This window comes from Mycolicibacterium sp. Y3 (genome assembly GCF_051188035.1).
Classification (GTDB): Bacteria; Actinomycetota; Actinomycetes; order Mycobacteriales; family Mycobacteriaceae; genus Mycobacterium; species Mycobacterium fluoranthenivorans.
The window spans coordinates 3,437,488-3,493,849 of record NZ_JAVQLT010000001.1 but is presented as its reverse complement, the minus strand read 5'-3'; the positions used below and the strand labels follow the sequence as shown (position 1 = coordinate 3,493,849).

General features: G+C 67.8%; 59 protein-coding genes (2 of these 59 running past the window's edge). 30 read left to right on the top strand and 29 right to left on the bottom strand.

Features of this window, described 5'->3' with window-relative positions:
- The 4 genes from yaaA to QN239_RS16975 form a co-directional block, all read left to right on the top strand.
- Positions 1-100 carry the end of a peroxide stress protein YaaA gene (gene yaaA / locus QN239_RS16990; RefSeq protein ID WP_499012114.1) on the top strand. The gene continues 647 nt to the left of window position 1, outside the view, so the window shows 100 of its 747 coding nt (coding positions 648-747); the start codon falls outside the window, past its left edge; its stop codon occupies positions 98-100.
- Positions 101-194: 94 nt separating this feature from the next.
- Positions 195-1,160, top strand: a complete 966-nt coding sequence (locus tag QN239_RS16985) for an esterase family protein (RefSeq protein WP_499012112.1) — start codon at positions 195-197, stop codon at positions 1,158-1,160.
- Positions 1,161-1,204: 44 nt separating this feature from the next.
- A complete protein-coding gene (locus QN239_RS16980) occupies positions 1,205-2,578 on the top strand; it encodes a WS/DGAT/MGAT family O-acyltransferase (protein WP_499012111.1) in 1,374 nt (457 codons plus the stop codon).
- A gap of 134 nt (positions 2,579-2,712) precedes the next feature.
- Positions 2,713-3,918, top strand: coding sequence for a hypothetical protein (locus QN239_RS16975; protein WP_499012110.1), 1,206 nt, complete (start codon positions 2,713-2,715; stop codon positions 3,916-3,918).
- 3 nt (positions 3,919-3,921) lie between these two features.
- On the opposite strand, the gene QN239_RS16970 is transcribed toward QN239_RS16975, so the two are convergent.
- Both QN239_RS16970 and QN239_RS16965 read right to left on the bottom strand, forming a co-directional pair.
- Positions 3,922-4,578, bottom strand: a complete 657-nt coding sequence (locus tag QN239_RS16970; RefSeq protein WP_499012108.1) for a GNAT family N-acetyltransferase — start codon at positions 4,576-4,578, stop codon at positions 3,922-3,924.
- A 20-nt stretch (positions 4,579-4,598) separates the two neighbouring features.
- Complete coding sequence (locus tag QN239_RS16965; RefSeq protein WP_499012106.1) at positions 4,599-5,861, bottom strand: amidohydrolase family protein; 1,263 nt, start codon at positions 5,859-5,861, stop codon at positions 4,599-4,601.
- Positions 5,862-5,885: 24 nt separating this feature from the next.
- Between QN239_RS16965 and QN239_RS16960 the strand changes: the two genes are divergently transcribed.
- Positions 5,886-6,746, top strand: coding sequence for an AraC family transcriptional regulator (locus QN239_RS16960; RefSeq protein ID WP_499012104.1), 861 nt, complete (start codon positions 5,886-5,888; stop codon positions 6,744-6,746).
- 54 nt (positions 6,747-6,800) lie between these two features.
- Complete coding sequence (locus tag QN239_RS16955; protein WP_090360648.1) at positions 6,801-7,187, top strand: hypothetical protein; 387 nt, start codon at positions 6,801-6,803, stop codon at positions 7,185-7,187.
- Between the two features lie 8 nt (positions 7,188-7,195).
- On the opposite strand, the gene QN239_RS16950 is transcribed toward QN239_RS16955, so the two are convergent.
- Positions 7,196-7,588 carry a nuclear transport factor 2 family protein gene (locus QN239_RS16950; RefSeq protein ID WP_499012102.1) on the bottom strand — a complete coding sequence of 131 codons (393 nt, stop codon included), beginning with the start codon at positions 7,586-7,588 and terminating at the stop codon, positions 7,196-7,198.
- 177 nt (positions 7,589-7,765) lie between these two features.
- On the opposite strand from QN239_RS16950, the gene QN239_RS16945 reads away from it, so the two are divergent.
- Positions 7,766-9,229 (top strand): amidase, encoded by a 1,464-nt coding sequence (locus tag QN239_RS16945; protein WP_499012101.1) that lies wholly within the window; start codon positions 7,766-7,768, stop codon positions 9,227-9,229.
- On the opposite strand, the gene QN239_RS16940 is transcribed toward QN239_RS16945, so the two are convergent.
- The gene (locus tag QN239_RS16940; RefSeq protein ID WP_499012099.1) at positions 9,223-9,636 is read right to left on the bottom strand and encodes a hypothetical protein; all 414 of its coding nucleotides are present in this window, start codon (positions 9,634-9,636) and stop codon (positions 9,223-9,225) included. The genes QN239_RS16945 and QN239_RS16940 overlap by 7 nt on opposite strands.
- Positions 9,633-9,968: a hypothetical protein gene (locus tag QN239_RS16935; RefSeq protein ID WP_499012097.1), complete on the bottom strand. Its 336-nt coding sequence runs from the start codon at positions 9,966-9,968 to the stop codon at positions 9,633-9,635. Before QN239_RS16935 ends, QN239_RS16940 begins: the two co-directional genes overlap by 4 nt.
- Positions 9,969-10,226: 258 nt before the next feature.
- Between QN239_RS16935 and QN239_RS16930 the strand changes: the two genes are divergently transcribed.
- The 3 genes from QN239_RS16930 (at position 10,227) to QN239_RS16920 (ending at position 13,019) form a co-directional block, all read left to right on the top strand.
- Positions 10,227-11,141 (top strand): alpha/beta fold hydrolase, encoded by a 915-nt coding sequence (locus QN239_RS16930; protein ID WP_499012094.1) that lies wholly within the window; start codon positions 10,227-10,229, stop codon positions 11,139-11,141.
- Between the two features lie 19 nt (positions 11,142-11,160).
- Positions 11,161-12,024: an LLM class F420-dependent oxidoreductase gene (locus tag QN239_RS16925; RefSeq protein WP_499012093.1), complete on the top strand. Its 864-nt coding sequence runs from the start codon at positions 11,161-11,163 to the stop codon at positions 12,022-12,024.
- Between the two features lie 92 nt (positions 12,025-12,116).
- A complete protein-coding gene (locus QN239_RS16920; RefSeq protein ID WP_499016827.1) occupies positions 12,117-13,019 on the top strand; it encodes an LLM class flavin-dependent oxidoreductase in 903 nt (300 codons plus the stop codon).
- On the opposite strand, the gene QN239_RS16915 is transcribed toward QN239_RS16920, so the two are convergent.
- From QN239_RS16915 to QN239_RS16890, 6 genes are all read right to left on the bottom strand, one after another.
- Positions 13,000-15,456, bottom strand: a complete 2,457-nt coding sequence (locus tag QN239_RS16915; RefSeq protein ID WP_499012091.1) for a GcvT family protein — start codon at positions 15,454-15,456, stop codon at positions 13,000-13,002. The two genes, QN239_RS16920 and QN239_RS16915, sit on opposite strands and share 20 nt — an antisense overlap.
- 16 nt (positions 15,457-15,472) lie before the next feature.
- Positions 15,473-16,396, bottom strand: a complete 924-nt coding sequence (locus tag QN239_RS16910; protein WP_499012089.1) for a choline/ethanolamine kinase family protein — start codon at positions 16,394-16,396, stop codon at positions 15,473-15,475.
- Between the two features lie 39 nt (positions 16,397-16,435).
- Positions 16,436-17,719, bottom strand: a complete 1,284-nt coding sequence (locus QN239_RS16905) for a competence/damage-inducible protein A (RefSeq protein WP_499012088.1) — start codon at positions 17,717-17,719, stop codon at positions 16,436-16,438.
- Positions 17,716-17,937: a hypothetical protein gene (locus QN239_RS16900; protein ID WP_090360672.1), complete on the bottom strand. Its 222-nt coding sequence runs from the start codon at positions 17,935-17,937 to the stop codon at positions 17,716-17,718. Before QN239_RS16900 ends, QN239_RS16905 begins: the two co-directional genes overlap by 4 nt.
- Before the next feature lie 115 nt (positions 17,938-18,052).
- A complete protein-coding gene (locus QN239_RS16895; RefSeq protein WP_499016826.1) occupies positions 18,053-20,764 on the bottom strand; it encodes a glycoside hydrolase family 2 protein in 2,712 nt (903 codons plus the stop codon).
- 170 nt (positions 20,765-20,934) lie between these two features.
- On the bottom strand, positions 20,935-21,681 hold the full coding sequence (locus tag QN239_RS16890) for a glucose 1-dehydrogenase (RefSeq protein ID WP_499012085.1): 747 nt from the start codon (positions 21,679-21,681) through the stop codon (positions 20,935-20,937).
- Between the two features lie 103 nt (positions 21,682-21,784).
- Here QN239_RS16890 and QN239_RS16885 point away from each other — a divergent pair, with 103 nt between their 5' ends.
- Positions 21,785-22,858, top strand: a complete 1,074-nt coding sequence (locus tag QN239_RS16885; RefSeq protein ID WP_499012084.1) for an NAD(P)H-dependent amine dehydrogenase family protein — start codon at positions 21,785-21,787, stop codon at positions 22,856-22,858.
- Between the two features lie 25 nt (positions 22,859-22,883).
- The gene (locus QN239_RS16880) at positions 22,884-23,633 is read left to right on the top strand and encodes an HAD family hydrolase (protein WP_499012083.1); all 750 of its coding nucleotides are present in this window, start codon (positions 22,884-22,886) and stop codon (positions 23,631-23,633) included.
- Here QN239_RS16880 and QN239_RS16875 read toward each other — a convergent pair.
- Together QN239_RS16875 and QN239_RS16870 are read right to left on the bottom strand one after the other, a co-directional pair.
- Entirely contained in the window at positions 23,578-23,778 is a 201-nt protein-coding gene (locus tag QN239_RS16875; protein ID WP_499012082.1) for a (2Fe-2S)-binding protein, read from the bottom strand. The two genes, QN239_RS16880 and QN239_RS16875, sit on opposite strands and share 56 nt — an antisense overlap.
- Complete coding sequence (locus QN239_RS16870; RefSeq protein WP_499012081.1) at positions 23,778-24,425, bottom strand: fatty-acid--CoA ligase; 648 nt, start codon at positions 24,423-24,425, stop codon at positions 23,778-23,780. Before QN239_RS16870 ends, QN239_RS16875 begins: the two co-directional genes overlap by 1 nt.
- Positions 24,426-24,624: 199 nt before the next feature.
- On the opposite strand from QN239_RS16870, the gene QN239_RS16865 reads away from it, so the two are divergent.
- The 3 genes from QN239_RS16865 (at position 24,625) to QN239_RS16855 (ending at position 28,819) form a co-directional block, all read left to right on the top strand.
- Complete coding sequence (locus QN239_RS16865) at positions 24,625-25,755, top strand: nitronate monooxygenase (protein ID WP_499012079.1); 1,131 nt, start codon at positions 24,625-24,627, stop codon at positions 25,753-25,755.
- A 252-nt stretch (positions 25,756-26,007) separates the two neighbouring features.
- A complete protein-coding gene (locus QN239_RS16860) occupies positions 26,008-26,571 on the top strand; it encodes a TetR/AcrR family transcriptional regulator (protein WP_499012078.1) in 564 nt (187 codons plus the stop codon).
- 1 nt (position 26,572) lies between these two features.
- Positions 26,573-28,819, top strand: coding sequence for a molybdopterin-dependent oxidoreductase (locus QN239_RS16855; RefSeq protein ID WP_499012076.1), 2,247 nt, complete (start codon positions 26,573-26,575; stop codon positions 28,817-28,819).
- Here the strand turns inward: QN239_RS16855 and QN239_RS16850 are convergent.
- Positions 28,809-29,243 carry a hypothetical protein gene (locus QN239_RS16850; protein WP_499012074.1) on the bottom strand — a complete coding sequence of 145 codons (435 nt, stop codon included), beginning with the start codon at positions 29,241-29,243 and terminating at the stop codon, positions 28,809-28,811. The two genes, QN239_RS16855 and QN239_RS16850, sit on opposite strands and share 11 nt — an antisense overlap.
- Before the next feature lie 222 nt (positions 29,244-29,465).
- Here QN239_RS16850 and QN239_RS16845 point away from each other — a divergent pair, with 222 nt between their 5' ends.
- Positions 29,466-30,722 (top strand): cytochrome P450, encoded by a 1,257-nt coding sequence (locus tag QN239_RS16845; RefSeq protein WP_499012072.1) that lies wholly within the window; start codon positions 29,466-29,468, stop codon positions 30,720-30,722.
- A gap of 3 nt (positions 30,723-30,725) precedes the next feature.
- On the opposite strand, the gene QN239_RS16840 is transcribed toward QN239_RS16845, so the two are convergent.
- Entirely contained in the window at positions 30,726-31,586 is an 861-nt protein-coding gene (locus tag QN239_RS16840) for an alpha/beta fold hydrolase (RefSeq protein WP_499012071.1), read from the bottom strand.
- Positions 31,587-31,613: 27 nt separating this feature from the next.
- Positions 31,614-31,958, bottom strand: a complete 345-nt coding sequence (locus tag QN239_RS16835; RefSeq protein ID WP_499012070.1) for a hypothetical protein — start codon at positions 31,956-31,958, stop codon at positions 31,614-31,616.
- Between the two features lie 128 nt (positions 31,959-32,086).
- Between QN239_RS16835 and QN239_RS16830 the strand changes: the two genes are divergently transcribed.
- The 3 genes from QN239_RS16830 (at position 32,087) to QN239_RS16820 (ending at position 34,323) form a co-directional block, all read left to right on the top strand.
- A complete protein-coding gene (locus QN239_RS16830) occupies positions 32,087-32,821 on the top strand; it encodes a helix-turn-helix domain-containing protein (protein ID WP_499016824.1) in 735 nt (244 codons plus the stop codon).
- Between the two features lie 96 nt (positions 32,822-32,917).
- Positions 32,918-33,649, top strand: coding sequence for a FadR/GntR family transcriptional regulator (locus QN239_RS16825; protein ID WP_499012068.1), 732 nt, complete (start codon positions 32,918-32,920; stop codon positions 33,647-33,649).
- Positions 33,646-34,323 carry a sterol desaturase family protein gene (locus QN239_RS16820; RefSeq protein WP_499012067.1) on the top strand — a complete coding sequence of 226 codons (678 nt, stop codon included), beginning with the start codon at positions 33,646-33,648 and terminating at the stop codon, positions 34,321-34,323. Before QN239_RS16825 ends, QN239_RS16820 begins: the two co-directional genes overlap by 4 nt.
- Here the strand turns inward: QN239_RS16820 and QN239_RS16815 are convergent.
- Together QN239_RS16815 and QN239_RS16810 are read right to left on the bottom strand one after the other, a co-directional pair.
- Complete coding sequence (locus tag QN239_RS16815) at positions 34,314-35,042, bottom strand: L,D-transpeptidase (protein WP_499012066.1); 729 nt, start codon at positions 35,040-35,042, stop codon at positions 34,314-34,316. The two genes, QN239_RS16820 and QN239_RS16815, sit on opposite strands and share 10 nt — an antisense overlap.
- Before the next feature lie 146 nt (positions 35,043-35,188).
- Positions 35,189-36,442 (bottom strand): DUF7159 family protein, encoded by a 1,254-nt coding sequence (locus tag QN239_RS16810; RefSeq protein ID WP_499012064.1) that lies wholly within the window; start codon positions 36,440-36,442, stop codon positions 35,189-35,191.
- A gap of 263 nt (positions 36,443-36,705) precedes the next feature.
- Here QN239_RS16810 and QN239_RS16805 point away from each other — a divergent pair, with 263 nt between their 5' ends.
- A complete protein-coding gene (locus tag QN239_RS16805; RefSeq protein WP_499012062.1) occupies positions 36,706-38,163 on the top strand; it encodes a peptide MFS transporter in 1,458 nt (485 codons plus the stop codon).
- Positions 38,164-38,528: 365 nt separating this feature from the next.
- On the opposite strand, the gene QN239_RS16800 is transcribed toward QN239_RS16805, so the two are convergent.
- Positions 38,529-39,512 (bottom strand): threonine ammonia-lyase, encoded by a 984-nt coding sequence (locus tag QN239_RS16800; protein WP_499012060.1) that lies wholly within the window; start codon positions 39,510-39,512, stop codon positions 38,529-38,531.
- Positions 39,513-39,559: 47 nt separating this feature from the next.
- Here QN239_RS16800 and QN239_RS16795 point away from each other — a divergent pair, with 47 nt between their 5' ends.
- Together QN239_RS16795 and QN239_RS16790 are read left to right on the top strand one after the other, a co-directional pair.
- Positions 39,560-40,012: an acyl-CoA thioesterase gene (locus QN239_RS16795; protein ID WP_499012059.1), complete on the top strand. Its 453-nt coding sequence runs from the start codon at positions 39,560-39,562 to the stop codon at positions 40,010-40,012.
- A gap of 4 nt (positions 40,013-40,016) precedes the next feature.
- Positions 40,017-40,442, top strand: coding sequence for a DUF6188 family protein (locus tag QN239_RS16790; protein WP_187095653.1), 426 nt, complete (start codon positions 40,017-40,019; stop codon positions 40,440-40,442).
- Positions 40,443-40,469: 27 nt separating this feature from the next.
- Here the strand turns inward: QN239_RS16790 and QN239_RS16785 are convergent, their stop codons facing one another.
- The 3 genes from QN239_RS16785 to QN239_RS16775 all read right to left on the bottom strand — a co-directional run bounded on the left by QN239_RS16785 (position 40,470) and on the right by QN239_RS16775 (position 43,826).
- Entirely contained in the window at positions 40,470-40,886 is a 417-nt protein-coding gene (locus QN239_RS16785) for a hypothetical protein (RefSeq protein ID WP_235632982.1), read from the bottom strand.
- A gap of 175 nt (positions 40,887-41,061) precedes the next feature.
- Positions 41,062-42,390, bottom strand: coding sequence for a glutamine synthetase family protein (locus tag QN239_RS16780; RefSeq protein ID WP_499012057.1), 1,329 nt, complete (start codon positions 42,388-42,390; stop codon positions 41,062-41,064).
- Positions 42,387-43,826: an APC family permease gene (locus QN239_RS16775; protein WP_499012055.1), complete on the bottom strand. Its 1,440-nt coding sequence runs from the start codon at positions 43,824-43,826 to the stop codon at positions 42,387-42,389. The genes QN239_RS16780 and QN239_RS16775 overlap by 4 nt, the downstream gene beginning before the upstream one ends.
- Positions 43,827-43,999: 173 nt before the next feature.
- Between QN239_RS16775 and QN239_RS16770 the strand changes: the two genes are divergently transcribed.
- Together QN239_RS16770 and QN239_RS16765 are read left to right on the top strand one after the other, a co-directional pair.
- Positions 44,000-44,755 (top strand): MetQ/NlpA family ABC transporter substrate-binding protein, encoded by a 756-nt coding sequence (locus QN239_RS16770; RefSeq protein WP_499012053.1) that lies wholly within the window; start codon positions 44,000-44,002, stop codon positions 44,753-44,755.
- Between the two features lie 61 nt (positions 44,756-44,816).
- Entirely contained in the window at positions 44,817-45,413 is a 597-nt protein-coding gene (locus QN239_RS16765; RefSeq protein ID WP_499012052.1) for a winged helix-turn-helix domain-containing protein, read from the top strand.
- On the opposite strand, the gene QN239_RS16760 is transcribed toward QN239_RS16765, so the two are convergent.
- The 4 genes from QN239_RS16760 to QN239_RS16745 form a co-directional block, all read right to left on the bottom strand.
- On the bottom strand, positions 45,323-45,664 hold the full coding sequence (locus tag QN239_RS16760) for a hypothetical protein (protein WP_499012050.1): 342 nt from the start codon (positions 45,662-45,664) through the stop codon (positions 45,323-45,325). The genes QN239_RS16765 and QN239_RS16760 overlap by 91 nt on opposite strands.
- Positions 45,665-45,735: 71 nt before the next feature.
- Positions 45,736-46,404: a YoaK family protein gene (locus QN239_RS16755; RefSeq protein WP_499016822.1), complete on the bottom strand. Its 669-nt coding sequence runs from the start codon at positions 46,402-46,404 to the stop codon at positions 45,736-45,738.
- Positions 46,405-46,450: 46 nt separating this feature from the next.
- Positions 46,451-47,563 (bottom strand): glycosyltransferase, encoded by a 1,113-nt coding sequence (locus QN239_RS16750; protein WP_499012049.1) that lies wholly within the window; start codon positions 47,561-47,563, stop codon positions 46,451-46,453.
- A gap of 80 nt (positions 47,564-47,643) precedes the next feature.
- Complete coding sequence (locus tag QN239_RS16745; protein WP_499012047.1) at positions 47,644-48,561, bottom strand: dienelactone hydrolase family protein; 918 nt, start codon at positions 48,559-48,561, stop codon at positions 47,644-47,646.
- Positions 48,562-48,628: 67 nt separating this feature from the next.
- Here QN239_RS16745 and QN239_RS16740 point away from each other — a divergent pair, with 67 nt between their 5' ends.
- The 6 genes from QN239_RS16740 to QN239_RS16715 all read left to right on the top strand — a co-directional run bounded on the left by QN239_RS16740 (position 48,629) and on the right by QN239_RS16715 (position 55,087).
- Entirely contained in the window at positions 48,629-49,543 is a 915-nt protein-coding gene (locus QN239_RS16740) for an SDR family oxidoreductase (protein WP_499012045.1), read from the top strand.
- A gap of 48 nt (positions 49,544-49,591) precedes the next feature.
- The gene (locus QN239_RS16735; protein WP_499012042.1) at positions 49,592-51,397 is read left to right on the top strand and encodes an FUSC family protein; all 1,806 of its coding nucleotides are present in this window, start codon (positions 49,592-49,594) and stop codon (positions 51,395-51,397) included.
- Positions 51,398-51,475: 78 nt separating this feature from the next.
- Positions 51,476-53,272: an N-acyl-D-amino-acid deacylase family protein gene (locus QN239_RS16730; RefSeq protein ID WP_499016820.1), complete on the top strand. Its 1,797-nt coding sequence runs from the start codon at positions 51,476-51,478 to the stop codon at positions 53,270-53,272.
- Between the two features lie 16 nt (positions 53,273-53,288).
- On the top strand, positions 53,289-53,705 hold the full coding sequence (locus QN239_RS16725) for a limonene-1,2-epoxide hydrolase family protein (RefSeq protein ID WP_499012039.1): 417 nt from the start codon (positions 53,289-53,291) through the stop codon (positions 53,703-53,705).
- A 46-nt stretch (positions 53,706-53,751) separates the two neighbouring features.
- Positions 53,752-54,243 carry a disulfide bond-forming protein DsbE gene (dsbE, locus tag QN239_RS16720; RefSeq protein ID WP_499012037.1) on the top strand — a complete coding sequence of 164 codons (492 nt, stop codon included), beginning with the start codon at positions 53,752-53,754 and terminating at the stop codon, positions 54,241-54,243.
- Between the two features lie 4 nt (positions 54,244-54,247).
- Positions 54,248-55,087: a cytochrome c biogenesis CcdA family protein gene (locus QN239_RS16715; protein WP_499012034.1), complete on the top strand. Its 840-nt coding sequence runs from the start codon at positions 54,248-54,250 to the stop codon at positions 55,085-55,087.
- Here QN239_RS16715 and QN239_RS16710 read toward each other — a convergent pair.
- From QN239_RS16710 to bfr, 3 genes are all read right to left on the bottom strand, one after another.
- Complete coding sequence (locus QN239_RS16710) at positions 55,047-55,472, bottom strand: hypothetical protein (protein ID WP_499012031.1); 426 nt, start codon at positions 55,470-55,472, stop codon at positions 55,047-55,049. The genes QN239_RS16715 and QN239_RS16710 overlap by 41 nt on opposite strands.
- Before the next feature lie 5 nt (positions 55,473-55,477).
- Positions 55,478-55,960 carry a carboxymuconolactone decarboxylase family protein gene (locus QN239_RS16705; protein WP_499012028.1) on the bottom strand — a complete coding sequence of 161 codons (483 nt, stop codon included), beginning with the start codon at positions 55,958-55,960 and terminating at the stop codon, positions 55,478-55,480.
- A gap of 106 nt (positions 55,961-56,066) precedes the next feature.
- Positions 56,067-56,362: the 3' portion of a bacterioferritin gene (gene bfr, locus QN239_RS16700; protein WP_090360767.1), read on the bottom strand. Its footprint extends 184 nt past the window's final position; only the last 296 of its 480 coding nucleotides appear in the window; its start codon lies off the right edge, out of view; the stop codon is at positions 56,067-56,069.

Genomic DNA, 56,362 nt, shown 5'->3' with positions numbered 1-56,362 from the left:
CGAACCCGACGATGCCGGCAAGGTCGCAGCGCTCGCCCGCCGGGCCGGTATGCGGGTCGAACGCACCGGCAACGAGCTGACCATCGTGGTCGCGGCCTGAGCCGTCGACCCGTGGATAAACCGTGACATCACAACGTGATCACGGCCCGCGTCGATGCGGTGCGGGTACCAGCCCGGCTGCTAGCTTGCGGTACATGCCCCTGCTCCGCCGCATCCTGGGACTGGTGGCCACCGCCGTCCTGCTGGCCGGATCGGTGTCCGTCGGCGCACCGAACGCTGCGGCGTTTTCCAGTGCCGGCGGGCCGATCGAACTGCTGCAGGTGCCCTCACCCTCGATGGGCCGCAACATCCCCGTGGGGTTCCAAGGCGGTGGACCGCATGCGGTGTACCTGCTGGACGGCCTGCGGGCCCAGGACGACTTCAGCGGCTGGGATATCAACACCCCGGTCTTCGACTGGTTTTACCGCTCGGGTCTGTCACTGGTGGTACCGGTCGGCGGGCAATCGAGCTTCTACACCGACTGGTATGCACCGGCGAAAGGCAATGCGGGCACGACCACCTACAAGTGGGAGACGTTCCTGACCCAAGAACTGCCCGCATGGCTGGCAGCCAACCGTGGGATCAGTCCGACCGGCAATGCGGTGGTGGGATTGTCGATGTCGGGTGGGTCGGCCTTGACCCTGGCGATCTGGCATCCCACCCAGTTCATCTTCGCCGGCTCGCTGTCCGGTTTCGTCAATCCCTCACTGGGACTGTGGCCCACGCTGATCGGTGTGGCGATGAGAGATGCCGGCGGGTACCGGGCCACCGACATGTGGGGACAGAGCACCGACCCGGCGTGGCGGCGCAACGACCCGATGGTGAACGTCGCCACGCTGGCCGCCAACGGCACCGCGGTCTGGGTGTATTGCGGTAACGGCGCACCGTCCGAACTGGACTCCGGATCCGACTTCGGCGGTCTGTACAGCGCCCAGTTCCTGGAGAACATCACGCTGAACACCAACAAGGAGTTCCAGAAGCGTTACGTCGCCGCCGGCGGCCGCAACGGGGTGTTCAACTTCCCTCCCGACGGGACACACAGCTGGGGCTACTGGGGATCGCAGCTGCAGGCGATGAAGCCCGATCTGCAACGTGTGTTGGGTGCCACTCCGGCTGCCTGAGCAAAGCGCATCGGGCTCGCGGCCGGATCGGTAGCGTCATCCGCATGAAGTTGATCTCACCGACCGACGCGATGTTCCTGCTCGGTGAGTCCCGCGAGCATCCGATGCATGTGGCCGGACTGCAGCTGTACCGGCCACCCGAGGGCGCGGGTCCCGAGTTCGTCACCGACATCTACGAGTCGATCGCCAAATGCGACGAATTCCAGCCCGCCTTCCGTAAGCACCCCGCCAGCATGTTCGGTGGAATCAGCAATCTGACTTGGGCTTTCGACTCCGACGTCGACATCGACTATCACCTGCGCAGGTCGGCGCTGCCCCGCCCGGGCCGCGTGCGTGAGCTGCTGGAGCTGACCTCACGACTGCACGGCACGCTGCTGGACCGGCACCGTCCGCTGTGGGAGGCGTATCTCGTCGAGGGTCTGCACGACGGACGATTCGGCGTCTACACCAAGATCCACCACTCCTTGTTGGACGGGGTTTCCGCGCAACGGCTGATGATCCGCGCCCTCTCCGCCGATCCCGACGACAGGCAGGTGCGGGTGCCCTGGGCACTGCCGCCGCGCACGCGGCCGGCCACGCCGGCGCGCCGCGGGTCGTCGTTGCTGGGAGCCGCCACGGGTGCGGTCGGCGCGATGGCCGGACTGGCGCCCTCGGCGCTCACGCTGGCCCGTGCCGCTCTGGTGGAACAGCAGCTGACGTTGCCGTTCCGTGCGCCCAAGACCATCTTCAACGTGCCGATCGGCGGCGCACGCCGGTGCGCGGCCCAGTCCTGGCCGTTGGCCAGGATCAAGGCGGTCAAGGACGCCGTCAGCGGCGCCACCGTCAACGACGCCGTGCTCGCGATGGCTGCGGGGGCGTTGCGCGCCTATCTGTTGGAGCAGCAGGCGCTGCCCGAAACTCCCTTGGTGGCAATGGTTCCGGTGAGTCTGCGCGGTGAGCACGAGCAGGATGCCGGGGGGAACATGGTCGGCACCATCCTGTGCAATCTGGCAACCGATATCGCCGATCCGCTCGAGCGACTGGAGAAGATCAGCGCATCCATGCGCGACAACAAGCAGGTGTTCGCCGAGTTGCCGCGGCTGGAGGCGCTGGCCCTGTCCGGCTTCCTGATGTCGGGCATCGCGCTGGGCCTGCTCCCCGGCTTCGTGTCCTCGGCCCCGCCCCCATTCAATATCGTCATCTCGAATGTGCCCGGTGCCAGGCAGCCGATGTACTGGCAGGGAGCGCGCCTGGACGGCAACTATCCGCTGTCCATCGCGCTGGACGGCCAGGCACTGAACATCACGCTCACCAACAACGCCGACAATCTGGATTTCGGCTTGGTGGGGTGCCGACGCAGTGTGCCGCATCTGCAGCGGCTGCTGACCCATCTGGAGGATTCGCTGACCCTCATGGAACACGCCGCCGGCCAGCGTTGACCCCGTAAACACCTGCCGTGTCACAGAATTGACTCTGCTTGACAACGGATCGACATCCACCGAATCGGCACCTTGTGCGAATTCCGATTCGCGATAGGTTCTATTTGTCGCCGCCGCAAGGAGAATCGGATTCCATGTCGCACGTCTCGAATCGCTCTGCGCTCACGGCGGTGGCGGCAGTCGGGCTCTACTGCTCGGTGCTGATCATCAACCCCGCGGCGATCGCCGATGCGGAGTCCGCGGCGAGCCCTGGGGTGCCGTGCCTGGATATGGTGCAGCAGTTGGCGGCCTCCCCCGAGATCGTTCCGGAGGCACTCATGGCGCCGCCGCCGGATGTTGTCGTGCCCCCGCCGCTTCCGGCTGCCCCGGCGCCGGCGGAGCCACTGGTCGAGGCCTCGGCGGTAGTACCCGAAAGCGCCGCACCCGTCGTAGCTGCCGCACCCGATGCGGTGCCGGCGGTGCCCGTCGTCGCAATCCCGGCTCCCGAGGCAATGGCTCCTGAGGAAATAGTTCCTGAGGCGATGGCCCCCGCGGCCGTCCCCGCCGTCCTTCCGGCCGCGGACGTGGTTGCCGTCGATGCGGCACCCGCCGCACCCGCGGCAGCTGCCGCGGCGGCCCCCGCCGCGCTAGCCGCTCCGGTCGCGGCGCCGGCCGTGCCGCTCGCGGTCCCACCGGTACCGATGGGCGTCCCGATTCCCCTTGGCGCTGCGCCGGTTCCGGCAACGGCACCCTTGATCGAAGCCGCCGCACCGGTACCCGATGCGGCGCCGCTGGCCGCGCCCGCGCTGGTCGACGCCACACCGGCGGCCAATGTCGTCGCGGTGGCTCCCGCGCCCCCCGTCGTCGATGCCGCTCCGCCGGCCCCGCCCGTGGCAGCCGCACCGATGGTGGCGCCCCCGCTTGTCGAAGAGGTTCCCCCGGCGCCCGCGGCGGTGGCAGCGCCGCCTCCGCCCGCCGATATCGCCGCGATCCCGGCACCACCTGCCGACGTGGCACCGTTGGACGCCGCCGCGGCCCCGGTCGATGCGGCGGCGATCGCCGTCCCGCCGGCCGTGGCCGCACCGCCGGTAGCCGCCGCCTTACCGATTGATGCGATGGGAAGCGTGCTTCCGATGCTGGCTTCGGCGCCGGCGGTGGTCGCGGCCACCCCTCCACCCCCGCTGGCACTGCCGGCGGTGCCCGGCTTACCGGATTTCCCGACCGAACTGACGCTGCCACACGATCTGGTCTGCGCGGGCACGGCCTGGTCGGCGAATGCCGATGGCGCCCATCACGGTACCGATCCGAGTATCAGCTCAGACCGTGCACGCTGGGACGACGGGCGCCATGAGGACGGCTGAGCGTCAGGCGCTCGGAGCGCGCACGACGACGGACGCCGCCGGAAAGTAGATCGCCATCTCGGAGCGCGACTTGCGAAGGGCCGCAGTGCCGTAACCCTTCTTGCGATGCTCGGGGTGAATCCAGATCCGCACCTCGACCTCGTGGCCGTTGAGTTCACCGAACACCAACCCGACCTTCTGGTCACCCTCGAGCGCGACGAACCACGCGGCTTCCTCGGCTTCGACCCTGGCCAGTGCCGAAGCGATCTCGTCGTCGAGTGCACCGGCCGGCGCACCGGAACCGTCGCCGGCGGCACCCTGGTCCTGGATGCGCACCTCGAAGATGTCACGGTCCTCGGCACCCGAAAACGCGCGCAGCGCCAGGGTTTCGGCCGAGGACGCGGGGCGCTCGTTCAGGGTGAACGTCAGCTGGCTGTTCAGATCGTCGAGTTCCTCGGCGATGATCCGGCGCGATTCCTTGGTGAGCCGGTCGAAGGACAGCCCGATGACCGCCTCGCCGCCGGCGTGGCTGGTGCCCAGCAGGGTCGCGATGGCGTCGACGGCCGCGTCGCGGTCTTCGGCGTCCACGATGATGTCGAGCACCTCGTGCCGGCGATCGAGCGCCTTCACCAGGGCATCGGCGATGTCACGACGGGCTGCGGCACGATCCAGATCGGTCATGCCACCAGCCTAGTCCAGCCTCACGTCGGGGCGAACTGCTTCGCGTCGTAGAGGCGCGCCCATTCCGCACGTGGGCGGATGGAGACGTCCACATCGGTGGCTTTCGCGCGCAGCGCCCCCGACGTGGCTTGGTCTTTCGAGGTCAGCTTGAACGGATCCCAGCTGAAGAAGCGGCAGGAATTCTCCCAGGTGATCTTGTTGATATCGGAGTCGGACGCGCCCGCCGCGTTCAGTTCGGCGAGCACCTGCTCGGGGGCGTCGGGCCAGAAGCAGTCCGAGTGCGGGTAGTCGCATTCCCAGGCGATGTTGTCGATACCGATCTCGTGCCGCAGTTTCAGCGAGGTCTTGTCGGTGACGTAGCAGGCCAGCGAGTGCTCGCGGAAGACATCGCTGGGCATCTTGTCGCCGAAGTCCCGGCGCAGCCATTTCTGGTTGGTGTAGTGCCGGTCGCTGCGGTCCAGGTAGAACGGGATCCAGCCGATGCCCCCTTCGGAGAAGGCGAACTTCAGGTCCGGGTAGTTGCGCATTGCCGGGCCCCACAGCAGGTCCTGGGCGCACATCGCCGATACCTGGGTGGCGAGGATGATCAGATTGTCGATCGGGGCATCCTTGGCCATCGAGATCGCGCCGAAGCCGGTGCCGATGTGCAGGCACATCACCACGTTCTCCTCCGAGAGCGTGCGGAAGACCGGGCCCCAGTAGTCCTCGTCGAAATAGCTGGGCAGCCCTTCCAGGTGGGGCAGTTCCGGCATCGTCACCGCGCGGCAACCCTTGGCCGCCACCCGCCGGATCTCCTTGGTCATCGCCTCGGGATTCCAGGTGGGCAGGATGGAGATCGGGATGAACCTGTCCGGATACGATCCGGCCCACTCGTCGATGTGCCAGTCGTTGTAGGCCGACACCATCACCAGTGTCGCTTCTTCCCGGTGCATGTTGAGATGCCGGGCCGAGAAGCCGGTGAACGTCGGGAAACACATCGAGGCCAGGATGCCGTTGCGATTCATATCGCGGACCCGCTCGTGGACGTCGTAGACCCCGGGACGCATCTCGGCGAAGCCGGCGGGATCGCGACCCCATTCCTCGGGCGGCCAGGACACCACGGCGTTGAGTCCGCTGACACCCTGCGGCCGGCCCTGGTACATCCACTGGTCGACGCCCTTGTCATCGGTCACCACGATCGGTGCCTCCGGCTTGTACTTGGCCGGCACATGGTTGAGGAACATGTCGGGCGGTTCCACGACGTGGTCGTCGATGCTCACCAGGATGAGGTCGTCGGTCTTCATACCTAACTAGTACCCTCGGATTTCGTGACCGTCTCTGCGCTATCGGACAGACATTTACCTGTTTCGGCCAATATCGACGCCCCGCGCCGGCCGGTGATCGAACTGCGCCGCGGCGGACAGGCGCTGGCCGGCAGCTACCTCTACGAGGGCGACGGCCTGATCACCGGATGGCACTCCCATGAGGTCCACCAGATCGAATATGCCGTGGCCGGCGTGGTCGAGGTGGAGACGGACTGCGCGCATTACCTGCTGCCACCCCAGCAGGCCGCATGGATACCGGCCGGCCTGGAACATCAGGCGGTGATGAATCCGGACGTGAAAACCGTTGCGGTGATGTTCGATCCGTCGATGATCGCCGAGCCCGGTGATCGCGCCCGGATCATCGCGGTGTCGCCGTTGATCCGGGAGATGATGATCTACGCCCTTCGCTGGCCGATCGAGCGGCGCCCCGGCTCCGCCCACGACGAGTGTGTCTCGGACGGCTTTTTCGCCACGCTGGCCCACATCGTCACCGACGCACTCGATCACGAGGCGCCGCTGAGCCTGCCGACCTCGGACCATCCGATCGTGGCGGCCGCGCTGGCGCATACGAAGGAGCATCTGGACTCGGTGACCGTCGCGGATGTCAGCCGGGCGGTCGCGGTGTCGGAGCGCACCCTGCGGCGACTGTTCTCCGACACCTTGGGACTGTCCTGGCGGACCTACCTGCTGCACGCCCGGATGCTGCGGGCCATGGCATTGCTCGCCGGGCCTGGCCAGTCGGTCCAGGCGACTTCTTCCGCCGTCGGGTTCGACAACCTGAGCTCATTCACCCGCTGCTTCACCCAGTTCTGTGGCGAAACGCCGTCGGCCTACCGGCGCCGCGTTGCGGGTAGTCCCGGCTGAGGTCCAACGGCCGAGTTTTTCATGTTTCGGTCAGGTAAACGCTATAGTCAGGCCATGCGAGACAGAGCGGTCTCCGCCGAAACCGAGACCTTGTACGCGCGCCACATCGCGCGTGACATCACCCGCGAGGCCCTGCGTCTGCACGTGCTGGCCGTCGCACACAGTGTCCACACCGTGCACCCGCAATTCATCGCCGATATCGCCCTTGAGCGCATCGTGCCGGACGCGACCGTGCCCGCCTTCGAGCTGTGGGTGAACGGGCTGTGGGAACGCATCGACGGCGGCTACGCGATCATGGACTCCGAGTTCATCGACCACATGACCCAGCGCGCGGCCGGGCATCACCTCAGGTCGGTGCAATGGCGGCTGCGCCAGCGGGCCGTCGCGGCATGCCGGCGGTCATGGCGGGCACTCAACAGCGAGAGCGTTATCCCGCTCTGACCGTTCGTTCAATGCGGCGGTGCGCCCGCACTGTCCGGATCGACCTGCACGGCATATGACGTGATGGCGGCGATCCGATTGTCGGCGAACTCGAAGATGTCGCAGCCTGCCACCGCCGTCACCCCATTGGGCCCGCTGTAGCGGGAGAACATGTCCACCGCGACGACGTCACCCTGGGCCGCCACCACACATCGGTCCACACTCGTGACCGTGTCGGCCAGGCCCTCCCGGGTTTCCCGGCACGTCCGGATGACGGCGTCGGAACCTTCGAGCACCATGAATCCGACGATTGTCCAGCGCACGTCTTTGGCCAGATGGCCGAGCGCGTCCTCGAAACGATGTGTGGAGAACGCCAGCGCGACAGCGCCCGGGTCGATCGGCTGATCGCTTGGCTCGGCCATGAGCTCCTCCTTGAACGTGATCGATCGATTCGACCAATGACCGCGAACCTTATCCGCTGGGTGCACCGCCGAGTGGTGAACCGCGGTGCTGCCGCAAATCCGTTGCGCCGGAGTAGCCGTCAGTCCGCCGCCGGCTCGGGTTGCCACCCACACCCCGGCACCGCAGGATGGACGGCCATGGATGCACGCACCGCGAGTGAGCTGGCCGGGGTCGACGCGATCGGGCAGGCGGCGCTCGTGGCGGCCGGCGAGCTCTCGGCGACCGAACTGTTGGACGCGGCGATCCTGCGCCTGGAGTCGGCCCGGCATCTCAACGCCGTGATCACCGATCTGTTCGAGCGCGGCCGCGACCAGGCCGCTGCGCTGGATGCCGCCGGGACCCTGCGTGACGGCAGCGCGGGTCCGCTAACCGGAGTTCCGTTTCTGCTCAAGGATCTTGGAGCATCGCTGGCCGGCGCCCCGGAGGCCATGGGGTCGCGTGCGCTGCGCACCCATGTCGCCGCGGAATCGGCGTGGATCGTGCTGCGTTACCTCGCGGCGGGACTGGTGGTGTTCGGCAAGACCAACACCCCGGAATGGGGTAACCACTGCACCACCGAGCCGTCCCTGTTCGGTCGCACCGTCAACCCGTGGTCACCGGACATCACTCCGGGTGGATCGAGCGGCGGATCGGCGGCGGCGGTGGCCGCCGGTGTGGTCCCGGCGGCCTCCGGTGGCGACGGCACCGGTTCCATCAGGGTGCCCGCCGCATGTTGTGGACTGGTCGGGCTCAAACCGCGGCGCGGCCGGACGTCCTTCGCCCCCGGTGCCGGGCACGGGCTTGAGGGTCTGGTCAACGAGCACGCGCTGACCCGGACCGTGCGCGACAGCGCCGCACTGCTGGATGTGGTGGCCGGCGGTGCGCCCGGAGACCCGTACGGCGCTCCGGCTCCGGCGCAGCCGTACCTGACCGCGATCGGCCACGCACCGGATCCGGTGCGCATCCTGCTCGCGACGGCGTCACCGTTTCCCGGACCACAGACCGATCCCGAGGTCGTCGCGGCGGTGCAGGCCGCCGGAGCGCTGCTGGCGGATCTCGGACACCTCGTTGAATCCGGCGCGCCCTCAATCGATCCGGATGCGGTCGCCGACGCCATCGCGGTGCTGCACACCGTCAGCAACGCCGAGCTGCACTCGCTGGCCACGGCCCATCTGGGCCGCGAACCGCGCGAGGACGAATTCGAGCCCAGCACCTGGGTGATGGTGCGCGAGGGTTTCCGGACCACCGGCGTCGAGTACGCATCGGCGATCTCGGCCGTGCACGCCCAGACCCGCCGATTCGTGGCGGGCCTGGGCGTGCACGATGTGCTGCTGGTGCCGACGCTGCTCACCGGTCCACCGCCCTACGGTCTGCTGGACCAGCCGCGGGGCACCACCCGCGCGTTCTTCGACGTCGAGTTCGCCACCACTGGTTGGACCACACTGGCGAATGTGACCGGCTGGGCGGCGATCTCGTTGCCCCTGGGCATGACGTCGACCGGCCTGCCCATCGGTGTGCAGTTGATGGCCCCCGACGAGACGGTGCTGCTGCAACTGGCAGCGCAGCTCGAAGCGGCCGCCCCGTGGGCCGGCCGGTATCCGCCGGCCTGGTTCGGTCAGTGACCGGACTGGTGCACGCCCCCTGATTGCTGGCCACCCTGCTGGAACTGACCGTTCTGCTGGGGGCGTTCCTGGTGCGTCTGGGGAACCTGCACCGACGTGGTGACCGTCTCGGTCACCGGATCCTGGGTCTGGGTCTCCGTGACCGGGGCTTGAGTCTCGGTCACCGTGGCCGGGGCCTCGTCGTGGTGCCGCGGCGCTTGTCCGCCGCCGCCGGATTCGGTGACCGTGACACTCGGGGTACTGGTGGTGGTCGCCGTGGTAGTGGTCGTGGTCGGGGTCGTCGAGGTGGTGCCGCCCGTGGTGCCGCCGCTACAGGCAACGGCGAGCCCACCCGCGACCACGATCACCGCCAGTGTGCCCAGCGAAGACCACCGCCGGGACCGGCCTACGAATGCGCCACGGCTCACAGCGGGATCCACAGACCCAGGAACCAGAAGCCCCAGCCGTGGTGGTTGTCGTCCCACACCGGGTTCACGCGCTGGCCGTTGTAGTTGAACGGCTGGTGGTCCTGCCGGCCCTGGTCGATGCCACGGCCGTTCCAGTCCGGCCCCGGGCCTTGCTCCGGTCCCCCGCCGGGCCCGCGATTCGGTCCTTGGTCCGGATGTTGTTCGCAGGCCCCCGGTTGGGGTCCGCACGGACCAGGTCCGGGATCCGCGGCAGCGGTGCCGAGGCCGAGCAGCCCGCTGAGACCGACGCCGACCGTCAGTGCCGAAGCGGCGGCAATGTGCTTGAGATTCATCGTCAACTCCTGTTCGTCGGGCACACCGTGGAAGCCGCCCGCGAAACGAGTCTCAAAGCCCCAGCTTGTTTTTTGCTGTGCCGCCCGTGTGCCCCACATATAAAACGTTTGTGCAGCCGAACCGATCACGGTGTGACGTCGGGTCGGCGTGTCCGGTTGACATCCGAAACCCAACCAGCTGGGGCGCGTAAGCGCGGTTCGCCAGGCGTGATGTGAACGACGATTGGGTTCCGCCGTGGCACATGACACACTCAGCTCATGGTTCCTGCTATTGCACGCCCGAAACTCGAGGGCAACATCGCGGTCGGTGCAGCCCGCCAGATCGGGTTTGCCGAGTTCGGCGACCCGCAGGGCCGCGCCATCTTCTGGTTACACGGCACTCCCGGAGCCCGCAGGCAGATTCCCGCCGAAGCCCGTGCGTTCGCCGAACTGGAGCGCATCCGGCTGATCGGCGTGGACCGCCCCGGCATCGGCTCGTCCACGCCCCACCAGTACCCGAACGTACTGGCCTTCGCCGAGGACCTGCGCGTCATCGCCGACACGCTGGGCATCGACAATTTCGCGGTCATCGGCCTGTCCGGCGGGGGGCAGTACACGCTGGCGACCGCGGCAGCCATGCCCGAACGCGTAATTGCGGCGGGCGTCCTGGGTGGGGTCGCGCCATATGTGGGTCCGGACGCGATCAGCAGCGGACTGATGAATCTGGGATCGACGGTCGCCCCGGTGCTGGAGGTGGCCGGGCTGCCCATCCGTCTGGTGGCCGGCACATTGATCAAACTGCTCGGTCCGGTCGCCTCCCCGGCGCTGGAGATCTACGCCAGAATCTCACCCGAGGGCGATCGCCGCCTGCTCGGCCGGCCTGAGTTCAAGGCCATGTTCCTCGACGATCTGCTCAACGGCACCCGCAAGCAGCTCGCGGCCCCGTTCGCCGATGTCATCGTGTTCGTGCGGGACTGGGGTTTCCGCCTCGACGAAGTCAAGGTGCCGGTGCATTGGTGGCACGGCGACAAGGACCACATCGTCCCGTTCGAGCACGGCGCGCACGTGGTGACCCGGCTGCCGGAAGCAGAGATGACGGTGCTGCCCGGCGAGAGTCACCTGGGCGGGCTGGGCCGGGCCGAGGAGATACTGCGTACGATGCTGGAGATCTGGGATCGCGACGGCCGCGCCTGATCTGAAAGGAACTCAGCCAGTGGATCTTTCGGGCATCGGAATCTGGAGCGCCCAGCTACGGTACGGCGACCCGGCAGCGGCCGCCGACGCAGCGGCGGAGCTCGAGGAACTCGGCTACACGGCGTTGTGGATCCCGGACGTCGGCGGCCCGGTGATCGACTCGGTGCAGAATCTGCTCGCCGCCACCACCCGTGTGGTGATCGCCACCGGCATCCTCAACCTGTGGATGCACTCCCCCGCCGACGTCGCGGCTGCACACGCGCGCCTGTCCGCCGATCACGGCAGGCGCTTCCTTCTCGGCATCGGTGTCAGCCACGCTCCGCTGATCGACTCGAAAACTCCTGGCACATACCGCAAACCGCTCGCGGCGACGGCCGCCTTCCTGGATGGCATCGATAAGGCCGACGTGCCGGTGCCCGCCGACGAACGGGTACTCGCCGCGCTTGGGCCCAAGATGCTGGCGCTGGCCGCGCACCGCTCCCGCGGTGCGCATCCCTATCTGGTCACTCCCGAGCACACCGCCACCGCGCGGGCCACGCTGGGTCCCGGACCTCTGCTTCTACCGGAGCAGACCGCGGTCCTCAGCACGGATGCCGAACACGCGCGCGGCATCGGGCGGGACTGGCTGCGCAGCTACCTGGCGATGCCCAACTACTACAACAACTTGCTGCGGTCCGGCTTCACCTCCGACGAACTCGATTCCGTCAGCGACCGCCTCGTCGATGCGATCGTGGTGTGGGGTGACGAGGACGCCATCCTGGCGCGGGTCGACGAACACCGCGCGGCGGGGGCCGACCACGTGTGCATCCAGGTCCTCGACAGCGATCCGCGCGCGCTTCCGCGCGAACAGTGGCGCAGGCTGGCCGCCGCACTGCGCGGATGAGCGGCGGGCTGGGGGCACCTCCCGCTTGCGACGGACAGCGCAGCGACCGGGGACGTCGGCACAGCCTGGACATCGGGGTCTACGTTCCCCAGATGGGCATGACGTATCCGGATGTCCTGCACCGCGCGCAGCGCTGCGAGGAGCTCGGCATCGAGTCGCTGTGGCTCTACGACCACCTGTGTGGACCCGGCGCGCCCGAGATCGACTCGCTGGAAGCCTGGACCCTGGCCACGGCACTGCTCAGCCGGACCGCACGACTGCGGGTCGGACATCTGGTGTTGTGCAACCAATTTCGTCATCCCGCGGTGTTGGCCAAGATGGCGACCACCCTGGACCAGATCTCGGCGGGCCGGCTGCAGCTGGGGCTGGGCAGCGGATCCATCGAGGACGAGCACCTGCGCGCCGGGCTGGACTGGGGAACATCGGCCGAGCGCTCCCGGCGGCTCGGCGAATCCCTGGAGATCCTCACCCAGGCGTTCGCAACCGGTCGGGTCGACTTCGCCGGCGAGCACTACCAGGTCCGTGAGATGCCGATCAGGCCCGGGCCGGTACAGCAGCCGCGTCCGCCCATCGTGGTCGGCGGCGTCGGGGAGAAATACACGCTGCCGTTGGTGGCCCGGTACGCCGACGTGTGGAATGTGCCGACCTATGCGCTCGGCGAACTCGAGCGCAAGCTGTCGGTGCTGCGGGCGCTGTGCGCCGATATCGGCCGGGACCCGGCGACTATCGTGATGTCGGTCGAAGCCGTGATGGCATTGTCACCCGATGAGGCCACCCTGCCAGAGGTGCGCGCACTTGCCGAAAAGCGGTTCGGCGGGCCGGGTTTCGGGTTACAGGAGGGTGGGCTGATCGGCACCGCACCGATGATCGTCGAGCGCCTGCAGCACTGGCGCGAGCTCGGCTTCGGGCAGGTGGTGCTGTTCACGCACGACCGCGGGAGCGACCGCACCCTCGAGCTGCTCGCATCGGGCGTGATCAGCGAATTCGCGCGTTAGCGGGGTCGTACAGCGCCCTGCGCGACACCGTGACCGGATACCGGGTGCCGCCCACGTTCACCTCATACGCGCCCCCGTCGATCCACTCGGCGTCGATCACCCGACCGTCCTCGGCGCGAAGATAGGCCAGACCGACACAGGCTCCGGTCGTCGCGCCCCACGCCGCCGAGGTGACCTGACCCGCCACCACACCGTCGCGCAGGATCAGCTCGCCACCCCACAGCATCGGCTCCGGCGAGGACACCGCGAATCCGACCAGCCGGCGCCGAGGACCGTGCGCCCGTGCCTGTTCGAGCGCGGCACGGCCCAGGAAATCGATGTCGGTGCCCAGCTTGCAGGTGAACAGCTGACCGGCTTCCACCGGACCGTCACCGGGTGTGAGCTCACGACCGAACGCCCGGTAGCCCTTCTCCAGCCGCAGCGACTCGATGGCGTAGTAGCCTCCGCGCACCACTCCCAGCGTCTGTCCCGCCGCCAGGAGATCCTCGTACACACCGACCGCGAACTCGGATGGTACGTAGAGCTCCCAGCCCAGCTCGCCGACATAGGTCAGGCGAGTGGCGCGGACCGTCGCGTATCCCAGCGAGATCTGCCGGCTGGTCCCGAAGGGGAAGGCGGCATCGGCGAGGTCGGCGTCGGTGAGCACGGCGAGCAGGTCCCGCGAGCGCGGGCCCATCACACCGAAAACGGCTAGCGCCGAGGTGATGTCGACCAGATGGGCATTGACCCCGGCCGGCAGGTTGCGGCGAATGTGGTCCTGATCGCGCTCGGTGGTCGCCGCACTGCTCACGATCAGGAACTCGTCGGCAGCCGTACGGGTCACCGTCACGTCGGATTCGTAGGTGCCGCGGTCGTTGAGCATGCCGGTGTACACGGTGCGCCCCACATCCACGCCGATATCGGCGGTACACAACCACTGCAGGGCCGACTCCGCACCCGCACCCACCATCAGGTACTTGGAGAAGGAGGTCTGGTCGAAGACGGTGACCGCGGTGCGGGTGGCGATCTGTTCGGCCGCCGAGAACGGCAGCCAATTCTGTTTGCCCCATGAGTATTCGATGTCCGGAGCCACCCCGGGCGGGGCGAAGAAGTTCGCGCGCTCCCAGCCCATCCGACTGCCGAAGTTCGCCCCGGCCGCGGCCAGCAGGTGATGTACCGGTGAGCGCCGGAACGGTCGGGCACTGGCCAACTCCCGGTTCGGCCAGGGGATCTCATAGTGCAGGCCGAGGATCTCCCCCACCCTGTCATGCAGCCATCGGGTGTTCCCGTTGAAGGGCGCGAAACGCCGGATATCGACACTGGTGAGGTCGGAGGTCGGCGACCCGTTGACGATCCATTCGGCCAGGGCACGACCCGCCCCACCGGCCGAGGCGATCCCCACCGAGTTGAACCCGGCCGCGACGAAGAAGTTCCGACACTCCGGGGCCTCGCCGAGGATGAACTGATTGTCCGGGGTGAAGCTCTCCGGTCCGTTGTAGAACTTCTTGATCCCGGTCTCCTCGAGAGCGGGGATCCGTAGCATGGCGTTGTCCATCAGGATCTGGAAATGATCCCAATCCTCCTCCAGCAGCTGGAATTCGAAGGGATAGGGCAACGCGTCGGGACTGACCCACGGCTTGGCTTCCGGCTCGAACCCGCCGATCACCAGACCGCCGACCTCCTCCTTGAAGTACGTGTAGCCGTCCGGGTCGCGCAGAATCGGCATATCGGTGTGCACACCGGCAATGGTCTCGCTCACGACGTAGAAATGTTCGGCCGAATGCAGGGGCACGTTCACCCCGGCCAGTGCGCCCACCTGTTTGGCCCATTGGCCGGCGCAGTTCACGACGATCTCGGTCTCGATATCGCCGTGGTCGGTGCGGACGCCGGTGACCACACCGTCGCGCAGATCGACGCCGGTCACCCGGACATGCTCGAACACGCGCGCACCGCGCAGCCGAGCCCCCTTCGCCAGCGCGAGGGTCAGATCGGTCGGGTTGGCCTTGCCGTCGCCGGGCAGCCAGATCGCCCCGGCCAGATCGTCCACCCGCATCACCGGATAGTGCGCCAAAGCCTCTTCGGGGGTGAGTATCTCGCATTCCATGTCGAATGCCGCCGCGTTCGCCGCGGTACGGCGCAGCTGGATCAACCGATCCTCGGTGCGCGCCACCGTGACACCGCCACACCGTTTGTAGCCCGCCGACAGTCCGGTCTCGCGTTCCAGTTCGGCATACAACTGGGTCGAGTACTGCACCAACCGGGTCCCGCTCTCCGAGGCACGCAGCTGCCCGACCAGACCCGCAGCGTGCCAGGTGGTGCCGCAGGACAACTGCCCCTGCTCCACCAGCACCACGTCGGTGTGACCGAGTTTGGTGAGGTGATAGGCCACGCTGGTGCCGATCACCCCGCCGCCGATGATCACCACCCGAGCCCGGTCCGGTAGCGGCTTGTTCGTCATCGTTGTCCCCTCATGGTCAATCGGTGGCCGCGACATCGTCGAGAAGTCGGTCGAAGTCGGGCCCGGTGAACTCCGCCACGGCCGCCTCATAACGCTGCATGGCCCATTCCCAGAAGTCGAATTCCAGCTCACTGGAACCGTTCTGGATACATCCCCACAATGTCCAGCCGTACTGGGAAACCGTGCCCTGCAAGCGGGCCCGGGCCAGCTTGTGCCGGAGGGACCGCCCGTAATACGCGGTGACGAGCTCTTCGAGCTGATCCAGCGAGAGCCGGCATTCACGCCAGATGTTGCCCAGTTCGAAACACGGGTCGTTGTTACCGGAGTACTCGTAGTCGATGATCCAGATCTGCTCTGGGCCCTGGACGAAGTTGGCGGCCAGCAGGTCGTTGTTGCACGGTACCGTCGCCGTGTCCGCGGCCCGGAGCGCCCGGCGGATGTCGTCGAACCGGCCGGCGTGGTCCAGGTAGTCGGCCGGGATACGGAATCCGTTGTCCGCGACCACCTTCAGATAGCCGGTCTGCAGCGCGAACATGTCGAAGTCATTGCAGAACCGCGGTCCGGCGTGCAGTTTCCTGCAGCTTTGCGCGACCTTCGCCACCAGACCCGGTCGTGCGAAATCCGCGTCGTGCAGGGCGATGCCCTCGAGATAGCCGATCAGCAGGACGCCCAGATCCGGGCGGTAGTCCCACACCGGGGCCCCGACACCCGCCCGGTGCGCCGCGACGCTGTTGTGGAATTCCGCGTCCCGGTCGATACCGAGGAGGTCACTGGAGGGACCCGAACAACGGGCGACGTACACCCCGTCCGCCGTGGTGATCTTGACGTTGCGATTGGTCAGCCCGCCCGGGAGGTCCTCGACGCGGCGGGGCCGACCGGACAGCAGCGGAAGCGCGTCGAGCAGCGCATCGAGCGCAGCATCACTGAGCCGGTACGCCATCGCTCGAACATAACGACTACCGGGACGGCGCGCGCGCCCTTAATCGAGTCCGAGCAGTTCCCGGCGCAACAGGTGCATGGCCACCGTGGTGGCGCGCTCACGGATATCGCTGCGATTACCGGGCAGCCGCAGCGTCCTGGTCAGCGGCTCACGGCCGGCCAGTGCCACGCTGAAACACACGGTGCCGACCGGCTTCTCGTCCGAACCGCCGCCCGGCCCGGCGATACCGGTGATGCCGACGGCCGTGTCCGCGCCGAACCGGCTGAGTGCGCCCCGCGCCATGGCGATCGCCACCGGTTCGGATACCGCACCGTGGACGGCGATCAGCTCGGCGTCGACCCCGAGCAGGTCCACCTTGGCCTCGTTGGAATACGACACCACACCCCCGGCCAGGTATGCCGAGGAGCCGGCGCGGTCGGCCAGCCGCGCGGCCAGCATGCCCGCCGTGCAGGATTCCGCGGTGGCGATGGTGCGCCCGGCCAGCAGCGCCGCGATCTGTTCGTCGATCAACGCGCCGTCCTCGGAGAACATCTCGCGTGGGTAGCGCTCCCGCAGGAAGTCGACCAACGCCCGGTAGGCGGCGTCGTCCTGGGGCTCGTACCGGGTGACGATCTCCAACTCACCTCGGCGCAGACAGGTGGTGATCTCCAGTCCGGCAAACCCGGGGATGCGGGTTTCGGCTTCCCGCAAGGCTTCCGCGAGACCGGACTCGGCCAGCCCGAACATCCGGACGGTCGCCTGCCGGTACTCAGTGCGGCCCGCGATCGCGCGTTGCGCGGCGGTCGAGGCGATGGCCCGCGACCACATCGGCTGGAGTTCACGGGGCGGGCCGGGTAGCACGATGACGACGGGTTTGCCCTCGGCGCTGCCGTCGACCACCACACCGGGTGCGGTGCCCTCCGGCTCGAGGATCTCCGCACCCGCGGGTACCAGCGCCTGTTTCCGGTTGGCCGCCAGGACCGCTTCGAAATCGACGCCGGCGGGCAACCGTGACATCAGTCCGCGCAGGATGTCGGCGATCCGCGCCTCCAGTTCGGTATCGAGTACCAACTCGCGCCCGCAGAACCGGGCCACGGTCGCGACCGTCAGATCGTCGGCGGTGGGCCCGAGCCCGCCGCTCGTGATGATGAGGTCGACCCCCTCGGAGGCGAGGAAGCGAAGCTGGGCCTCGACATCGTCGGCGCGGTCACCGCAGATGGTGATGTGCGCCAGTTCGACGCCGAGCTCGAGCAGCCGGTCGGCGATCCACGGGCCGTTGAGATCCTGGATCCGGCCGGTCAGCACCTCGGTGCCGGTGACGACGATTCCGGCACGCACCGTCACCGGGTCAACCAGCCCTGCACGGTGGCGAGGTCGCGCGAGTACTGCTCCATCACGTCGTCCTGATACCGAGAGCTGCCACTGAGGTCATCTCCCGCCCAGATCACCCGTACCCTGGTCGCACCGCGCAGGTAGACGTCGGCCCGGTCCACGATGCGGCGTGACCAGCCCTGCTGTTCGGTGAGCTCGGCGAGTTGCTCTCGCGCACTGGTCTCTGACATCTGTCGTCCTCCTGATTTGTCCGGTCGCTTCGCTCGCCTGGGTCTGTTGTCCCGTCGCTTCGCTCGCCTGGGTCTGTACCCGGCATCTGGGATCAATCCTGCCCCACGCGCGCGATCACTCGACCGGCACCACCACGGGCGGGGTGTTGTAACCGGTGACCCGCACGAAGTTGCCCCGGTCACCGCGGGCGATCACGGTGCCCCGCAGGTCGACGGTCTCACCGGGGAACACGGTGACGTAGTTGTCGGTGTACTCGATGGGCAGGATCTCGTCGCCGTCCGCGGTGTCGGTGATCTCGGCCCGTTCGAAGAAGGCGATCTGCTTGCCGGGGTTGTGCAGCCTGATCGCGATATCCTGATCGCCGGTGCGTTTGGCGCTGACGTCCAGCGGCGCCTTGGCCAGATAGTTCAGCGCGGTCATATCGGCCCAGCCGACCTGTTTGAGGTCGAAGGCGGTGTCGTTGACCGGGTCGCCGAGGTCATCGGGCTGTTGGGACTGCCAGTACACGTTCTGCGAGACGACCGCGCCGGCGGCGTCGAGCAGTTCGGCGCGGACGAAGAACACCCGGGAATCGCGCGCTTCCCGCGGCAGCGTCAGCACGGTGTGGGCACCCCCGGACCCGACGGCCACACCGTCGACGGTGCGGTCATCGCGGACCCGGCCGGCCAGATCGTAGACCCGGACGCGGGCACGCAGATCGGACACGTCGTTCGGGGTCTGGTTGACCACTTTGACCTCGGCGGTGCTGTGATTGCCCAGCGCGTAGGAATCGAACACCAGCGACAGCGGGCGCAGGCCCGCCTTCGCCCCGTAGTACGCGCCACCGGGGCGCAGGTAGAAGTCGAAGATGTTGCCGAAGAACGACGGCCAGTGGCTGTTGAGCATCCAGTAGATGGTCATCTTGTGGTTGGCCCAGCCGTTGGCCGCAAACGCCTCGAACTGCGCACGCGTCGATTCATAGTGGGCGAGTTGGGCTTTGCGGGTGAACTCCTCGACACCGGAGGACGGCCCGTAGCGCCGGTTGATGGCCCGCTGGATGCTGTTCAGTTTCGCGTTGCCCGGGTTGGAGCCGGCGTGAAAGGACCAGGTGTCGTTGATCGGCCAGAGCTTGTCGGGCGGAATGAACTGCTTGATGCTCGCCAGCGGCGGTATGTGCTCGTTGTCGCCCTGTTCGGCATTGGAGCCGCGGGTGGCGCCGTACCGGCCGCTGAACCAGTAGCTCGGCGGCCGCCAGGTGTACGGGCCGGCCATATGGATGCCGTCCCACTGCGGCCGGCCCTGCTCGTCGTCGTGCCCGAACGACGAGACCGTGTCCACCACCGCGTTCTGCCAGTGCAGATCCCGCAGTACCGCGTGGTACTGGCCGCGCAGCGGCTCCGGCGGTAGACCGTCGCTGCCGTTGGCCCAGATCGCGACGGAGGGGTGGGAGCGCAGCATCAGAATCTGGGACCTCAGGCTGTCCAGCGCCACGCCGCGGTCCTCATCGTTCCACTGGGCCCATTTCTCCCACTGGTTGCAGCACATCCAGCCGACCATCAGCGGGATGCCCAGTTCATCGGCCCGCTCGATCAGCCGCTCCCCCGGGATCTTCGCTTCCAGCCGCAGCAGATTGAGGCCCAGATCCTTGGCGTAGCCGAGGATCGCGTCCTCGCGGTCGGGGTCGTTGTCGAACAGCAGATCCGGCGTGTACACCGCACCGCGCACCAGGAAGTCCCGGCCGTTGACGGTCAGATAGAAGCTGCCGCCGGAACCCAGTTCCGGGAACTGCTCGTCGGTGTCCCGGTGCTGGACGATGGTGCGGATACCGAAGCGCTGGGTACTGGTGTCGATCACCCGGTCGTATTGGCGGAATTCCAGTTTCAGGTCGTACAGGCTGGGATCGCCCATGGTGTAGGGCCACCACAGATCGGGGTGCTCGACGGTCAGCTGGGTGAACCGCGCGGGACTGAAGGTGACTTCGCGTCGTTCACCCGGGGACAGCGTGACCGGTTGCTCAACCTCGATCTGAGGTTTGCCCGGCCGGCTGATGGTGGCCCGCACCACGCCGTTGATCCGCCGGTCCGAGGAGTTGCGCACGTTGGCGTACACCGTCAGTCGTGCGGAATCCGTTCTGGGCAGCGGTAGTTCGGTGTTGACGGTGGCGTAGCCGATCTCGGCCGCACCGGCGGTGCGCAGGTAGACGGGTTTGAAGATGCCGGCGTTGCGGTCCGGGATGAACGAGTTGCCGGCCGCCGGGTTCTGGCCCGGCCCCTGGTAGCCGAGGTAACGCCAGTTGATCCAATCCCACCAGCTGTCGGCCAGCTCGACACCGTCGACATCCTGCAGAGCGCGTTCCGGGATCACCTTGACCGCAAGCACGTTGGGCCCGGCGCGGATCCAGCGGGTGACATCGAGCTGATGGGCGGTGTACATGCCGACGATCTGGCTGCTGTCGGCGACCAGCTGCCCGTTGAGCCAGATCTCGGCCCGGTAGTTGATCCCGGGGAACTCCAGCTGATAGTTGCTGTGTCCGGCCGGTGCGTCGAAGGTGGTGCGGTACCACCAGTCCTGCTTGTAGAGGTCCTGCGGAACCTTGTCGAGCAGGTTCGTCCCGTAGTACAGGTCCGGGTACGTGCCGTCTTTCTCCAGCACGTCGAGCACGGTGGCCGGCATGTGCTGCACCGGGTGCCACGCACTGTCCTGGTAACCGGGGGTGGAGATCGTCCGGCCGTCGGCGAGCAGGCCGGTCGCCGAGACCAGCTTCCAGCCCTGCGCGAGTTCGGTGGTGGTGGCCGCGGGTTCCGGCCGGGCGAAGGAGGCGAAATCACCGGTGCCGAGCATCAGCACGATCAACAAGAGGGCGACGCTGAACAGGGCAGTACGACGCTTCGGTGCCCCGATGGTGCCGCTCCCTCCGGTGGCTGTGTGCTCAAAGTGGCTGCCGGCCCTGCCGGCCGACACCACATTGTGCCTGCCCGCCGGGTCACAGGTCGGCCCGGGGAGTGCACATCACGCGGTCAGAAGACGTTGTCCTTGTGGTTGACGTCGGTGACCAGTCCGCCGTCGACGACGAACTCCGAACCGGTGGCGAACGACGACTCGTCGCTGATCAGGAAGACCACGAACGCGGCCACCTCCTCGGACCGCCCGGGCCGGCCCAGCGGCGCGGTGACCATGTCCTCGGGGAAATGCTCGGTCATCGGGGTACGGATGAAACCGGGATGCAGCGAGTTGACCCGGATCTTGTGCCTGCCCAGTTCCAGGGCCGCCGACTTGGCCAGACCGCGCACCGCCCACTTGGACGCCACGTACGGGTGCACCATCGGGGCACCCCGCAGGCCCTCGACGGAGGACACGTTGATGATGGAGCCGCTGCCGGCGGCTTTCATCGATGCGACGCTGGCCTGCATGCCCAGGAAGGTCCCCGTCAGGTTGACATCGATGACCTTCTGCCATTGGGCCATGTCGAACTTGCCGATCTTGCCCAGCGCGACAATGCCCGCGTTGTTGACCAATCCGGTGAGCCCACCGAAGGCCTCGTTGGCCGTGGCGACGGCGGCATCCCACTGGTCGGCCTGGGTGACGTCGAGGTGTACATAGCGGGCGGCGTCACCGAGTTCGTCGGCCAGCGCCTGCCCCGGCTCATCGAGGATGTCACCGATGACGACCTTGCCGCCTTCGGCCACCAGCGCTCTGGCATGAGCCGCACCCATGCCCTGTGCGCCGCCGCTGATCAGTACAACTTTGCCGTCCACGCGTCCCATGAGGCGTGAGGCTACCCCATCAGGAACGCAAAACTAGAACCTGTTCCAATTCCCGTCCGGACCGCTCATACTGCGATAGACCAAACACCTGGAGGAGAATCGTATGGCCATTCGCGTGGCGCTCGTCGGCACCGGAAACTGCGGCCGGTTGGCCCTGATCCAGCTCATCGAGGATCCCCGGTTCGAGCTGGTCGCGGTCGGCGTCTCCACCGATGAGAAGGTCGGCACCGACGCCGGTGCACTGGCCGGACTCGACATCGTCACCGGTGTCACCGCGACGAAAGGCATCGACGCCGCCCTGGCCGCCCAACCGGACGCCTTGGTGTACTGCGCGATGGGCGACACCCGCCCGGTGGAGGCCACCCGTGACGTGATGGCGGCACTGTCGGCGGGCATCAACGTGGTGGGCTCCGCACCCGGTGGCCTGCAGTACCCATGGGGCGCCATGCCACAGAAGGCCATCGACCGTGTGGAAGAGGCTGCGCGCAGCGGCAATTCGAGTGTCTACATCACCGGGGTGGATCCCGGCTTCGCGACCGACCTCGTACCGTTCGCCATCGCCAGCACCTGCCAGCGCATCGAACAGATCAAGACCATGGAGATCGCCGACTACGCCACCTACGACGGCGCGGAGGTGATGTCGATCGTGATGGGCTTCGGCAACCCGATGGACCAGCCCGGCATGTTGTTCTATCCCGGGATCCTCAGCGCCGCCTGGGGTACGGCGATCAAGATGCTGGCCGCCGGCCTGGGCGTGGAGCTGGACGAGATCACCGAGAGCTACGAGCTGGAGCCGGCCCCGGAAGACATCGAGGTCGCCACCGGGGTGATCGCCAAGGGCACGGTGGCCGCCATGCGCTTCGAGATCAACGGCATGGTCGACGGCAAACCGGTGATCGTCGTCGAGCACATCACCCGGGTGCGCGAGGACCTGCGCCCCGACTGGGCCCAGCCGGCCCAGCCGGGCGGCTCCTACCGGGTCGAGATCACCGGCGAACCGTCCTACGTCGTCGACATCTGCCCGACCAGCAGTCGCGGCGACCACAATTACGCGGCGATCCTCGCCGCCGCCGGCCGGATCGTCAACGCCATCCCCGACGTGGTGGCCGCGGCGCCGGGCATCCGGACCACCCTCGACCTGCCGCTGGGGACCGGGAAGGGACTGGTGGCGCGCTAGGTCCCGCACACATCGCCACAATGGAGTGGTGCCCGACCCGATCGAGGAAATCCGCAGCGCGCCCACCGGTCCGTCGGTGGGTGCGTTCTTCGATCTGGACGGCACCCTGGTCCGCGGATTCACCGCGACCGTGCACGCCGGGCACCGGTTCCGGCACGGCCAGGCCAGGTTCGGTGAGCTGACCGGCATCATCGAGGCCTCGGTGCGCTACAAGCTGGGCCGGATGGAATTCGAGCGCCTGCTGCAGCGCGCCGGGGGCTATCTGGCCGGCGACGTCCTCACCGAACTCGACGACCTCGGCGAGGACCTGTTCCGGCGGCGGACCATCGGACGGTTGTTCCCGGTGATGCGCGAGGTGGTGGCAGCGCACCAGGAGTGCGGCCACACCGTCGTGATGAGTTCCTCGGCCATGACGCTGCACGCCGAGCCGGTGGCCCGCCACCTCGGGATCAATCACGTGCTGTGCAACCACTTCGAGACCGACGGCGACGGCAGACTGACCGGACAGATCGTGAAGCCGATCATCTGGGGCAGGAACAAAGCCCGTGCGGTCCTGCAGTTCAGCGCCGCACACGGTATCGATCTGCCGCAGAGCTTCGGCTACTCCGACGGCACCGAGGACCTGCCGGTACTGGAAGCCGTCGGACACCCTCGCGCGGTCAACCCACGCCCGGGTCTCGCGGCGGCGGCCGCGCAACGGGCGTGGCCGGTGTTGCGCGTCAGTTCCGGCGAGGGTCGGCGCTGGACCGCGCGGATGCGGCGCGACGCGCATTGATGATGGCCCGCACCGTGCGCCGGCAGCGGCCGCAGTCGGCACCGGCGCCACAGACCGATGCCACCTCATTGGTGGTGCACGCCCCGGCATCCACCGCATCGGCCACCGCATGGCTGGTGATCCCGTTGCACAGACAGACGAACATCAGTGCCCGGCGCCGGGGTCGGTGGGGATGTCGATCGCCATCATGTGACAGAAGCTGCCGATGAACACCGGCGGGTAGGCACCGACGCCGGCCTCGGTCAGCCATTCGGCCGCATCATCGGAGTCGTGCAGCCAGCGCCGCGCGCTGGACTCGTCGTCGACCTGCTGCAGGATCAGCATCTCGTGCGGGTCGTCGAAGGCCTTGAAGCTCCAGAATCTGCGCACCCCGGTCGCCCGGAACGCCGCAGCCGATTCACGGACCCGTGCGCTCAGCGCCGACACATCGTCGACCGGCGTCACCATCGACACAATGGTCGGCGGTGCACCTGAGCGCAGATCGCCGTCCAGGTCGATGCGATCGAAGAGTTCGCCGGCGAAGACCGCCGGCAGATCGGTCACCCCGACCGCGTCGAACCAGTCGAAGAACGTCCGGGACCGAATCAGGTCGCGCAACGGTTCATGGGCGTGCAGGACCAGGATGACCAGAACGCGCTTGGGATCGGTGGTCGAGGTGTACACCAGAACGTGGTGGGCGCCGAGGTCGGCCAACGCGTCCACGCGGCGTTGCAACAGCGGCCACACCTCTGCCGGATCCGGTACCGAATAGTCCGAGACCAGGACCAGCGAACCCGTGAGCCAGTCCGTCATGGCCGGCAGTCACCCCCAGTTCCCGACAGAACACGCACTGTTAATGCGACTTGCGGAAAACGGTAATGCGATTCTCCGCCACTGTCGAGGCACGGAGCTCCGCCAGCGGTTGCCGGGGTCTTGCCCTGAGCACCCCGGCGTCGCCTAAACTAGAACACGTTTCAGTCGTCCGTTTCGCGATCGTCCCCAAGGAGAAGGCATGCATACCGCCCTCTGTGACCAACTCGGCATCGATCTGCCGATCTTTGCCTTCACCCATTGCCGCGATGTCGTCGTCGCCGTGAGCAAGGCCGGCGGCTTCGGCGTGCTCGGCGCCGTGGGCTTCACCCCCGAACAGCTCGAGATCGAGCTCAACTGGATCGACGAGCACATCGGTGACCACCCCTACGGCGTGGACATCGTCATCCCGAACAAGTACGAAGGCATGGACTCGAACATGTCCGCCGACGAGCTCAAGACCACCCTCAATTCACTCGTCCCGCAGGAGCATCTGGACTTCGCCAAGAAGATCCTGGCCGATCACGGAGTGCCGGTCGATCACAGCGACGACGATGCGCTGCAGCTGCTGGGCTGGACCGAGGCGACCGCGACCCCGCAGGTCGAGGTGGCGCTGCGGCACCCCAAGATGACGCTGATCGCCAACGCGCTGGGCACCCCGCCCAAGGACATGATCGAACACATCCACGCCGAGGGCCGTAAGGTCGCCGCGCTGTGCGGATCCCCGTCGCAGGCCCGCAAGCACGCCGACGCCGGGGTCGACATCATCATCGCCCAGGGCGGCGAGGCCGGTGGGCACAGCGGTGAAGTGGGCTCGATCGTGCTGTGGCCGCAGGTGGTCAAGGAGGTCGCCCCGGTACCGGTGCTGGCCGCCGGCGGTATCGGCAGCGGCCAGCAGATCGCCGCGGCGCTGGCGCTCGGCGCCCAGGGCGCGTGGACCGGTTCGCAGTGGGTGATGGTCGAAGAGTCCGAGAACACCCCGGTTCAGCACGCCGCGTACGCCAAGGCCAGCAGCCGCGACACCGTGCGCAGCCGGTCGTTCACCGGCAAGCCGGCCCGCATGCTGCGCAACGACTGGACCGAGGCCTGGGAGAACCCGGACAATCCGAAACCGCTGGGCATGCCGCTGCAGTACATGGTGTCCGGTATGGCCGTGGCCGCCACCCACAAGTACCCCAATGAGACCGTCGATGTGGCGTTCAACCCGATCGGCCAGGTCGTCGGTCAGTTCACCAAGGTCGAGAAGACCTCCGCCGTGATCGAACGCTGGGTGCAGGAATACCTCGAGGCCACCAGCACGCTGAATCAGATCAACGAGGCGGCCTCGGTCTAGCCCGCCGAACCAACCCCCCGGGTCGCTGCGCTCCCGCCCGCCGAAACCCGCGAATCCCGCCGGCCTCCGTTCTCCCGGACCGGCGGGATTCGTGCATTTCGGGGACGGGTCGCGCATCGATTTCCACGCCACGGTCGCGATTCCGGTGCCGTCACGACCCTCGTGCAGAAATCGGCGAACGTCGACTCTTGCCTGATGCCGTTCTATGTATGATGCTCTACATAATCGAACGTCCGGAAGGACCCCGGCGATATGGCCAGCCCACGTGACCGCATGATCGTCTCGGCAGCGCTGCTCATCCGCGAACGCGGCGCACATGCCACCGCCATCTCCGATGTGCTCGAACACAGCGGCGCGCCCCGCGGCTCGGCGTATCACCACTTTCCCGGCGGACGTACCCAACTGCTCCGCGAGGCCGTCGACTTCGCGGCCGAGCACATTGCGCGCCGGATATCGTCAGCCACGACTGCTCTCGAGGCACTCGACCTCATCGTCGAGGATTTCCGGAACCAGCTGACAGACAGCGGGTTCCGAGCCGGCTGCCCCGTCGTGGCCGTGGCCGTGGAAGCCGACAGCACCGATGTCATCGCCCGCGCCGGCGCCGCGTTCACCAGGTGGATCGGCCTCATCGATGAGCTTCTGCAAGCCGACGGCGCGTCGCCGGACCATGCCGCCGAGCTCGCCATGCTGGTCACCACCTCGATCGAGGGCGCGGTACTGGTGGCCCGCACGACCGGCAACAGCACCGCGCTCGACCTCGTCCACCGGCAGTTACGCGCCCTCGTAACCGCCGCATCCGGCGAACGAAAGGCCTGACATGACCGACACAGCCGAGTGGCACCCCAGCGCCTGCATTCTCTGTGAGTGCAACTGCGGCATCGTGGTGCAGCTGGACGGCCGTACCCTGTCCAAGATCCGGGGCGACAAATCCCATCCCGCTTCGCAGGGCTACACGTGCAACAAGGCCCTGCGGCTGGACCACTATCAGAACAACCGGGCCCGGCTGACCACACCGATGCGCCGCCGGCCCGACGGCAGCTACGAGGAGATCGACTGGGACACGGCCATATCCGAGATCGCCGAAGGGTTCGCCCGAATCCGCGACACCGTGGGCGGGGACAAGATCTTCTACTACGGCGGCGGCGGACAGGGCAACCACCTGGGCGGCGCCTACAGCGGGGCATTCCTCAAGGCGCTCGGCGCACGGTATCGGTCGAATGCGCTGGCGCAGGAGAAGACCGGCGAGTTCTGGGTGGACAGCCAGCTCTACGGCGGGCACACCAGAGGCGAATTCGAGCACGCCGAAGTGTCGGTGTTCGTCGGGAAGAACCCGTGGATGTCACAGAGCTTCCCGCGGGCCCGCACCGTCCTGCAGGACATCGCCAAGGATCCGGACCGCGCGATGATCGTCATCGACCCCGTGATCACCGATACCGCCAAGCTCGCCGACTTCCACCTTCGCGTGCGCCCGGGTACCGACGCGTGGTGCCTGGCTGCGCTGGCCGCTGTCCTGGTGCAGGAAAACCTGTGCGACGAGGCCTTTCTGGCCGAACATGTCACCGGCACCGAACCGGTGCGCCAGGCACTGGGCGCAGTCGCCGTGGACGACTTCGCGACGCGCTGTGGCGTCGACGCGGACCTGCTGCGGGCCGCGGCACGCCGGGTCGCGGCCGCGTCGAGCGTGTCGGTGTTCGAGGATCTCGGTATCCAGCAGGCACCCAACAGCACCCTGTGCTCCTACCTCAACAAGATGCTGTGGATCCTGACCGGCAACTTCGGCAAACACGGTGGGCAGCATCTTCATTCGACGTTCGCGCCGCTGTTCGGCACCGGCGGCGTCGGGCGCACCCCGGTCACCGGTGCCCCGATCATCGCCGGGCTGGTGCCCTCGAATGTGGTGGCCCAGGAGATCCTGACCGATCACCCCGACAGGTTCCGGGCGATGATCGTCGAGAGCAGCAACCCGGCGCATTCCGTCGCCGACTCGGCCGCGATACGCGACGCGCTGTCCGCGCTGGAGCTGCTCGTCGTCGTCGATGTCGCGATGACCGAGACCGCCCGGCTGGCCCACTACGTGCTGCCTGCCGCCAGCCAATTCGAGAAGGCCGAGGCGACGTTCTTCAATCTGGAGTTCCCGCACAACACCTTTCATCTTCGTCACCCGCTGCTGCAACCGGCGCCCGGCACGCTGCCCGAACCGGAGATCTGGGCCCGGCTGGTGCGCGCCCTGGGCGTCGTCGACGACGCCGAGCTGCAGCCGCTGCGCCGGGCGGCCACCGAGGGACTGGATGCCTACGCGCAGGCGTTCTTCACCGCCGTCGGGGCGAATCCGGCGTTGGGCCGGGTGCTGCCGTACGTCCTCTACGAAACGCTCGGGCCCACCCTGCCCGACGGTCTCGCCGGTGCTGCCGCGCTGTGGGGGCTGGCGCAGAAAGCGGCGCTCACCTATCCCGAGGCGGTGCGCCGGGCCGGCCATGCCGACGGCAACGCGCTGTTCACCGCGATCCTGGCCAGCCCGTCCGGGCTGACCTTCACCGAGCACGAGTACGCCGACGACTGGGACCTGATCAGCCACGCCGATCGCAGGATCGCGCTGACCATCCCCGAACTGCTCGAGGATCTGAAAGCGCTGGCGTCAGGCCCGTCGCCACTGACCAGCGCTGAGTTCCCCATCGTCCTGTCGGCCGGCGAGCGCCGTGCGTTCACCGCCAACGACATCTTCCGCGACCCGGGCTGGCGCAAGCGCGACGCCGACGGAGCGCTGCGCATCAGCGTGCAGGACGCCGATGCACTCGGACTCGCCGACGGCGACCGGGCCAGGATCACCACCTCGGCCGGCAGTGCGGAGGCATCGGTGGAGGTCAGTGCCGCGATGCTGCCCGGGCATGCAGCGCTGCCCAACGGGTTCGGTCTGGATTTCGTCGCGGCCGACGGCTCAGCGGTGGCGCCGGGCGTGGCACCCAACGCGCTGACCTCGGCTGATTGGCGCGACGCCTATGCGGGGACACCGTGGCACAAACATGTGCCGGCCCGGATCGAGGCCGTGGTACCGGTCAGGGCGTGACAGGAGCCGGCGCGGCGACCGGGTCGCCTGGGGTGACGGGCGTATTCGGGCCGGGCACCGTCGCCGGGTTCGGAGTGTCCATACCGCGCTGCGCGAGCCCCAGCACCAGCGCTTCCTTACCGCTGATCTCGCGGCTCTGCACCGCGTTCCACAGATCCCGCAGGTAGCTCACGCGCGGTGATTCGGCGCCGGCCATCACGCTCGGGTCCATCGTCGAACCCGGCGGAAGGGCATCGGGGCTGGCCAGGTGCGGCACCCCATCAACGGACGCGACGGACGCGCCCGGCGCAGCCACATCCACGACGGGCGCCGGCGGTTGCGGCGGTGCGTCCGTGGGATCGGCCGCGGCCGGCGCGGCCAGCAACAGTGCCGCCACGCCACCGACGAGCGCGGTCAGTATTTTCGTTTCGACATCGATCGCCACCGATGCCCCCTTCCCACTGCCGGACCGGACTGGTCTATGGGTAGTTCTCCCCGGGTACCGAAATTGTTACACCTGTGCCCCCTGTGACTTTGGGGATTCGGCTGGGAAATGCCCGTGTGTCAGGGGGTGCCACCTTGTCCGACTCCGAGACACCGGGGCGTCGCGTGGTGTCCAATGCGGATAGGGGGACCCTTTATCTACCGTCGCCATGGGAGTGCATCGATGCCGAGCCCGAATCTGCCGCCTGGGTTTGATTTCACCGATCCCGATATCTACGCCGACCGGCTACCGGTCGATGAGTTCGCCGAGATGCGCCGGGTGGCGCCGATCTGGTGGAACGAGCAGCCCGACGGTGTCGGCGGGTTCGGCGACGGCGGCTACTGGGTGGTGACCAAACACAAGGACGTCAAAGAGGTCTCCCGGCGCAGCGATGTGTTCTCCAGTCTGGAGAAGACGGCCCTGCCGCGGTACAAGGACGGCACCGTGCAGGCCCAGATCGACACCGGCAAGTTCGTCCTGCTGAACATGGATGCCCCGCACCACACCCATCTGCGCAAGATCGTGTCGCGTGCGTTCACGCCGCGCGCGGTGGAGCAACTGCGCGCCGACCTGGCCGAGCGGGCCCGCCAGATCGTGGCCGCGGCCGCCGCCGAGGGCAAGGGCGACTTCGTCGAGCAGGTGTCCTGTGAGCTGCCGCTGCAGGCCATCGCCGGTCTGATGGGCGTGCCGCAGGAGGACCGGATGAAGTTGTTCCACTGGTCCAACCAGATGGTGGGCGATATGGATCCGGAGTTCGCGAACAACGACGCGATCAGCGCGTCGGTCGAGCTCATCACCTACGGCATGCAGATGGCCGCCGAGCGGTCGGCGAGTCCGGGCGAGGACCTCGTCACCAAACTCGTCCAGGCCGATGTCGACGGGCACAAGCTCTCCGATGACGAGTTCGGGTTCTTCGTCATCCTGCTCGCGGTCGCCGGGAACGAGACGACGCGCAACTCGATCACCCAGGGCATGATGGCGTTCACCGATTTCCCGGACCAGTGGGAGCTGTTCAAGCGGGACCGGCCGGGTACCGCGGCCGACGAGATCGTCCGCTGGGCAACGCCTGTCACCTCGTTCCAGCGCACCGCACTCGTCGACACCGAGTTGGCCGGCGTGCCGATCAAAAAGGGCCAGCGGGTGGTGATGTTCTACCGCTCGGCCAATTTCGACGAGGAGGTTTTCGAGGAACCGCTGCGGTTCAATATCCTGCGCGACCCGAACCCCCACGTCGGCTTCGGCGGGACCGGCGCCCACTTCTGCATCGGGGCCAACCTCGCCCGGATGACGATCGATCTGATGTTCAACGCCATCGCCGACGCGATGCCCGACCTCACCTCGCTGGCGAAGCCGGAACGGTTACGTTCGGGCTGGCTCAACGGCATCAAACACTGGCAAGTCGACTACTCGGGGTCATCCAAGCAGGCGGTGCGCACCTGAGCGTCAGCGTTCGAATTCCGCCGGGTCCGTCGTGGAGATGAGCTCGTCGATCAGGTCCACCACCACCTCCGGCGCCTCCACCTGCGCGAAATGCCCAACATGGGGCAGAATTTCGAGCCGGCAGTCGGGCCTGGCCTGCAACGCCGAGTAGGCGTGATCGACGGGGATGATGTCGTCCTTCTCGCCCCAGATGGCCAGGACGGGCAGTCCCTCGCGCAGGTTCAACCGATTCAAGGCACTGACGGACTGGCCGCGGTAGTCGACGACCGATCGCAGGGTGCGGATGAACGCCTCCCGGGTGCCGCGGTCGGCGAACGACGAATACGCGTTCCAGATCTCGGCGCCGCGCGGCGAGCGCAGTCCCATCGAACTGAACCACGACCTGGCCGCGTTCCCCGCGCGCAGCACCGGGGCGGGCGCGATCACCGGCATCACGAACTCGGCCCCCGGCGCCGCCAGCAACCGCAGGATCCAGCCCACATCCGGGCCCAGTCCCCCACTGCTGATCAGCACCAGCCGGCGACAGTACTCGGGATGCTGGTAGAGAAACTGCATCGCGACACCGCCACCCAGGGAATGTCCGACCACCGTCGCCGAAGCCACCCCGAGTTCGTCGAGCAGATCCCGCAACCCCACCGCGAATGCGCCGAGTGAATAGTCGGTGCGCGGCTTGGACGACTGACCGTGACCTATCAGATCGGGTGCGATGACCCGGTACTTCTTGGCCAGTTGGGGCAGCACCGCGCGCCAGGTGTGGGCACTGCCCGCCATCCCGTGGATCAGCAGCAGGACTTCCTCGCCCTCACCCACGTCCAGCACGGCCTGACGCATGCCATGGATCTCGACGAACTTCGGTTCGATCACTCCAGCTCCCGCCTGTTCCCACCAAGCCTACTGATCGGTAACTTGATCTGACAGCCCCGGTCCAGCGTGGCGGCGGATGAGGGTAGGCGCGACGTCGGGATAGTCGATGATCGAGCGCCAATAGTCCTCTCCGAGTTCGATATCCGAGCGCAGCACGATCGAGAGCCCGGCCGCCATCGCGATGCCGAGGAACCCGAGCCACAGGCCGGCCAGGGCGATGACGACCCACAGCACCGATGTGAGCGTCGGCCACGGCGACACCACGGCCAGCGCGGGCGCGAAGAAGAAACCGGTACCGATGTACCAGGACGACCCGGCGCGATCGCATCGCAGGACGAACCTCAGCCAGCGTGGGACGGTCTTCTCGGTCATGCCCTCAGCGTGACCACCGCAGGTAAGTGCGGCAATTACCGCACAGGTAATGGTGCAGCGCGCTTGGTTGGCCGACACTGACAGTCGTGACCACCGCCCACGCGCAGAATCCGCCGTTCGGAACGCTGATGCGGACCTGGCGGCAGCGCCGCCGACTCAGCCAGCTCGACCTCGCCCTGGAGGCCGACGTATCGGCCCGGCACGTGAGCTTCATCGAGACGGGCCGATCGGCGCCGAGCAGGTCCATGGTGCTCAAACTCGCCGCGGCACTCGACGTGCCCGCGCGTGAGCAGAACCAGCTGCTGCTGGCGGCCGGGCTGGCGCCGGTCTACACCGAACGCACCCTCGACGATCCCGGGATGTCAGCGGTGCGTTCCGGTGTCGAACGAGTTCTGGCCGCCTACAACCCGTTTCCCTGCCTCGCGGTGGATCGCGGCTGGAATGTGCTGCAGGTCAACGCCGGAACCGCACTGCTGCTCGAGGGCGTGGCGGCGCACCTGATGGAACACCCCAATGCGCTCCGGATTTCGCTGCACCCCGACGGCCTGGCACCGCGTATCCGCAACCTGGCCCAGTGGCGCCACCACGTCATCGGCCGGTTGCGGCGCGAGGCGGCGGTCAGCGGATCGGCGGAGTCGGCGACCCTGTTGGCCGAGATCGAGTCGTATCCGGGCGGTGATTCCGGCGCACCCGATCTCGGCGGGGTGGTCGTCCCGCTGGAACTCGACGGTGACGACGGTGCGGTGCTGAGATTCCTGAGCACGGTGACCACCTTCGGCACCGCGCTCGATCTGACCGCCGCCGAGCTCAGCATCGAGGCATTCCTGCCCGCCGACGAATCCACGGCAGAAGCCCTGCACTGACGACGCGTTCATCGTGCGCCGCACATCGGCGTTCTGGATACCGAATGACTGGTCTTACCACTTGACCTCTGACCGCTTACCTGTGATGCTCGGGCCATGGCATTACAGCCCATCAACCGCCGGTCGGTCTCCGAGGACGTGTTCGACCAGATCATCGCCGACGTCCTCAGCGGTGAGATGCAGCCAGGTGACACGCTGCCCAGTGAACGTCGCCTGGCCGAAGTGCTCGGCGTGTCCCGGCCGGCCGTGCGCGAAGCGCTCAAACAGCTGACCGCCGCGGGCCTGGTCGACATCCGCCAGGGCGACGCCACCACGGTGCGCGACTTCCGCAAGCATGCCGGCCTGGACCTGCTCCCCCGACTGCTGCTGCGCGGCGGGGAACTCGATCCGGCGGTCGTGCGGTCCATCCTGGAGACCCGCCTGCACAACGGTCCGAAAGTGGCCGAACTGGCCGCGTCCCGGCACCGACCCGAACTGCGGGGGCTGCTCGATGACGCCATCGCGGCCCTGACCGCCGAATCCGATCCCGTCGAACAACAGCGCCACGCGCTGACCTTCTGGGACCACCTCGTCGACGGAGCCGACTCGATCGCACTGCGGTTGATGTACAACACCCTGCGCGCCAGCTATGAACCCGCGCTACCGGCACTGGCCACCTTGATGACCGCCGAGGTCGGCAGACCCGACGCCTATCGGGCCGTCGCGTCCGCCGTCACCGCAGGCGATACCGAAGCGGCAGCGCGGGCCGCTCACGAACTCCTCGAGCCCGCCACCACCGCACTGCTCGACGCGCTGGCAGCCCTGGAGGCAGCGGGGGCTCAGTCATGACCACCACCCCGACCCGGCGCGGGCCCACCCTCACCGGCGCCGCACGCGAGTTCGTCCGACACCCCTCCCCGTGGGTCCTCTGCGCGACCCTGCTGGCCGCGCTGACCATACGAATTCTTTACGGCCACTGGGGAATCGGCGATGCCGTCGTTCCGTTGGTGATGCTGGCGCTGTTCCCGTTGCTGGAGTGGGCGATCCATGTGGTCATCCTGCACTGGCGGCCGCGTCGCCTCGCCGGTATCACCGTCGATCCCCTGCTGGCGCGCAAGCACCGCGAGCACCACGTCGAACCACGGGACATCCCACTGGTTTTCATCCCGTGGCAATCGCTGCTGTGGGTGCTTCCGCTGGTGGTGATCCTCGCCGTCGTGCTCATCCCCGCCACCGGCGCCGGACTCGGCCGCGGCCTGACCTTCCTGGTCTGGCTGTCGCTCCTGGGCCTGGGCTACGAGTGGTGCCACTACCTTGTCCACACCGACTACAAGCCGAAAACCGCTCTCTACCGCGCCATCTGGCGCAACCACCGGCTACACCACTTCAAGAACGAGCACTACTGGTTCACCGTCACCACCAGCGGCACCGCCGACCGGTTGTTGGGCACCTACCCCGACCCGGCCACCGTCGCCACCTCACCGACGGCCAAGAACCTGCACGGTGTGGCGGATCAGGCCTGAATGATGATCGGGTCGCCGATGCTGACGTTGTTGTAGTACCAGGCCGCGTTGTCCGGACTCAGGTTGATGCAGCCATGGCTGACATTGGAATTACCCTGGGAGCCCACCGACCAGGGCGCGGAGTGCACATAGACGCCACCCCAGGTGACCCGCACGGCGTAGTTGACGGTGAGTTTGTAGCCCTCGGGATCGCTCAGCGGAATGCCGATGGTGCGTGAGTCCATGATGACGGGGTTCTGCTTCTCCAGCGCCGTGAACGTACCGACGGGCGTGGGGTGCTTGGGCTTACCCATCGAGGCCGGCATCTCCCGGACAACCTGACCGTCGATGCTGACAGTGAACGTGTGCGCACTGATGTCGGCGACACCGACCACCTGGGAGCCGGTCTCGAAGGTCGTCTTGAACCCGCCCACCGACATCGCGATGGTCGAATGGGCCGGCCAGTAGTCACTGGGCGTGAAGCGCACCGTCGAATCATCCAGCCAGGCAAAGGATCCCGCGGGCACCTTGGCCGGCGCGAGCGAACGCTCGGCCGCAGTGTCCACCGAGAACCTGATGCCGCGTTCGACCGCGTCGCGGTCGGACATGGGCCCGTCGAAGCTCAGGGTCACCGGATAGGCCACCCCGACGACTTCGCCAGCTTTGGGCGAGACGGACACCAGGTGGGTGGACGTACCGGCCACCGCCGCACCGGACACGCCGGCCGAGGTTGTCGCCATCAAGGCGATCCCAGCGATGACGAGCACATACCGAAATACTCTGCGCAAGCTCCCAATCCTCCCTGGCGAACCAGAACGGCGATAGTGGACTACATCGTAGTTCGTTTCCGGCGGGACGAATGTTAGCCAGGCGCGCGGCGCGCGGGTCAGCCCTGCGGCGCGAGGATCACCGGGGCCGGGGCTTCGTTGTCCCCGCCGATCCGAAGCCGGTCACGGATCCGCTCCAGCAGCGGCTTCTTGGTGGGCGGGGCGATCACCTGCGGCGGCGCCGCGGGAATGATCGCCTGCGGCGGCACTGCGGCGGCAACCGCGGCATCCGGGGTCAGCTGTGACGGTGCGGCCTCGATCGGGGCGGCGGTGTTCACATCCGCCGGCGGCGCCGTGTCCGCGATATCGGCGGGAGCGGCCGCGGGCACGTCGGCGCTCACGTCGACCGGCGCCTGCGGTTCCGGCGCCGGGGGCGGTGCCTGCGGGGCAGGTGCCACCACTGCCTGTGGTGCAGCCTCGGGCACCACCGCTTTGGGCAGCTCCGCGGACGCCGCCACCGGTCGCGGTGCGGCCACCGTCTGTTCGGGTGAGAGCGCGACCGCGAGCGCGACCGACGCCGACACCACGAAAGTGAGCACACCGGCTGCCAGCACACCGGTCAGCGCACCGGTCGGCGATACCCGGCGCGCGGGTGCGGCGTGCCGGCGGGCGCCCGCCGGCAGCAGCGCCAGTTCGTCGAACGGTTGCGAGAGGCTGTATGACGAGGCCAGCGCGGCACCGCGAGCCAGCGCGAGTTGCGCCTCGGCGGGCGCGAAAACCGGCACCGACAGCGCGTCCTCCAGGCGCGGCAGCACCGACTCGAAACCACCGGACGACCCCACCAGCACCAGAGCTTCGGGCTGCCAGTCGGCGCGCGTGAAAACGGTGCTCAACCAGCGGATGAGGGACTCGTCACTGTCGATCCCGTGATTGACCGCCGTCTGCACAGCGCCGTCGCCGGTGTGCACGATCAGCGCGATCACGGTGTCGGGCTCGACGACGCACACCGCGGTGGTCCGGTAGCCGATCACCTCGGCCGTGCCGCGGGCCAGCGCCTCGGTGGCTTCGGGCAGGCGGACGGGCACCACATTGCCGAATCCGCTCTCACTCAACGAGTCCATCAGCATGGATGCGTCGGCCCCGGCCTCATCGCTCCAGGTCACACCGATGGACTTGAGCCGGTGACCGCGCGCCGCCGAGATCGCCTCGACGGCCGCCGTCACCTGTTCGGTGGCTTCCCGTACGTCCGTCGAGCCGTCGACACTCAGCGAGAACGCATCCCTGGCGGCACCGTCCTCGAGTGCGTCATCCCCACCCACGACCACCAGACCCAGTGACGTAGGTGTCATCGACAAGCCGAGCACCGCGTCCACATGTACCCCTTCGGACCGAGACGGCCACAGAGCAAGGCGACCGCGCCGAGGCGATGCTGTCATCGTCTCGTTATCGGGCTGAGACTACCTCCGCGGCCCGCCTTCGGCCCAGCCCAAACCCGATCGCTCCCGAGTGCGCGTTTGCCCGCAACCACCTCTGCGATTATCAGCACCCAGTCGGTCCTTTGCCCGGCGAATGCCGCCGAGCGACACACGTGGCCGAACGGCAGTGCCGGCGACACCGCGCGTGGCAGGGTGACGACATGACGGGACAGCGAGAACTTCAGGCGCCGGGCACCCGAACCATCTTCGGGCACCCGATCGGGCTGACGAATCTGTTCGGCGTCGAGTTGTGGGAGCGGTTCTCGTTCTACGGGATGCTCACCATCCTCGGCTACTACCTCTACTACACAGCCGCAGAAGGCGGCTTGGGCCTGTCAAAGGCCACCGCCACCGGCATGGTCGGCGCGTACGGCGGGCTGGTCTATCTGTCGACGGTGCTCGGCGGCTGGATCGCCGACCGCCTGCTGGGGATGGAACGCACCGTCTTCTACGGCGGGGTCGTCGTGATGCTGGGTCACATCGCACTGGCGGTGCTGCCGGGGCTGAGCGGTGTCGGCGCGGGCCTGGTTCTGGTCGCGCTGGGTTCCGGGGCGTTGAAAGCGAATGCGTCATCACTGCTGGGCACGCTCTACGAGAAGGGCGATGCCCGCGCCGACGGCGGGTTCACGCTGTTCTACCTCGGCATCAACCTCGGTGCGTTCGCCGGCCCGCTGATCACCGGACTGCTGCAGACCAGGATCGGCTTCCACTACGGCTTCGGCGCCGCCGCCATCGGGATGGCGCTGGGTCTGACACAGTACGTGGTGTTCCGCCGCAATCTCGATGGACACGGCCGGCATGTCCCGAACCCATTGCCCCGCAACGCCATCGGAAAGACCGCCGGGGTCTTTGTGGCCGTCATCGTCGTCGTCGCCGCGGCGGTCGCGCTGAAACTGGTGACGCTTGCCAACCTGTCTCAGATCACCACCGGTGTGATCGTCGTGGCCTCGGGCGCCTATTTCGCCATCATGCTCACCAGCGCCAAGGTGACCGGACCGGAAAAGGTGCGGGTGCGGTCGTTCATCCCGCTCTTCATCGCCAACGCGGTGTTCTGGTCGCTGTTCCAACAGATCTTCACAGTGCTCGCGGTGTACTCCGACGAGCGGATGAACTGGTCGATCTTCGGATGGACGGCACCGTCGAACTGGATCGGCTCGATCGAACCCGTGTGGATCATCGTGCTGTCGCCGGTGTTCGCGGTGCTGTGGACCAAACTGGGCAACCGTGCGCCGACCACGCCACGCAAGTTCAGCTACGGCGTCATCGGCATGGGTGTGGCATTCCTGTGTTTCGTCCCGCTGGCCGGTGTCGAGGCGGTACCCGCCCTGCTGATCGCCGTGATCCTGGGGGTGTTCGCAGTGTCCGAGCTGCTACTGTCCCCGATCGGGTTGTCGGTCACCACCAAGCTGGCACCGGATGCGTTCCGCGCACAGATGATGGCGCTGTATTTCTTCTCCGTCGGACTGGGCACCTCGATGTCGGGAGTGCTGGCCAAGTACTACGACCCGTCTCGCGAAGTGGCCTACTTCGGGATCCTCGGCATCGTGGCGATCGTCGTCGGGGTCGTCGTGTTCAGCGTGTCGCCGTGGATCAGCCGGCAGATGGACGGCGTGCACTGAGGCGTATCCCCCGTCGCTTCGCTCGCCCCACAGGATCCCCCGTCGCTTCGCTCGCCCCAGACGGTAACGGCTACTCCACCTGATCTCTGCGAACTCGTGACCTCGCACAGAACGGTTTCGGCGCGGCGCTGCGGGAGAATCGAGTCACGGATCCCGTCCGGCCCAAGGAGGTGCCGATGAGCATATCCCTGCTTCACGACCCGACCGTCGACATGCACGCGCACGGATTGACCACGGTGTGCCGACGCGGGATCGGACACTCCACAGCGTGCTGTTCATGTGGCTGGACCGGTACCCGACGCCGACTGAAAGCGGTTGCCGCACAAGATGCATGGACGCATTGCCTGCAGCGGGGCTGCGACGTGTCAGTGCCGTTGGTCTTCGGCGGCTGACTGATCGAACAGGATATCCCGCAGCAACGCCGGCTCGACATTGCCTCCGGACAGGATGATCACCGTGGGTCCCGGCGGTAAGGGGTGCCGACGGTAGGCAGCGAGCGCGACCGCGCCGCTCGGCTCACTGACCAGCTGCGCCTTGAACGTCAACTCCCGGACCGCCGAACGGATTTCGTCCTCGGTCACGGTGAGCACCCCAGACAGCACCTGTTGCAGATGCGCGAAGGTCAGCGCCGAAGGTTCCGACCGCAATCCGTCGGCGATGGTGCGGTTCCGGTCGGCCACCGGCATCGACACGCGGTGCCCGGCCTGCAGGCCGGCCGCGGTGTCCGCGGCGAGTTCGGGCTCGACACCGAAGATCTGCGCCCGCGGGCACAGCGCTTTGACCGCCGTACCGATCCCCGAGGCAAGGCCACCCCCGCTGACCGGGACGAGCACATTGGCGACATCGGGCAGATCCTCGGCGATCTCCAGACCGATGGTGCCCTGCCCGGCGATGACATCGGGGTGGTCGAACGGCGGGACGAGCGTCGCCCCGGTGCGCTCGACGAGTTCGGCGGCCACCGTCTCCCGTTGTCCCGCACCGCACAACACCACCTCGGCGCCGTACGCACGGGTCTTGCGAACCTTGATATCCGGCGTCTCCCGAGGCATCACGATCTGCGCGGTGATCCCGAAAGTCGCGGCAGCATAGGCCACGGCCTGTGCATGGTTGCCGCTCGAATATGCCACCACACCGCGCGACCGGACCGACTCGTCGATACGACCGACGGCGTTGAGGGCACCCCGCACCTTGAAGGCACCGATCACCTGCAGACTCTCCGGCTTGATCCACAACGGACGGTCGGGGTCGCCCCACTGTGCGGGGACCAGCGGTGTGCGCACGATGCCGCCGTATAACCGCCGTGCCGCGGCGCGGATGTCCTCGAGTGTCACAAGGGTGGGGGTAGTCATCGGCGTCCACGCTTCCATGGCGTCATCGCCTCAGGCAAGGTGAGCGGGTGAGTTCACCGACCGACCGGCCGTTCTCGTTTCCGATCGTGCCCCGCTATGCGGAGGTCGACCAGCAGGGTGTGGTGTTCAACGGCCACTATCTGACCTGGTTCGACGAGGCGTGCACGGCGTTCCTGGACCGGCTACCGGTGCACTACGAGGAACTGATGGCCGCAGGCTTCGATTTCAAAGTGGTGCACAGCGAGATCGACTACCTGGCCTCGGTGCGCTGGCGCGACTCGGTGCGGATCACCGTGGAGTGCGAGCAGATCGGCACCACCAGTTTCACCCTCGCATTCACCGTTTTGCGCCGCGGGGCCGGCGAGGCCGAACATGCCGCGGTGCACGGCCGCAACACCTACGTCGTGGTGTCGACCGACGACTGGACCAAGCGCCCCATCCCCGACGGGTTCCGCACATCCCTGGCCTCTTGTGCGCGGGCGGCCACGCGCTCACAGTGAGAAGATGACCGAACAGTGGATCCAGGGACACGTCCTGCAGCGGATCATGTTCCGCGACGGTCTGGTGCTCAACCTGGATCATTACAACGAACTCGTCATCTCCGCGCCGATGGAGCTGACGGTGCCCCCGATCGCGGGGGAAACGCGTGAAGTGTTCCCGATCGACCCGATGGCGGTGCGGCGGGAACAGAAGCCGCTCTTCGACTTCGCCGGCACCACCTGTACGCACGCCGAATGGGACGACGACGGCAGCCTGCACCTGCGGTTCTCCGGTGGGCAGGGTATCGATGTCCGCAGCGACGACCAGCACACCTCATGGGAGTTGTACGGCAAGTACCACGGCTATGCCGCATGCCTGCCGCACGGGCGCGTTCGGGTGGTCCGCCACGACCTCCCCGAATCGGAGACTGCTGCACCCGGAGCGGGATGAGGTGTTCTCACCTATCCCGCGTCCGGCTCAGTTGAAACCCACCCCGAAGATCGGGATCCACAACCCGAACAGCCAGATCCCCCATTGATGGAACCCGTTGTCCCATACCGGGTTCGCCTGGTAGCCCCAGTAGTTCACAGTCTGCGGGAGCGGACCGCCGTTCCACTGGAACGCGGGCGGCGGGCCCCAGCCCCAGGGCGGCGGGCCCTGGCGGTCGTCCCACCAGTCGTGGCGGTTGTTGGCCCACCACACGCCCTTGTCCCAGTGATTGTCGAACCCCGGTCCGTTGCACCATGGACGGCAGTCATTGCCGTGCCCATTTCCGTGTCCGTTGCCATTTCCGTTCCCGGGTTGCGCCGACGCCACCGCACCCCCGAGGGTGGCGCCTCCCAATCCCAGGCTGCTGACGATCATGGCGCTCGCCACGATCTTTGCTACCTTCACCGTGCTCTCCCCACCGTGTTGCGTGCACCGTTCCAGGAAGGCGGCACACCGGCGACAGGCAGATCGAAGGCGGAGCAGGTCACTGCCGATCGGCCGCCATTCCTACCAAGGGTATCGGCGGTCGCCGGGGCGGTGTTACCCGCTCAGAAGTATCCGCTGGCAGGCGGCCGCGACGTCATGACGTCGCCAGGTAGCGCTTGCGCTCCCAATCGGTGACCTGGCTCGCGTACGCCAGCCACTCGCTGTGGGCGATGGCGGCGAAATCGGCGACCGAATCCGCCCCGAGGATCTCGGTGATGGTGTCATCGCGGGTCGCCAGCGCGACCGCCACGGCAAGCGAATCGGGCAGTGGGGTGCCCGAGCCGTAGAGGTTGCCGGTTTCGGCCGCGGCCGGCGGCCGACCCGCCTCGATCCCGGCGACGACGGCCGCCAGCGCGGCGGCCACCAACCAGTACGGATTGGCATCCGCGGACCCGGTCCGAAGCTCGATGCGGGTCGCCGCTGGGTCGGCTTCGATCAGCGAACGCACTGCGGCGCTGCGGTTGTCGCGACTCCAGGTGACCGTCGCCGGGGCGAATGAGTCGGGAACGAAACGGCGATACGCATTCACCGAGTGCGCGCCGAACAAGGTGATCGACGGAAGGTGTTCCAGCAGGCCGGCGATCGCGTGCAGGGCGAGGTCGTTCTCCGCCCCGTTCACCGCGGCGAAGGCGGGCTCGCCGTCTCGCCACAGCGAGATGTGCAGATGCGCAGAGCTTCCCGAGTGCTCGGCGAACGGTTTGGCCATGAAACTGGCCAGTTTGCCGTGCTTACGGGCCACCTCCTTGGCCGCGTATTTGAGCCGGGCGCTGTCATCGGCGGCCTCCAGCGCGTCGGTGTAGACCAGATTGGTCTCCACCTGTCCTGGCCCGTACTCGGTCTGGATACCCTCCAAACGGGTGAAGGCACCGAGGACGTCGTAGAGGTCGGCCAGCACCGGATCCAGCGCGTTGGCGTTCTCCAGCGAATAGGCGTGGATATCGTCCTGGTAGGTGGAACCGTCCGCGTTGAGCAGGTAGAACTCGAATTCCACGCCTACCTTGGCGGTGTAGCCCAGCCCGGACAGCCGGTCGAGCACCCGGCGCAGGACGGCACGGGGATCCAGCAGCGACGGCGACCGGTCATGGCTGACGATGTCGGAGATCACGTGACCCACCCCGGGCCGCCACGGCACCGGGCGGAAGGTGGCGAGGTCGGGCACCGCGAACACATCCGGATAACCGCCGTCCCAATTGGTCAGCCGCAGGCCGTCGATGACGGTGCCGTCGGCGTTCCAGCCCAGCGATGCCTCGCAGAACGCGAACCCGTTGCCGTGGGCACGGTGCAGGAACTGCGCCGCCGGGATCCGCTTGCCCTGGGCGTGCCCGAACGGGTCGCTCCAGGCCACCTCGATCTCACGCAGCGACCCGTCGGCGAGCCGGCGCAACAGTTCTCGTTCGGCGGGGGCCTCGACGGTGCGGGTCACGACGGCACGACCTCGACCGGGTCGCCGACCCGACGGCCCACCACCGCGCCGACGAGGAACGACACCGCCAGCAGTCCGACGATGCCCCAGCCCAGCGCATTCGAGGTGGCCAGCCCCTCCAGGTTCGTCAGGATCAACACCAGCGTGCCCACCAGTCCGACCAGGCCGATTGCGGGCGCGATGCGCACCCGCCACTGGGAGTAGCCGCGGCGGTCCCGGGCGAAGAACACCAGGACCGCCACGCTGGTGGCGATCAGCAGCACCACGAAACCGACCGTGGTCGCCGCCGCGAACCATGTGTAGAACTGCGTGATCGGATCGAGCTGGAACAGCACGGCCGCCGCGATGCTGATCGCGACGACACCCGAGATCCACAGCGACGCCTTGTGCGGTGACCCGTGCGCGGCGTGCGCAACGCCGAGCGACTGCGGCAGCACGCGGTGCTGCGAGAGCGCGAACACGTAGCGCGACGCCACGTTGTGGAACGCCAGGATGCAGGCGAACAGGCTGGTGAAATAGAGGACGGTGATGACGTCGTTACCGGCGGTGCGGATGTAGGTCTGCGCGATATCGGACAGGAACGTGCCACCGGAGTCCGTCGCCTTGGCGACAGCCTGGCTGTCACCCCACGCCGAGATCAGTGCCCAGCTGGTGACGGCGTAGAAGGCGCCGATGAGGATGAGCGCAGCGTAGGTGGCGCGGGGAATGGTGCGTTCCGGGTCCTTCGCCTCATCGCGGAAGATCGCGGTGGCCTCGAAGCCGATGTAACTGAGCATGGCGAACAGCAGCCCGATTCCGAGCGATCCGGAGAACACCGTCGACGGCGTGAACACGCCGGCGGAAAGCCCGTGGTCGCCGCCGCCACGCACGACGATGACCAGGTCGAGGATGAGGATGATGGCGATCTCGGCCGTCAGCAACACGCCCAGCACCCGGCTGGACAGCTCGATGTTGCGGTACCCGAGGTAGGTCGTCACCGCGAACGCGACCGCCGCGATGACCCACCACGGGATCTCGGGTCCGCCGAACAGCGTGACGACGCCGCCCCCGGCCGGCCCGAGCAGACCGTATACCCCGGCCTCCAGGGCGACATAGCTGACCAAGGCCAGGAAGCCGAAGCCGATGCCGATCGAGAAGCCAAGGGACTGGCGGATATAGGAGAAGAAGGCACCGGCCTCCTCGACGAACGGGGTCAGTGCGGTGAAGCCGACCGCGAACAGCAGCAGGATGACCGTCGACACGATGAAAGTCGCCGGGAACCCGGCTCCGTTGCCGTTGGCGATCCCCAGCGGAAAGACGCCGCCGACGACGCCGAGCGGGGCTGCCGCGGCGACCACCATGAACACGATGGAAGCCACGCCCAGATTGCCGCGCAGTTTGCGGGCCGACGGCGCCGGTCCGGTGAGATCGTCGGGTACCGCGGTGATTTCGGACATGCGTGACCGTGCTTTCGTGAGGTCTTCGATATTCGTTGACCGGACCGTAGGCGGGGTCTTTCGCCGCGGCCACGGCTGTGGTCAGCGTGCGTCAAAGGCCGTAACAATCGGACACAATCACGTGCCCGGGTGCCACATTGCGAACGGCGGCGGCATCAGTAGTGTTGCCGGACATGTCGACGAGTTCGGTGCGGTCGTTGGCCACCAAGGGTCTGCGACCGCTGCGGGTGGGTGCCACCCCGGTGCCGCACGCCGAGATCCTGGAGAACGTCCGTTCCGAACTCGCCGGCCACGGGATCGACCTCCAGGTCGCCGTGTTCGATTCCTTCGACGAGCCCAACGACTGGTTGGCGGCAGGACGGTTGCACGCCAACTACTTTCAGTACCTGCCGTTCCTCGAGGAGTTCAACCAGCGCACCGGCAGCGCGCTGGTGCCGGTGGTCCCGGTACATATCGAGCCGTTCGGCCTGTACTCCTCGCGATTCGACGCTGTCGCCGAGGTGGCCGAGTACGCCGAGGTGGCGCTGCCGTCCGATCCCGTCAACGCCGACCGGTCCCTGCGGATGCTGGACGGCCTGGGTCTGATCGAGTGCGCGGACCGCCCGGGTGCGCTGGCCTCGGTCGCCGATGTGCGCGCCAACCCGCTGGGCCTGGTGTTCAAGGAGCTGACCAGCTGGACGCTGCCCTCCGCGCGCGACGATTTCGATGTGGTGTTCCTGTTCGGGAACCAGGCGATGGAATCGAATGTCGACACCACCACCGCCCTGCACTGTGACCGCGCCAACCCGGCCTACGCCGAGTACCTGGTTGCGGCGGCCGACGGCGCGCGGCACCCCGATATCCAGGTGCTCGCGGCGGCCCTGAACAGCGCCTCCACCCGGGACTTCATCACGACGGCCTATGCCGGCCAGGTGATCGCCGCGTTCTGAGTTGGGAACATGGCGAGCCGAACCCTGGCGCGATCACCACGCCGGCGGACACATTGGCACGATGTACCAAGCTGCCTCCCCGTCGCCCGAGGGTGTGGGCACGGTGCGGGTGGTGCTGACCTTCGAGGTGCCCGGCGGTTTCGTCGAACTTCCGATGCGCACGGCGCAGCTGGCCGACGAGTACGGCCGGATCATCGCGCGATCGGTACCAGGAGTGCGGGTGCGCCCCGCCGAGATCAGCACCGCCCGGTCCAGTCCGCCCACCACGGTCACACCCCCGGCCGGTCTGGTCATCGGACGCAATGACGCCTGGGTCGGCGGCGTTCGGCTACGGCTGACCCGCAGGGAGTTCGAGCTGCTGCGGCATCTGGCCGAGCGGCACGGACAGCCCGTTTCGCGCGGCGAACTCATGGCGCAGGTATGGCGGGACCCGCAGGTATCGGCCCGCACGGTGGACACCCATGTCCGCCGGCTGCGCACCAAACTCGGCGGCTACGCCCGGGCGCTGCGGACCGTCCGCGGATCCGGATACCGGTGGGAGCCGGCCGACCTGCCGGATCTCCCGCATCACAACGTGACGGTCACCGGCCCGACGGCATTGCACACCGAAACCGTGGGACTGCCCGCCACCGCGCATCCGCGGCCGCTGGCCACGTAGGTCGCGCCGGGCCGGTACGGCGCGAAGAAGACCTGGGCCGCGGCGGGGCCCTCGCTGGACACACACAGCGGCGCCGCGCCGGCACCCTTGAGTTCCAGGCACGCCACCTGCAACATTGCGTTGCTCTGGCGACAGGCCGCGACGGTGACCGTGGTGGTCACCATGGGGGTGCCCGACACCTGGGTCACCACCGGCTGCGCGAGCGTATAGGCGCAACCCGGTTGAGCCGGCGCAGCGGCTGCAGTGCCCACACCGCACACCCCCGCGCCGACCAGGAGCGGCAGAACACACGCAGCGCGACGTCTCACAGCTGGATCGTATGTCACTGCCAGGCATCGCGATCGACAATGAACAGCACCAGCGTGACGGCGAGAATCCCGGCGGCCACCCAGATGGCGTGCACCTCCCAGGCCCGGCTGAGCAGCGCACCCAGGACCGCACCCGCGGCGAATGCGCCGATCAGCGCCGCATAAATGCCCCAGGCCTTCAGGGCGCCGGGCTTGTGGTCGACCAGTCCGTCATAGCCGGCCTCGACGAACCGCATCAGGTTTCCGGTGGTGGCCACCGGGAGGTAGGCCAGGTCGCCGATATTGCGGAACAACCCGATCTGCACGGCGGCCAGGAAGGAGATGGGGACGGTGACATAGCTGTGCGGCACCGACGACGGCACGAAGCCGATGATCACCAGCGCCAGCACCTGGACGCCCATCGTCCAGCGCAGCGGATGCGGAAGGTGGCGTTCGGCGCGGCCGGACTTGATCTGCGCCGCCACCGACACTCCGGTGATGAACGCCAGGATCGGCCACACGTGGGCCATCGCCTCGGCGACGTGCCGTTGCGATATGTCGAGTGCAAAGAAGATCACATTGCCGGTCTGCACGTTGGCGAACACGTGCCCGCGGACGGAGTAGGTGTGCGCGTCCATGAACCCGTTCGTCACGGTGAGCAGCAGCGCGAACCACAGGGTGCGGGTACGTGCGGTGTCATCGATTCCCGGGTCGCTGCGCTCCTGCCCGCCGGGTGACATGGCGGTAAAACTACCCGCCGGCCGCGCCCAGCGCGTCGAGCATCCCCGCGGCCGAACGCGGCCAGGTGAACTGTTCGGCGCGGCGCCGCGCGCTGTGCCGGCGCAGCAGTTCCGGGCGGCTGATGACGGTGGCCACCGCGTCGGCGAGGGCATGCGGATCGTTGTCCGCGGTGGCACCGCTTTCGTCGGTGAGGATCTCGGCCAGTGCCGACGTCCGCGACACCACCGCCGGGGTCCCACACGCCAACGCCTCCAGCGCGGCGAGCCCGAAGGTCTCGTGCGGGCCTGGCGCCAGTGCGACGTCGGCGGACGCCAAGATGCCCGCCACCGTGTCCCGGCAACCGATGTACCCGGTGAAGTCGACCGGCAATCCCGCCGCCTGGCGTTGCAGCCGGGCTCGCAGCGGACCCTCGCCCACCACCACCAGCCTCGCGTCCAGTCCTGAATCACACAGTGCCGCAAGCGTATCGATACTTCGGTGGGCATGCTTCTCCACCGACAGCCTGCCGCAGTGCACCAACAGGGTCTGCTGCGGCGCCGCCCACCGGCTGCGCACCTGCTCACTGCGCCGGCGCGGATGGAACTGCTCGAGGTCGACGCCGAGCGGGACGGTGACGACATTGCGGGCGCCGATCCGGTCGAACTCCGCGCGGGCGAATCCGGTGGTACACACCACGGCGTCGTAGTTCGACGCGGTGCGACGGTTGGCGAAGTCGGCCACCCCGCGGGCCGCACCGCTCGGAAGAACTTGCCCGACAAGGCGATCGAGCCGTTCGTGGGAAATCATCACTGTCGCGACGCCGTGCCGCCTACCCCACGGTCCGAGCGAGCGCAGGGTGAGCCGGTCGGACACCTCCAGCGCATCCGGGGTCAGTTCCTCCAACAGTGCGGTCACCGGACCGGGCAGCACCGCGCGGTAGCCGCCGGTGAACGGAATGAGCGCCGCAGGTAGGGAGAGCCGCACCACTCCCGACGCCAGCACCTGCCGGTCGCGGCGCGAACCCGGGACGACGAGGAAGACCTCGTGGCCGGCCGCGCAGTATTCGGCACCGAGCCTGTCCACCGCGGTGCGCAGGCCCCCCGACCGTGGACCGTAGAAGTTCGCGACCTGGACAACCCGCATGTCACCATCAGATCGGCAGCCCGTGCGCGGACGAACACGCCCACTCGACGCGTCCCTTAACGGAGTGTGAACGCACCAGTTCAGGTGAGGTACTTCGAGAACCAGTCCTGTACCCGCTGCCAGGCGTCGGCGGCCGCCACTGCGTTGTAGCGCTCACCGGTGTCGTTGAAGAACGCGTGGTTCGCATCGGGTTCGGTGACCAGTTCGTGAACCATACCGGCCTTCTCCAGCGCCGCCCTGGCGATGGGTTCGGTCGCGTTCACCCGGTCATCGAGGGCCCCGTAGAAGCCAAGTACCGCAGCACCTTTGGAGCCGTCGAAATCAGCACCCTCGGGGGCCGGGCCGTAAAACGGCACGGCCGCCGCCAGGCGCGGCTCACCGGCGGCCAGCAACTGCCAGACCAGCCCGCCACCCATGCAGAATCCCACCGCGGCCAGTTTGCGCTCCGGTATGCGCCGGGCCAGTTCGTCGACGCCCGACTTGAGGTTGGCCACCAGGTCAGCGGCCGGGATCTTGCCCAGGGCGGCGGTGGCCGCCGCCGGATCGGCGAAGCTGCCGGTACCGCCCTGCGGCGAGAGCAGATCGATCGCCAGCGCCGAGTACCCACTGCCCGCGAACCGGCCGGCCACCGATCGTGTCCAATCGTTGAGGCCCTTGTTCTCGTGCACGATCAGAACACCGCCCTTGGGTTCTGGTGCCTCGCTCCACGCCGCTTCGAGTTCGCCCTGCGGACCCGCCCAATTGACCGGCGCGGTGGGCAGGGTGTGCTCGGAGCCCGGCGGTGGGGCGATGGCGGCCGAAGTACCGGTGGCCGGCGTGCCCACCGTGGTCGCCGGAGTGACCGCTTTCTTGTCGCCGCACGCGGCGATGAGCGCGCTCGCCGCGCCCGCACCGATGCCGAGCAGCGCCAGCCTGCGCAGTGCCTCGCGCCTCGACATGAGCCCGTCGACGTGGTCGGTGGCGATCTCTTCGGCGATGTATCGCTGCATCGGAGTCACCTCCGCGAGTATGCCCGCAGTTCCTTAAAGGCCACGAGCGATGGCACCGACGCGCGATACTCAGTCGATGACGCCTCGCTCGTTGCGCGGCCGGGTGGCGGTCGTCGCGGGCGCAACCCGGGGTGCCGGCCGCGGTATCGCCGCCGGGCTCGGCGAGGCCGGTGCCACCGTCATCTGCACCGGACGCAGCAGCGTGACCGGCAATGAAAGCTCCGATTACCGACGTCCCGAGACCATCGAACAGACCGCCGCACTGGTCACCAAGCTGGGCGGGACGGGACTGGCCATCCAGGTCGACCACCTCGATGCCGCGCAGGTACGGGGCCTGGCCCGGCGGCTCGATACGGAATTCGGTGCCATCGACATTCTGGTCAATGACATCTGGGGCGCCGAGGTGCTCAAGGGCCCGCCCTCGACATGGGGCAGACCGCTGTGGGAACACGACCTCGATGACGGCCTGCGCATCCTGCGCCTGGGAATCGACACCCACCTGATCACCTCACACTGCCTGATGCCGCTGCTGGTCGCCCGACCCGGTGGGCTCGTCGTCGAAATCACCGACGGCACAGTGGAATACAATGCCGACAACTACCGGCTGTCGGTGTTCTACGACTTGGCCAAAGTCGCGGTGAACCGGCTCGCCTACAGCCAGGGCCACGAGCTGCGGGAATTCGGCGCCACCGCGGTGGCGGTCACCCCGGGATGGTTGCGTTCCGAGATGATGCTGGATGCCTACGGCGTCTCCGAGGCCGATTGGCTGCACGCCCTCGACATCGAACGCAGAGACGGATACCCGGCCGCACCGCCCGGCTTCGCGCAGTCCGAATCCCCCCGTTTCGTGGGCCGCGGCGTCGCCGCGATCGCTGCCGACCCGGCCCGGCAGCGGTGGAATCAGCAGTCGGTCACCTCGGCTGCCCTGGCCGCCGAATACGGTTTCACCGATATCGACGGCCGCCGGCCTGACGCCTGGGCGGTGTCCTGACCCGCGGCGATGTCCGTTCTGCGCGTTGACGGCAGTTAGGGTGAGCCCGTGCCCGCCGACGCCGCAGCCTCATCCGCGGCCGGACCCGGGTTCGGCGCCCTGTTCCGGATGCGGCCGTCCCCGCCCCGTTGGCCGATGGGTGTGCGGGCCGCTGTCAGCGCCGCCGTCCCCATCCTGATCGGTTGGGCCACCGGCGATCTCGGCGCCGGCCTGATCGCCACCCTAGGCGCGTTCACCTGCCGCTTCGGTGGCGACCGGCCGTATCTCAACCGCGGCACACAGCTGGCCGTCATCGCGGTGACGCTCGCGGCCGCGGTGACGCTGGGCGCATGGGTGGCCCCGATCCCCTGGTTGGCGGTCACCGTCGTATCGGTCATCGCGGCGACGGCGGTGTGGTTGTGCGCAGCCCTGTCCGTCGGCCCTCCCGGTGCCTACATCTTCGTGATCGTCTGCGCCGCGGGCGTGGGGGTCTCGGCGTCGCAGCTTCCGCCGTGGCAGATCGGATTGCTGGTGCTCGCCGGCGGCGCCCTCGCCTGGACCACGCAGATGGCCGGGGCGTACCTCGACTTCCGCGGACCGGAGAAGGCCGCGGTGGCTGCGGCAGGAGATGCTGTGGCGGCCTGTGCCGAGCATCCCGAGGACCCCGCTTTGCGGGACCGCGCGGCAAGCGCCTTGTATCGGGCGTGGAACGTGCTGGTCAGCTACCAGCCGTTGGCGGCGCGCCCCGGTGGCACGCTGGACCGGCTGCGCGACGCCAATCATGCTGTGCACGTACTCTTCTCCACCACGCTGCGTGCCGCCGACGCGGCGCGGCCGGTACCACCGGAATGCGCGGCCACCGTACGGGCCGTGGCACGCCTGGACCTGGACCCTGCCGGTATCGCGGTCCGCGACCGCGACCGCCGTGCTCTGCGTCCGCCCTGCATTCCGGAGTTGCTGCGCCAGGCCCTCGCCCCCGGCGCGCACACCCGGCGGGTGATGTTGCGCGTGGCGGTGGCCGCTCCCCTGGCCGGCGCCACGGCGGCGATCACCGGTGTCGGGCACGTGTACTGGGCGATTGCGGCGGCGGTGCTCGTTCTACACACCGGTATCGACCGCACCGCGACCTTGCGACGCGGCACCGAACGGCTGGTCGGCACGTGGATCGGGTTGGCGCTGGCCGCCGCGGTCCTGGTAGTACACCCGCAAGGTCCGTGGCTGGCTCTGGTGGTCGCCGCGCTGCAGTTCGTCATCGAGATCCTGGTGACCCGCAACTACGCGCTGGCCAGTGTGTTCATCACCGCCGCCGCACTGACCGCCTCCACCGCGGCGCACCGCGTCGATGTCGGCCCGATCATCGTCGACCGCGGCCTGGACACCCTGATCGGCTGCGCGGTCGGGATCGCGGTGTACCTGTTCACCGCGCCGCGCCAGGAGGCGGGTCGCCTCGGCGCCGCGGTGGCCGACACCCTGGTTGAGGTGGCGGCGGTGGCGCGGTACCTGTGCGACGACGCCCCGGCCACCCTGGCCGCGCGCGCGGCCCGACGGGACCTGCAACGGGCCGTCCTCGACCTGGGTGCCGCATATGGCGCCGCACTCGGCGGGACTGCCCGCCAGCGCGCGCTGGTAGGGCAGCTCACCGCGACGGTCAGCGCCGCAGAGAGCCTCGGCTATCTCATGGTGACCAGCTGCTGGGCCGCCGAGGACGGCGCCACCACCCTGTTGGCCGAGGTCGACGGCGACAAGTATGTCGCCGCGCTGGGAGAACTTGCCCGAAAAGCGCGGACCGGAGCACCGATCGCGGAGGAACTGGCGCTGCTGACGCCGACGATCAGCGCGGATCCCGGCCACCCGGATTCCCCGCCCACCGAGTAGACAGGTTCTCAAATCTGTTCACGATTTTCGTTGACACCCGTCCCGTCGCGCTGTTGTGATGACGGGGTGAGCGTGAACGTGACCCACAACACTTTCGACACCATCATTCGCGGTGGCCGCTGGTTCGACGGAACCGGTGCCCCCTCGGCGGTGCGCAATATCGGCATCCGCGCCGGCCACGTCGTGGCCGTCAGCGCAGATGAGCTCGACGCCACCGGGTGCGCCGAGGTCATCGACGCGGACGGCAAGTGGGTGCTGCCCGGCATGCTCGATATCCACACCCACTACGACGTCGAGATCCTGGGCGGCCCCGCGCTCACCGAATCACTGCGCCACGGCGTGACGACGGTGATGCTGGGCTCCTGCTCGCTGTCGACCATCCACGTCGACGGGCAGGACGCCGGTGACCTGTTCGGCCGGGTGGAGGCCATCCCCCGGGAACACGTCATCACCGCAGTCGACGGCAACAAAACCTGGGACAGCGCAGAGGGGTATGTCGAAGCGCTGGAGAAGCTGCCACTGGGCCCCAATGTCGCCGCGTTCCTCGGGCATTCCGATATGCGCACCGCGGTCATGGGTCTGGACCGGGCCACCCGCCACTGCGAGCGTCCGACGCGGCGCGAGCAGGCCCGGATGGAGCGAATGCTGTCCGAGGCGCTGAATGCCGGATTCGTCGGAATGTCTTCGCAACAACTGCTTTTCGACAAGATCGACGGCGAGGTGTGCCGGTCCCGCACGTTGCCGTCCACCTACGCCAAACCGCGCGAACTACGCCGACTCAAGTCGCTGCTACGACGCAGCGGACGCGTGTTGCAGTCGGGCCCCGATATCGCCAACCCGGTCAATCTGGCGTCGCAGCTGGCCCAGTCGCTGGGCCTGTTCCGCAACCCGCTCAAGACCAGCCTGCTCTCGGCCGCCGACGTGAAGTCCAATCCCTACGCCGTGAAGATCCTGGGCCCGCTCGCCCGGGTGGTGAACGCGCTCGGCGGCAACTTCCGCTGGCAGCACCTGCCGGTCCCGTTCGAGGTGTACGCCGACGGAATCGACCTGGTGGTCTTCGAGGAGTTCGGCACCGGTGCCGCCGCCTTGCACCTACGCGATGAGGTGGAACGCAATGAGCTGCTGCGTGACCCCGAGTACCGCAGGCAGTTCCGGAAGGACTACGAGAACAAGTTCGGCGTGCGGGTGTGGCAGCGTGACTTCTACGACGCCGATATCGTCGCCTGCCCGGATACGTCGGTGATCGGCAGGTCCTTCGGACAGGTGGCCACCAACCGCGGGGTGCACCCCGTCGATGCGTTCCTCGACCTGGTGCTCGAGCACGGCCGGGCGCTGCGCTGGCGCACGACCATCTCCAACCATCGCCCCGATGTGCTCAAGAAGCTCGCCCGCGAGCCGGGGATCCAGATGGGCTTCTCCGATGCCGGGGCCCACCTGCGCAACATGGCCTTCTACAACATGGGTCTGCGGCTGCTGCGGCATGTGAACGACGCCGAGAAGGCCGGCCGGCCGTTCATGACGATCGAGGCAGCGGTACACCGGCTCACCGGTGAGCTGGCCGATTGGTACCGCCTCGACGCCGGCCACCTGCGCGTCGGGGACCGCGCGGACGCCGTGATCGTCGATCCGGCCCGGCTGGATGCCACGCTGGAGACCTATGCCGAGGAACCCGTCGAGCAGTACGGCGGGCTGTCCCGAATGGTGAACCGCAATGACGACACCGTATGCGCCGTGCTCGTCGGTGGCCGGTTGGTGTTCGCCGCCGGCGAGGCCACCGAGCTAGTCGGGCGGCATCGCACCGGACGATTCCTGCGGGCCGCCCACCGCGCCCCCGCGCTGCCGGCCGCTAAGGGCGAATTGTCAAGTGTCAGCTGAAGATACCGTCCGCCAGATGTGGAAGGCGTTGTCCGAGCGGGACTGGGACGCCGTCAAGTCACACCTGGCCGACGACTGCATCTACGCCGACATGCCGGTCGGCCCCGCGGCCTCGGCGCGCGGTCCCGAGGACATCGTCAAGCGGCTCAAGATCGGTCTTGAACCACTGGCCTCCTATGTCAATCACGACGGGCTGCTGGTCGCCGACGGCGCCTCCGTGATGTACGAGCATTCCGAGACCTGGGAATGGCGCACGGGCGAGACCGCCGTTCTACGGTTCGTCACCGTGCACCACGTGCAGAACGACCGGATCACCCTGTGGAAGGACTACTGGGACATGAGCGCGCTGGTGAACTTCGCGCCGTCGACGTGGTTGGACGACCTCGCCCGCGCCGATATGTCCTGGATCTACGACGCCACCGGCCAGATCTGACACTGTCGGGACTGAACCGAACGGTATCCGGGTACGTGCATGCAGTATGACCTCTCGAATCCGCCACCTCGTGCTCATCTTCGCGGCAGCCGCGCTGCTGCTCGGTATCACCGCTCCCCCGGCCCTGGCCGACGACCGCCTTCAGTTCACCGGGACCACACTGTCGGGTAGCCCCTTCAACGGCGCCACCTTGCAGGGCCGCCCGGCCGTGCTCTGGTTCTGGACGCCGTGGTGCCCGTTCTGCAATCAGGAAGCCCCCAATGTCAGCCATGTCGCCGCGGCCAATCCCGGGGTGACGTTCGTCGGCGTGGCCGCCCGCTCCGATGTGGCCGCCATGCAGGGGTTCGTGTCCAAGTACAACCTCAACTTCACCAACCTCAACGACGCCGACGGATCCCTGTGGGCCCGGTTCAATGTGCCGTGGCAGCCCGCCTACCTGTTCGTGAAGCCGGATGGCACCTCGTCATTCGTCAACAACCCGACCTCGGCGATGTCCGAACAGGAACTCTCCGACCGGGTCGCCGCACTCAAGTCCTGACCGAATGAACCCAGACCTTGTCGGCCTGGCGTTCAGCGCCGGGCTGGTGGCCGCCCTGAATCCGTGCGGATTCGCCATGCTGCCGGCGTACCTGGCGCTGGTGGTGCAGCGGGACGGCGGCCCCGGCCGGGCCGTCGGGAGGGCGCTGGGGGCCACGGCGGCGATGACGCTGGGTGTGGTGGTGGTGTTCGCGGGGTTCGGCACGCTCGCCGTGTCGGTGGCCTCCACCATCCAGCGTTATCTCCCCTACGCCACGGTCGCGATCGGGGTGGTGCTGCTGTTGCTGGGCCTCTGGATGCTGGCGGGCCGGCGAGTGGGCTTACCGATCGGCGCCGGTGCACGCTGGGCACCCACCGCCCGGATCGGGTCCATGGTCGGCTACGGCGCGGGTTTCGCCCTTGCCTCACTGTCGTGCACGGTGGGACCGTTCCTGGCGGTGACGGCGGGTGCGGCGCGGGCGGGATCGGCGCGTGACGCGTCCCTGGTGTACCTGGCGTACGCGGCCGGTTTCGCCCTCATCGTCGGGGCGCTGGCGGTGTCGGTGGCGCTGACCAGCTCTGCACTACTGGACCGGATGCGCCGAATTGTGCACTATGTCAACAGGATCGGCGGTGTGATACTCGTCGTCGTCGGTGCCTACGTGGCGTATTACGGCGTCTACGAGATCCGGTTGTTCACCTCCGGTGCGGGCCCTGCGGATCCGGTGATCACCGCGGCCGGCCGGGTCCAGTCCGCCGTGGCCGGCTGGGTGCATCAGCATGGCAGTTGGCCATGGTTACTTCTGCTCCTGGTGGGCGCGGTGCTCACCGCGACAACAGTGCGATACCGGCGACGACCAGACTGAGCACCTTGATCACCTCGAGCCCGACGTACACGTGATGTGCGCGCGACCGGGGCACCTCGGCGCCGGCCAGCACCGCGTCGGAACGGCGGGTCAGGCGTGGACGCACGGCGATCAGCTGCACCACCAGCGCACCCGCGGCCGTCGCGGTCGCCACGACGGCGGCGACCGGCGGGTGGGACAGCGCGAGTGCGGCAATGACGACCAGGCCGAGCACCGACTCGGCCGCGTTGAGGGCACGGAACACCAACCGCCCGATTCCCAGCCCGATCGGCAGCGTGACACCGGGTGCCCGGAATTTCAGTGGCGCTTCCACGAACGAGATCGCCAGCACCATGCCCAGCCAGACGAACACGCCGGCGACCGCTGTCGCGACACCACCGCTCATCTGGATCAGAGCGTGATCTTGCAGGCCTGGCCGATATCGAGGGTGCGCAGCATCCGGCCCATCCCGAGCCACATGGCGCAGGACAGCGCGAGATCGGTCAGCAGTTCGTCGTCGAATTCGGCCGAACAGCGCTGCCAGAACTCCTCATCGTCACGTAAGGCGGTGTGATCGCGCGCGAATCGTTCCGCGAACTCCGCGGCCACCCGCTCCTGTGCGCTGTAGCCGGGCCAGCGTCGCCATTCGTGGGCGTGGTCGTAGAGATCCTCGTCGACCCCTGCGGCGAGGCCATCCGAATCGCGCGTGTTCTGGCACACCACGCATTCGTTGTCCAGCGCGATCACCATCCGGGCCAGCTCGCGGACCCGCATCGGGAGACGGTTCTTGGTGTAGACCGCGTTCGTGAAACCGGCCATGGCGACCCCGATATCGGGAGATTTGCGCACCCATGCGGCAGCATCATCGTCGGCAAAATCTCCGATTCGACTCATGCTGCGAAGCGTACGCGCGCCGAGAGAGAATTGGAACATGTTCTAGTTTTTCGACGCCGCCGGCCGCCGACGGGATGTCGGCGGCCGGCGGGTGTCGGTATCGGGATTACTTGGGTGGACGCGAGACGCACTGCGCCGAGTACAGCGCCTCGCCGAGCTTGTCCATCAGCTCCAGCTGCGTCTCCAGGTAGTCGATGTGCTTCTCCTCGTCGGCGAGGATGTCCTCGAAAAGCTTGGCCGACACCGCATCCTGCTTCTCACGGCACATGATGACGCCCGGGCGCAGTCGGGCCACCACCTCGTACTCGATCGCGAGGTCGGCCTCGAACTGCTCGCGCAGCGTCTGGCCGACTCGCAGGGAGAACAGTCGCTGATAATTCGGGAGACCGTCGAGGAGCAGAA

Coding starts and splice junctions, on each gene's coding strand:
- QN239_RS16985 (WP_499012112.1), top strand. CDS start 195: ATGCCCCTGCTCCGCCGCATCCTGGGACTGGTGGCCACCGCCGTCCTG.
- QN239_RS16980 (WP_499012111.1), top strand. CDS start 1,205: ATGAAGTTGATCTCACCGACCGACGCGATGTTCCTGCTCGGTGAGTCC.
- QN239_RS16975 (WP_499012110.1), top strand. CDS start 2,713: ATGTCGCACGTCTCGAATCGCTCTGCGCTCACGGCGGTGGCGGCAGTC.
- QN239_RS16970 (WP_499012108.1), bottom strand. CDS start 4,578: ATGACCGATCTGGATCGTGCCGCAGCCCGTCGTGACATCGCCGATGCC.
- QN239_RS16965 (WP_499012106.1), bottom strand. CDS start 5,861: ATGAAGACCGACGACCTCATCCTGGTGAGCATCGACGACCACGTCGTG.
- QN239_RS16955 (WP_090360648.1), top strand. CDS start 6,801: ATGCGAGACAGAGCGGTCTCCGCCGAAACCGAGACCTTGTACGCGCGC.
- QN239_RS16950 (WP_499012102.1), bottom strand. CDS start 7,588: ATGGCCGAGCCAAGCGATCAGCCGATCGACCCGGGCGCTGTCGCGCTG.
- QN239_RS16945 (WP_499012101.1), top strand. CDS start 7,766: ATGGATGCACGCACCGCGAGTGAGCTGGCCGGGGTCGACGCGATCGGG.
- QN239_RS16935 (WP_499012097.1), bottom strand. CDS start 9,968: ATGAATCTCAAGCACATTGCCGCCGCTTCGGCACTGACGGTCGGCGTC.
- QN239_RS16930 (WP_499012094.1), top strand. CDS start 10,227: ATGGTTCCTGCTATTGCACGCCCGAAACTCGAGGGCAACATCGCGGTC.
- QN239_RS16920 (WP_499016827.1), top strand. CDS start 12,117: ATGGGCATGACGTATCCGGATGTCCTGCACCGCGCGCAGCGCTGCGAG.
- QN239_RS16915 (WP_499012091.1), bottom strand. CDS start 15,456: ATGACGAACAAGCCGCTACCGGACCGGGCTCGGGTGGTGATCATCGGC.
- QN239_RS16910 (WP_499012089.1), bottom strand. CDS start 16,396: ATGGCGTACCGGCTCAGTGATGCTGCGCTCGATGCGCTGCTCGACGCG.
- QN239_RS16900 (WP_090360672.1), bottom strand. CDS start 17,937: ATGTCAGAGACCAGTGCGCGAGAGCAACTCGCCGAGCTCACCGAACAG.
- QN239_RS16890 (WP_499012085.1), bottom strand. CDS start 21,681: ATGGGACGCGTGGACGGCAAAGTTGTACTGATCAGCGGCGGCGCACAG.
- QN239_RS16885 (WP_499012084.1), top strand. CDS start 21,785: ATGGCCATTCGCGTGGCGCTCGTCGGCACCGGAAACTGCGGCCGGTTG.
- QN239_RS16875 (WP_499012082.1), bottom strand. CDS start 23,778: ATGTTCGTCTGTCTGTGCAACGGGATCACCAGCCATGCGGTGGCCGAT.
- QN239_RS16870 (WP_499012081.1), bottom strand. CDS start 24,425: ATGACGGACTGGCTCACGGGTTCGCTGGTCCTGGTCTCGGACTATTCG.
- QN239_RS16865 (WP_499012079.1), top strand. CDS start 24,625: ATGCATACCGCCCTCTGTGACCAACTCGGCATCGATCTGCCGATCTTT.
- QN239_RS16860 (WP_499012078.1), top strand. CDS start 26,008: ATGGCCAGCCCACGTGACCGCATGATCGTCTCGGCAGCGCTGCTCATC.
- QN239_RS16855 (WP_499012076.1), top strand. CDS start 26,573: ATGACCGACACAGCCGAGTGGCACCCCAGCGCCTGCATTCTCTGTGAG.
- QN239_RS16845 (WP_499012072.1), top strand. CDS start 29,466: ATGCCGAGCCCGAATCTGCCGCCTGGGTTTGATTTCACCGATCCCGAT.
- QN239_RS16835 (WP_499012070.1), bottom strand. CDS start 31,958: ATGACCGAGAAGACCGTCCCACGCTGGCTGAGGTTCGTCCTGCGATGC.
- QN239_RS16830 (WP_499016824.1), top strand. CDS start 32,087: ATGCGGACCTGGCGGCAGCGCCGCCGACTCAGCCAGCTCGACCTCGCC.
- QN239_RS16825 (WP_499012068.1), top strand. CDS start 32,918: ATGGCATTACAGCCCATCAACCGCCGGTCGGTCTCCGAGGACGTGTTC.
- QN239_RS16820 (WP_499012067.1), top strand. CDS start 33,646: ATGACCACCACCCCGACCCGGCGCGGGCCCACCCTCACCGGCGCCGCA.
- QN239_RS16815 (WP_499012066.1), bottom strand. CDS start 35,042: ATGGCGACAACCTCGGCCGGCGTGTCCGGTGCGGCGGTGGCCGGTACG.
- QN239_RS16805 (WP_499012062.1), top strand. CDS start 36,706: ATGACGGGACAGCGAGAACTTCAGGCGCCGGGCACCCGAACCATCTTC.
- QN239_RS16800 (WP_499012060.1), bottom strand. CDS start 39,512: ATGACTACCCCCACCCTTGTGACACTCGAGGACATCCGCGCCGCGGCA.
- QN239_RS16790 (WP_187095653.1), top strand. CDS start 40,017: ATGACCGAACAGTGGATCCAGGGACACGTCCTGCAGCGGATCATGTTC.
- QN239_RS16775 (WP_499012055.1), bottom strand. CDS start 43,826: ATGTCCGAAATCACCGCGGTACCCGACGATCTCACCGGACCGGCGCCG.
- QN239_RS16770 (WP_499012053.1), top strand. CDS start 44,000: ATGTCGACGAGTTCGGTGCGGTCGTTGGCCACCAAGGGTCTGCGACCG.
- QN239_RS16765 (WP_499012052.1), top strand. CDS start 44,817: ATGTACCAAGCTGCCTCCCCGTCGCCCGAGGGTGTGGGCACGGTGCGG.
- QN239_RS16750 (WP_499012049.1), bottom strand. CDS start 47,563: ATGCGGGTTGTCCAGGTCGCGAACTTCTACGGTCCACGGTCGGGGGGC.
- QN239_RS16740 (WP_499012045.1), top strand. CDS start 48,629: ATGACGCCTCGCTCGTTGCGCGGCCGGGTGGCGGTCGTCGCGGGCGCA.
- QN239_RS16725 (WP_499012039.1), top strand. CDS start 53,289: ATGTGGAAGGCGTTGTCCGAGCGGGACTGGGACGCCGTCAAGTCACAC.
- dsbE (WP_499012037.1), top strand. CDS start 53,752: ATGACCTCTCGAATCCGCCACCTCGTGCTCATCTTCGCGGCAGCCGCG.
- QN239_RS16715 (WP_499012034.1), top strand. CDS start 54,248: ATGAACCCAGACCTTGTCGGCCTGGCGTTCAGCGCCGGGCTGGTGGCC.
- QN239_RS16710 (WP_499012031.1), bottom strand. CDS start 55,472: ATGAGCGGTGGTGTCGCGACAGCGGTCGCCGGCGTGTTCGTCTGGCTG.
- QN239_RS16705 (WP_499012028.1), bottom strand. CDS start 55,960: ATGAGTCGAATCGGAGATTTTGCCGACGATGATGCTGCCGCATGGGTG.